The organism is Mesorhizobium ventifaucium, from assembly GCF_935822925.1.
Classification (GTDB): Bacteria; Pseudomonadota; Alphaproteobacteria; order Rhizobiales; family Rhizobiaceae; genus Mesorhizobium; species Mesorhizobium ventifaucium.
Genome location: NZ_CAKXZS010000003.1, coordinates 133,003 through 189,932 on the forward strand (window position 1 = coordinate 133,003; position 56,930 = coordinate 189,932).

General features: G+C 61.6%; 53 protein-coding genes and 2 pseudogenes (2 of these 55 only partly in view). 20 read left to right on the forward strand and 35 right to left on the reverse strand.

Annotated features, from left to right (window positions below):
- From NMG70_RS02520 to NMG70_RS02540, 5 genes are all read right to left on the reverse strand, one after another.
- Positions 1–843: the 5' portion of an amidohydrolase family protein gene (locus NMG70_RS02520; RefSeq protein WP_254023067.1), read on the reverse strand. 180 nt of this gene lie to the left of the window's left edge; the window shows 843 of its 1,023 coding nt (coding positions 1–843); the start codon lies at positions 841–843; the stop codon falls past the left edge of the window.
- 73 nt (positions 844–916) lie between these two features.
- On the reverse strand, positions 917–1,288 hold the full coding sequence (locus tag NMG70_RS02525; protein WP_236388125.1) for an MmoB/DmpM family protein: 372 nt from the start codon (positions 1,286–1,288) through the stop codon (positions 917–919).
- Positions 1,289–1,305: 17 nt separating this feature from the next.
- Positions 1,306–2,364 (reverse strand): aromatic/alkene monooxygenase hydroxylase subunit beta, encoded by a 1,059-nt coding sequence (locus tag NMG70_RS02530; RefSeq protein WP_254023068.1) that lies wholly within the window; start codon positions 2,362–2,364, stop codon positions 1,306–1,308.
- Between the two features lie 50 nt (positions 2,365–2,414).
- Positions 2,415–3,476 carry an NADH:ubiquinone reductase (Na(+)-transporting) subunit F gene (locus NMG70_RS02535; RefSeq protein ID WP_254023069.1) on the reverse strand — a complete coding sequence of 354 codons (1,062 nt, stop codon included), beginning with the start codon at positions 3,474–3,476 and terminating at the stop codon, positions 2,415–2,417.
- Positions 3,477–3,528: 52 nt separating this feature from the next.
- On the reverse strand, positions 3,529–5,202 hold the full coding sequence (locus NMG70_RS02540) for an aromatic/alkene/methane monooxygenase hydroxylase/oxygenase subunit alpha (protein WP_006206784.1): 1,674 nt from the start codon (positions 5,200–5,202) through the stop codon (positions 3,529–3,531).
- A gap of 561 nt (positions 5,203–5,763) precedes the next feature.
- Here NMG70_RS02540 and NMG70_RS02545 point away from each other — a divergent pair.
- Genes NMG70_RS02545 through NMG70_RS02555 form a run of 3 tightly spaced genes read left to right on the forward strand, consistent with a single transcriptional unit; the run spans position 5,764 to position 7,888 of the window.
- Positions 5,764–6,237: a hypothetical protein gene (locus NMG70_RS02545; protein ID WP_254023070.1), complete on the forward strand. Its 474-nt coding sequence runs from the start codon at positions 5,764–5,766 to the stop codon at positions 6,235–6,237.
- Complete coding sequence (locus NMG70_RS02550; protein ID WP_254023071.1) at positions 6,234–6,554, forward strand: hypothetical protein; 321 nt, start codon at positions 6,234–6,236, stop codon at positions 6,552–6,554. The genes NMG70_RS02545 and NMG70_RS02550 overlap by 4 nt, the downstream gene beginning before the upstream one ends.
- A gap of 14 nt (positions 6,555–6,568) precedes the next feature.
- On the forward strand, positions 6,569–7,888 hold the full coding sequence (locus NMG70_RS02555; protein WP_254023072.1) for a WD40 repeat domain-containing protein: 1,320 nt from the start codon (positions 6,569–6,571) through the stop codon (positions 7,886–7,888).
- A 160-nt stretch (positions 7,889–8,048) separates the two neighbouring features.
- Here NMG70_RS02555 and NMG70_RS02560 read toward each other — a convergent pair.
- The 4 genes and pseudogenes from NMG70_RS02560 to NMG70_RS02575 all read right to left on the reverse strand — a co-directional run.
- A pseudogene (locus NMG70_RS02560) lies at positions 8,049–8,464 on the reverse strand (transketolase-like TK C-terminal-containing protein); the annotation flags it as partial.
- A gap of 12 nt (positions 8,465–8,476) precedes the next feature.
- Positions 8,477–8,686: a hypothetical protein gene (locus NMG70_RS02565; RefSeq protein ID WP_254023073.1), complete on the reverse strand. Its 210-nt coding sequence runs from the start codon at positions 8,684–8,686 to the stop codon at positions 8,477–8,479.
- 255 nt (positions 8,687–8,941) lie between these two features.
- The gene (locus NMG70_RS02570) at positions 8,942–11,110 is read right to left on the reverse strand and encodes an amylo-alpha-1,6-glucosidase (protein WP_254023074.1); all 2,169 of its coding nucleotides are present in this window, start codon (positions 11,108–11,110) and stop codon (positions 8,942–8,944) included.
- Positions 11,111–11,187: 77 nt separating this feature from the next.
- Positions 11,188–12,282, reverse strand: coding sequence for a glycosyltransferase family 4 protein (locus tag NMG70_RS02575; protein ID WP_254023075.1), 1,095 nt, complete (start codon positions 12,280–12,282; stop codon positions 11,188–11,190).
- Between the two features lie 181 nt (positions 12,283–12,463).
- Between NMG70_RS02575 and NMG70_RS02580 the strand changes: the two genes are divergently transcribed.
- The 7 genes from NMG70_RS02580 to NMG70_RS02610 all read left to right on the forward strand — a co-directional run bounded on the left by NMG70_RS02580 (position 12,464) and on the right by NMG70_RS02610 (position 17,877).
- Positions 12,464–12,610 (forward strand): hypothetical protein, encoded by a 147-nt coding sequence (locus NMG70_RS02580; RefSeq protein ID WP_202363833.1) that lies wholly within the window; start codon positions 12,464–12,466, stop codon positions 12,608–12,610.
- 64 nt (positions 12,611–12,674) lie between these two features.
- Positions 12,675–12,890 (forward strand): hypothetical protein, encoded by a 216-nt coding sequence (locus NMG70_RS02585; RefSeq protein ID WP_254023076.1) that lies wholly within the window; start codon positions 12,675–12,677, stop codon positions 12,888–12,890.
- Between the two features lie 311 nt (positions 12,891–13,201).
- Positions 13,202–13,957 (forward strand): ABC transporter ATP-binding protein, encoded by a 756-nt coding sequence (locus NMG70_RS02590; RefSeq protein WP_254023077.1) that lies wholly within the window; start codon positions 13,202–13,204, stop codon positions 13,955–13,957.
- Positions 13,950–14,696, forward strand: coding sequence for an ABC transporter ATP-binding protein (locus tag NMG70_RS02595; protein WP_254023078.1), 747 nt, complete (start codon positions 13,950–13,952; stop codon positions 14,694–14,696). Before NMG70_RS02590 ends, NMG70_RS02595 begins: the two co-directional genes overlap by 8 nt.
- Before the next feature lie 54 nt (positions 14,697–14,750).
- Positions 14,751–15,938, forward strand: a complete 1,188-nt coding sequence (locus NMG70_RS02600; protein ID WP_436798340.1) for an ABC transporter substrate-binding protein — start codon at positions 14,751–14,753, stop codon at positions 15,936–15,938.
- A 68-nt stretch (positions 15,939–16,006) separates the two neighbouring features.
- Positions 16,007–16,894, forward strand: coding sequence for a branched-chain amino acid ABC transporter permease (locus NMG70_RS02605; RefSeq protein ID WP_254020509.1), 888 nt, complete (start codon positions 16,007–16,009; stop codon positions 16,892–16,894).
- 26 nt (positions 16,895–16,920) lie between these two features.
- On the forward strand, positions 16,921–17,877 hold the full coding sequence (locus NMG70_RS02610) for a branched-chain amino acid ABC transporter permease (protein ID WP_436798341.1): 957 nt from the start codon (positions 16,921–16,923) through the stop codon (positions 17,875–17,877).
- 60 nt (positions 17,878–17,937) lie between these two features.
- Here the strand turns inward: NMG70_RS02610 and NMG70_RS02615 are convergent, their stop codons facing one another.
- Together NMG70_RS02615 and NMG70_RS02620 are read right to left on the reverse strand one after the other, a co-directional pair.
- The gene (locus NMG70_RS02615; protein ID WP_254023079.1) at positions 17,938–18,369 is read right to left on the reverse strand and encodes a type II toxin-antitoxin system VapC family toxin; all 432 of its coding nucleotides are present in this window, start codon (positions 18,367–18,369) and stop codon (positions 17,938–17,940) included.
- Complete coding sequence (locus NMG70_RS02620; RefSeq protein ID WP_254023080.1) at positions 18,366–18,599, reverse strand: AbrB/MazE/SpoVT family DNA-binding domain-containing protein; 234 nt, start codon at positions 18,597–18,599, stop codon at positions 18,366–18,368. Before NMG70_RS02620 ends, NMG70_RS02615 begins: the two co-directional genes overlap by 4 nt.
- Positions 18,600–18,755: 156 nt before the next feature.
- On the opposite strand from NMG70_RS02620, the gene NMG70_RS02625 reads away from it, so the two are divergent.
- Entirely contained in the window at positions 18,756–19,700 is a 945-nt protein-coding gene (locus tag NMG70_RS02625; protein WP_254023081.1) for a lipid kinase, read from the forward strand.
- Positions 19,701–19,755: 55 nt separating this feature from the next.
- On the opposite strand, the gene NMG70_RS02630 is transcribed toward NMG70_RS02625, so the two are convergent.
- From NMG70_RS02630 to NMG70_RS02645, 4 genes are all read right to left on the reverse strand, one after another.
- Complete coding sequence (locus NMG70_RS02630; RefSeq protein WP_254023082.1) at positions 19,756–20,091, reverse strand: hypothetical protein; 336 nt, start codon at positions 20,089–20,091, stop codon at positions 19,756–19,758.
- Between the two features lie 429 nt (positions 20,092–20,520).
- On the reverse strand, positions 20,521–21,306 hold the full coding sequence (locus NMG70_RS02635; protein WP_254023083.1) for an ABC transporter ATP-binding protein: 786 nt from the start codon (positions 21,304–21,306) through the stop codon (positions 20,521–20,523).
- Positions 21,300–22,367, reverse strand: coding sequence for a FecCD family ABC transporter permease (locus NMG70_RS02640; protein ID WP_254023084.1), 1,068 nt, complete (start codon positions 22,365–22,367; stop codon positions 21,300–21,302). Before NMG70_RS02640 ends, NMG70_RS02635 begins: the two co-directional genes overlap by 7 nt.
- Entirely contained in the window at positions 22,357–23,487 is a 1,131-nt protein-coding gene (locus NMG70_RS02645; protein WP_254023085.1) for an ABC transporter substrate-binding protein, read from the reverse strand. Before NMG70_RS02645 ends, NMG70_RS02640 begins: the two co-directional genes overlap by 11 nt.
- A 114-nt stretch (positions 23,488–23,601) precedes the next feature.
- Here NMG70_RS02645 and NMG70_RS02650 point away from each other — a divergent pair, with 114 nt between their 5' ends.
- On the forward strand, positions 23,602–24,390 hold the full coding sequence (locus NMG70_RS02650) for a class I SAM-dependent methyltransferase (RefSeq protein ID WP_254023086.1): 789 nt from the start codon (positions 23,602–23,604) through the stop codon (positions 24,388–24,390).
- A gap of 96 nt (positions 24,391–24,486) precedes the next feature.
- Here the strand turns inward: NMG70_RS02650 and NMG70_RS02655 are convergent, their stop codons facing one another.
- From NMG70_RS02655 to NMG70_RS02720, 13 genes are all read right to left on the reverse strand, one after another.
- Positions 24,487–26,109 (reverse strand): GMC family oxidoreductase, encoded by a 1,623-nt coding sequence (locus NMG70_RS02655; protein WP_254023087.1) that lies wholly within the window; start codon positions 26,107–26,109, stop codon positions 24,487–24,489.
- Complete coding sequence (locus tag NMG70_RS02660; protein WP_254023088.1) at positions 26,106–27,620, reverse strand: FGGY-family carbohydrate kinase; 1,515 nt, start codon at positions 27,618–27,620, stop codon at positions 26,106–26,108. The genes NMG70_RS02655 and NMG70_RS02660 overlap by 4 nt, the downstream gene beginning before the upstream one ends.
- A 27-nt stretch (positions 27,621–27,647) precedes the next feature.
- Positions 27,648–28,490 carry a class I fructose-bisphosphate aldolase gene (locus NMG70_RS02665; RefSeq protein ID WP_254023089.1) on the reverse strand — a complete coding sequence of 281 codons (843 nt, stop codon included), beginning with the start codon at positions 28,488–28,490 and terminating at the stop codon, positions 27,648–27,650.
- The gene (locus tag NMG70_RS02670; RefSeq protein WP_254023090.1) at positions 28,463–30,199 is read right to left on the reverse strand and encodes a glycerol-3-phosphate dehydrogenase/oxidase; all 1,737 of its coding nucleotides are present in this window, start codon (positions 30,197–30,199) and stop codon (positions 28,463–28,465) included. Before NMG70_RS02670 ends, NMG70_RS02665 begins: the two co-directional genes overlap by 28 nt.
- An 18-nt stretch (positions 30,200–30,217) precedes the next feature.
- Positions 30,218–31,213, reverse strand: a complete 996-nt coding sequence (locus tag NMG70_RS02675) for an aldo/keto reductase (protein WP_254023091.1) — start codon at positions 31,211–31,213, stop codon at positions 30,218–30,220.
- A complete protein-coding gene (locus tag NMG70_RS02680; RefSeq protein WP_254023092.1) occupies positions 31,210–32,190 on the reverse strand; it encodes a sugar-binding transcriptional regulator in 981 nt (326 codons plus the stop codon). The genes NMG70_RS02675 and NMG70_RS02680 overlap by 4 nt, the downstream gene beginning before the upstream one ends.
- 28 nt (positions 32,191–32,218) lie before the next feature.
- Positions 32,219–33,208, reverse strand: coding sequence for an ABC transporter permease (locus tag NMG70_RS02685; RefSeq protein WP_254023093.1), 990 nt, complete (start codon positions 33,206–33,208; stop codon positions 32,219–32,221).
- Between the two features lie 19 nt (positions 33,209–33,227).
- On the reverse strand, positions 33,228–34,769 hold the full coding sequence (locus tag NMG70_RS02690; RefSeq protein ID WP_254023094.1) for a sugar ABC transporter ATP-binding protein: 1,542 nt from the start codon (positions 34,767–34,769) through the stop codon (positions 33,228–33,230).
- 103 nt (positions 34,770–34,872) lie between these two features.
- On the reverse strand, positions 34,873–35,904 hold the full coding sequence (locus tag NMG70_RS02695; RefSeq protein WP_254020491.1) for a substrate-binding domain-containing protein: 1,032 nt from the start codon (positions 35,902–35,904) through the stop codon (positions 34,873–34,875).
- 441 nt (positions 35,905–36,345) lie between these two features.
- Positions 36,346–37,461, reverse strand: a complete 1,116-nt coding sequence (locus tag NMG70_RS02700) for a LacI family DNA-binding transcriptional regulator (RefSeq protein WP_254023095.1) — start codon at positions 37,459–37,461, stop codon at positions 36,346–36,348.
- Positions 37,462–37,550: 89 nt separating this feature from the next.
- The gene (locus tag NMG70_RS32600; protein ID WP_301555119.1) at positions 37,551–39,068 is read right to left on the reverse strand and encodes an amino acid ABC transporter permease/ATP-binding protein; all 1,518 of its coding nucleotides are present in this window, start codon (positions 39,066–39,068) and stop codon (positions 37,551–37,553) included.
- A gap of 76 nt (positions 39,069–39,144) precedes the next feature.
- The gene (locus NMG70_RS02715) at positions 39,145–39,981 is read right to left on the reverse strand and encodes an ABC transporter substrate-binding protein (RefSeq protein WP_254023096.1); all 837 of its coding nucleotides are present in this window, start codon (positions 39,979–39,981) and stop codon (positions 39,145–39,147) included.
- A gap of 163 nt (positions 39,982–40,144) precedes the next feature.
- Entirely contained in the window at positions 40,145–41,011 is an 867-nt protein-coding gene (locus tag NMG70_RS02720) for a PfkB family carbohydrate kinase (protein WP_254023097.1), read from the reverse strand.
- Between NMG70_RS02720 and NMG70_RS02725 the strand changes: the two genes are divergently transcribed.
- The gene (locus NMG70_RS02725; protein WP_254023098.1) at positions 41,011–42,114 is read left to right on the forward strand and encodes an SIS domain-containing protein; all 1,104 of its coding nucleotides are present in this window, start codon (positions 41,011–41,013) and stop codon (positions 42,112–42,114) included. The genes NMG70_RS02720 and NMG70_RS02725 overlap by 1 nt on opposite strands.
- Positions 42,115–42,176: 62 nt before the next feature.
- Positions 42,177–43,304, forward strand: a complete 1,128-nt coding sequence (locus NMG70_RS02730) for an NAD(P)/FAD-dependent oxidoreductase (protein WP_254023099.1) — start codon at positions 42,177–42,179, stop codon at positions 43,302–43,304.
- A 165-nt stretch (positions 43,305–43,469) separates the two neighbouring features.
- Here NMG70_RS02730 and NMG70_RS02735 read toward each other — a convergent pair whose 3' ends face one another.
- On the reverse strand, positions 43,470–43,988 hold the full coding sequence (locus tag NMG70_RS02735; protein ID WP_254023266.1) for a hypothetical protein: 519 nt from the start codon (positions 43,986–43,988) through the stop codon (positions 43,470–43,472).
- A gap of 24 nt (positions 43,989–44,012) precedes the next feature.
- Here NMG70_RS02735 and NMG70_RS02740 point away from each other — a divergent pair, with 24 nt between their 5' ends.
- The 5 genes from NMG70_RS02740 to NMG70_RS02760 are packed head-to-tail and all read left to right on the forward strand — an operon-like array spanning position 44,013 to position 50,468.
- Positions 44,013–45,305 carry an IucA/IucC family protein gene (locus NMG70_RS02740; RefSeq protein WP_254023253.1) on the forward strand — a complete coding sequence of 431 codons (1,293 nt, stop codon included), beginning with the start codon at positions 44,013–44,015 and terminating at the stop codon, positions 45,303–45,305.
- Positions 45,289–46,998, forward strand: a complete 1,710-nt coding sequence (locus NMG70_RS02745) for an IucA/IucC family protein (protein WP_254023100.1) — start codon at positions 45,289–45,291, stop codon at positions 46,996–46,998. Before NMG70_RS02740 ends, NMG70_RS02745 begins: the two co-directional genes overlap by 17 nt.
- A 13-nt stretch (positions 46,999–47,011) precedes the next feature.
- On the forward strand, positions 47,012–48,283 hold the full coding sequence (locus NMG70_RS02750; protein ID WP_254023101.1) for an AMP-binding protein: 1,272 nt from the start codon (positions 47,012–47,014) through the stop codon (positions 48,281–48,283).
- A complete protein-coding gene (locus tag NMG70_RS02755; RefSeq protein ID WP_254023102.1) occupies positions 48,283–49,626 on the forward strand; it encodes a DUF6005 family protein in 1,344 nt (447 codons plus the stop codon). Before NMG70_RS02750 ends, NMG70_RS02755 begins: the two co-directional genes overlap by 1 nt.
- The gene (locus NMG70_RS02760) at positions 49,623–50,468 is read left to right on the forward strand and encodes a sugar phosphate isomerase/epimerase family protein (protein ID WP_254023103.1); all 846 of its coding nucleotides are present in this window, start codon (positions 49,623–49,625) and stop codon (positions 50,466–50,468) included. The genes NMG70_RS02755 and NMG70_RS02760 overlap by 4 nt, the downstream gene beginning before the upstream one ends.
- A 75-nt stretch (positions 50,469–50,543) precedes the next feature.
- Here NMG70_RS02760 and NMG70_RS02765 read toward each other — a convergent pair whose 3' ends face one another.
- The 6 genes from NMG70_RS02765 to NMG70_RS02790 form a co-directional block, all read right to left on the reverse strand.
- Positions 50,544–52,631 carry a TonB-dependent receptor domain-containing protein gene (locus tag NMG70_RS02765; protein WP_254023104.1) on the reverse strand — a complete coding sequence of 696 codons (2,088 nt, stop codon included), beginning with the start codon at positions 52,629–52,631 and terminating at the stop codon, positions 50,544–50,546.
- A gap of 166 nt (positions 52,632–52,797) precedes the next feature.
- On the reverse strand, positions 52,798–53,556 hold the full coding sequence (locus NMG70_RS02770) for an iron ABC transporter ATP-binding protein (RefSeq protein WP_254023105.1): 759 nt from the start codon (positions 53,554–53,556) through the stop codon (positions 52,798–52,800).
- Positions 53,553–54,527 carry an iron chelate uptake ABC transporter family permease subunit gene (locus tag NMG70_RS02775; protein ID WP_254023106.1) on the reverse strand — a complete coding sequence of 325 codons (975 nt, stop codon included), beginning with the start codon at positions 54,525–54,527 and terminating at the stop codon, positions 53,553–53,555. The genes NMG70_RS02770 and NMG70_RS02775 overlap by 4 nt, the downstream gene beginning before the upstream one ends.
- Entirely contained in the window at positions 54,520–55,500 is a 981-nt protein-coding gene (locus tag NMG70_RS02780; RefSeq protein ID WP_254023107.1) for an ABC transporter permease, read from the reverse strand. Before NMG70_RS02780 ends, NMG70_RS02775 begins: the two co-directional genes overlap by 8 nt.
- Positions 55,497–56,399 carry a siderophore ABC transporter substrate-binding protein gene (locus NMG70_RS02785; protein ID WP_254023108.1) on the reverse strand — a complete coding sequence of 301 codons (903 nt, stop codon included), beginning with the start codon at positions 56,397–56,399 and terminating at the stop codon, positions 55,497–55,499. Before NMG70_RS02785 ends, NMG70_RS02780 begins: the two co-directional genes overlap by 4 nt.
- Before the next feature lie 28 nt (positions 56,400–56,427).
- Positions 56,428–56,712: a DUF2218 domain-containing protein gene (locus tag NMG70_RS02790; protein ID WP_254023109.1), complete on the reverse strand. Its 285-nt coding sequence runs from the start codon at positions 56,710–56,712 to the stop codon at positions 56,428–56,430.
- A gap of 159 nt (positions 56,713–56,871) precedes the next feature.
- Between NMG70_RS02790 and NMG70_RS02795 the strand changes: the two are divergent.
- Positions 56,872–56,930: pseudogene (locus tag NMG70_RS02795) on the forward strand (ABC transporter ATP-binding protein); it runs 1,650 nt beyond the window's last position.

A 56,930-nucleotide genomic window follows, 5' to 3' on the forward strand; every position in this document is an offset into this window, starting at 1 on the left:
CAGCCAGCGCGGCGTCCAGATCGCGTAGTCGGAACCGAACAGGATCTTCTCCGGCCCGAGCCAGAAGAGCAGTTCGGCGATGACTTCGCCGAAATAGCGCGGGCGGGAATGGATGAAGGGCAGCGCTACCGCAAGTCCACCGTAAACGTTGGTTTCCTGCGTCGCGATCCAGCAGAAATCGTCGAGGCGCGGCAGGCCGCAATGCTCGATGATCCAGTTGAGGCCCTGGAAATCCGTCGCCGCGTGATCGACGTCATGGACGTCGAACGCATCCTTGCTGAGCGGCAGGATCGTCGGGCCCTTGTGGACGTGGATGTTCCTGATGCCGAGCTTGTCGCAGAGTTCGAAGCATTTGTAGGCATCAGGGTCGGTGAGCTTCCAGCCCTTGGAGGCGCCGTTCCATTCGGCCGTGTACATCTTCACGCCCTTGACGTCGTATGTCTCCTTGAGGAAGTGGATGTACTCAAGCGCCTTTTCACCATCGCGCGGATCGAAGGCCCCATTGACGATGAAACGCTCGGGATAGAGCTTGGCCACCTCGGCGTTGCGCTCGATCGTGTTGAAGCCGTTCTTGTAGAAGTCCTTGAGATAGGTCGACTGGACGATTGCCACATCGTCGGGACCATCGATGAACAGATCGCGATAGAGATCGTCGGCCGAGTACTTCTCGAACTTGCTCTTCTCCCACAGCTGTTCCTTGGGGCTGAGCCCGGTATGATAGGCATAGAAGCAGTCGATGAACTGCTTGCCGTGAATATTCTTCTGGTTTTCCGCGCTGCCGTCCCAGAAATGGGTGTGGCCATCGACCACGAAAATATCCTTGCCTTCCGGTGTTCTAAACATTCCTACCTCCACAAGATGGGCGTTGATCGTTTGGCGCGCCGCAGCCAGGCGGCGCGCCTGATTTTCTTGGCGTCTATTCGATGTATTCGAACATCTCGTCCATGTTGCCGAACAAGATCACAGTGTTGTCGTCGATGCGCACCATCCTCCCGTAGTGGGTGGAGCTGTTGACCTCGAAGGTTTCCGCCGTCATCTCGCGGCCGAGATATTCGCTGATTTCATCCATCTTGAAGATCAGCTTGCCGGTACCATCGATCCGGATCATCGCCGGCTGGTAGGTTACGATCACGTTCGGCTTCAGGCCCATAAATTCGGCGATGGCTCTGGCCTCGACCGAGTCGTTCATGGTGACGCCGCACTGATGCGAAATCGTCTGTTCGAAGGTGATATCCTTCATCGACCTGAAGATGTTGGATTGCGATGCGTCGCGTGCTGCAGTTGACATGACTGTCTCTCCCTATGTCAGCGCTTGAGGCCAAGTTCGCCGAGGATCTGCCCAATCCGTTCCTCGGATTTGGCGCGGACATCGGCGAAAGCGACCGGCTTGGAATGCGGCATCGACCAGATCGGCTGCAGGCCGGTGGCTGCCTTGTCGGCGAGCGCGCCGTGCTTCTTGACCCAGCCCTGGAAGAGCTTCTTGTTCGCCGCGCCATGCTTTTCGTCGTTGGCGAGCATGTGCATGAGGTCGATCGTGTTTGCGAGGTTGCGCTCGTAGTCGGCCTCGGCTGCCGAGATCACTGCAGGCGTGATGAAGTCATGGTTGGCGGCAGCGATCTGCATCAGGAAGCCTGAGCGGAATACTTCCCCAACCAGCGGTTCGAAGACGATGTTGATGGCGAAATACTGTTCGAGATAGTCGGTCGCACCCATGATTGTTTCGACTGCTTCGCGGGTACCTTGCCAGTTGTTGTCCTCGAGCCATGCCTTCTTGCCAAGTTCGTCGTCCCAGCCGGGAAGGTCCATGCCAATCTCGGCAAGATAGAGTGTGATGTCCTGCGCAAGCCGCAGCTTGTAGGACGAGTTGGTCAGCGTGGCGTTGTTGATCATCTGGGTGTAGCCGTAGCGCTGCGCCTGCATCAGCGAAGTGCCGAGCCCGAATTCGGCGTGTTTCCAGGCGCCGAGCTGCGTCTGCAGAACCTTGACCCAGGCCTTGTCGAAGGTCTTGGGCGCCCCCGACTTGCGGGCATTGTTGATGACGCTCTGCACCATCGTCTCGATCTTCGACTGGCGCTGATAGTGCGTGCGTTCCCACTCCTGATCGGGGGCGCGAAAGGCATGCCAGTTGGAGCTCTGCGCAGCGGTGTTCTGCTTGACATAAGCGCCCTTGCCGTCGGCAAAGGAGATGATCCAGTCCTGGATCAGGTAACGCTCCGGGTCAGGCTGCACGTCGACTGTCATGTCCTCATAGTGTGTGGCGCGCTGGCCCTTCGGATCGAAATACCGGTATTTCCGGCTGTCGGAATCGGCAAAGATCGCCGCGCCGGCGGCTCCGGATCCGACTGAACTCGAGATAGCTGGCATAGTCTTCACTCCCTTGCTGCAGTTGTGGTTGCAGTTGCGTGGCCGCCCCCTCAGTGGGCCGGCGTAACACCTGCCGATGTGGTGAACTTGTCGAAGAAGATCCGCTCCGTCTCAAACCCGTTCATGAACAGAACCGGTTGAAGCGCATCGATCATCGGTGGCGGGCCGCAGGCATGAACATCGCCCTGCCCATCGACCGCCAGTTGCTTGAGCTTGGCGTCGACACTTTGGTGTACGAAACCCCGTTCGCCTTCCCATTCGGCGTCATCCGTCGCGTGCGACAGCACGGGAATGAAAGTGACATCCGAATGCTGGCCGATCAGCTCGGCGATCCTGTCGAGATAGAACAGGTCGTTGCGCGTTCTGGCACCGTAGAAGAAATAGACCGGACGTTTCTCACCGCTCTTCAGATGGTCGTTAAGGATCGACCAAATCGGTGACATGCCCGATCCGGCGCCGACCAGGATCAGGGGTCCTTGCCGTTCGTCGCGTCGGAAACAGGTTCCGTAGGGTCCGACGACGGTGACTTCGGCTCCGGCCTTGATGCCTCCGGAATCGAGTTCTCCGGAGAACTTTCCCTCAGCGTATTTTTTGATGATGAAGGAGAGTTTTTGGGTTTGGTCCGGCGTATTTGCCATGGAGAACGAGCGCGTAATCGTCTCCCCTTTTTGCGTGGTAACCGTGATGTCGACATATTGCCCCGCCCAGAACTTTATCGGCGAGCCGAGTTCGATCTCGATGCCGCGAATGTCATGGGTCAGGTGCTCGATCAGAGCAATCCGGCCCTTGAACGTCTTCACGGCGATCGCTTTCGCCAAAATCTCCTCGTCATAGTTGAGAAGCTCGACTTCCAGGTCGGAGTAGGCGATGCAGCGGCACAAAAGGACGTGCCCGCTCTCCTTCTCCATGTCGTTCAGCGCGAAGGTCGAGTATTTGAGCATGTCGACTTCGCCATCGAGCAACACGCTCTTGCAGGCCGAGCATTGCCCTTCCTTGCAGCCGTGCGGCAGGGCGATGCCCTGGCGGAAAGCGGCGTTGAGTACCGTTTCGCCATGCTCGACATCGAATTCGACGCCGACTGGGCTGAGCCTGACCGTGTGGGTTTCCGACATACGGACCTCCAGTAAAAAGAAGGCGGGACGAACCCGCCCCCTTTTGGCCTGATCAGTTGCAGGGATTGATCGTGAAGCCGGCCCGGTATTCCGCCAGGTGCTTCTCACGGTCCGCAGGCGACATGGCACGCAGCGCGTTGAGCGGCGATCCGAGCGTGTTGCCGCGCACGTCGTCCAGCGTCCACATCTCCTTGTCGTCGAAGCGCATATGCGGCTGCGGGACGAGCGTCTTGCCGTCGGAGCGGACGAAGTTCAGGTCCTTGATGGCGTCGGCCAGATCCCAGCCGTCATAGAGCGTCTCCCACTCGCGCTTGCCGCTGAAGCGGCCCATGGCGGGGGTCGGACGGCCCTGATACTCGTCGGCGAAGGCCACGGTGGCAGTCCACTTGTCGAGTTCGTGGGCGAAGGTGTGCAGCTGCCCGTCGATCTCGCCGACAACCATATCCTCGCGGATCAGGCAGGGAACGAGACAGGACCAGCAGCGGTGTGGATAGACGTAGCCGACGTCGCTATTGAACAGCAGCACCTTCTCGCCCTTGTGGCTGAGCTTGGCGTACCATTTCCAGAAGTCGCCGAACTCGGCGTACCAGCCCGGATACTTGTGCTCGAACCACTCGAAGTCCTTGTCGGTCTGCGCTTCGATGCGCCAGAAGTTGACCGGCCAGCCGACCGCGAAGAACTGTCCGACCTTGTGGACGTAGTTCTTCTTGGTGATGCGTTCCCAGGCCGCCTGGACGTCGTCGTGATGGACCTTGATGCCGTATTTTTCGAGCGGCAGCATGTAGGTGCGGTAGTAGTCCTCATAGATCCAGCGGTGCCACATTTCCGCGTACGACTCCTTGTTCTTGTCGCGGTTGGTGGTGCCGTATTCGATGAAGGTGCCGATCGCCGCATCGACGATCGCGTGGTTCTGCCAGAAGGCATAACGCAGGTCGCGCTCGAGCAAGAGGTGATTTTCCGGCTCCTTGAGCGCTGCCATCAGAAGTGAGTGGCCATTGCCGATGTGCCGGCTCTCGTCGGACTGCACAGACAGGAAGACGGTCGGCAGCGCATAGTCGCCGTTGCGGGCGGCTTCCGAAGGCATGGCGACAAACAGCGTGTTGGTGAAGGCGGTCTCGGCGACCACAGTCAAATACATGCAGGCGGCAGTCATGGTGTCGCCGGTGATGAAGCCTTCCGCGAACTGCCGGCCGATGGTCGTAGCGTAGCATTTGCCGAAGGCTTCCTCGGTGATGTCGAAGCCAGCCGGATCGATATAATTCTCCATGTACCATTTCTTCAGATTCATCTGGATCGTCGAATGACGGAACTCGTCGATCATCTGCATGGTGAAGCCGGTCCGGAGTTCCTCGCCGGGCGCGATGCGGGCGACCATCGCCATCGAGCGGGCGGCGGAAATTTCCGGGAACGGAATGATGGCCAGGAAGAGCTTCATCCACTCGACCCAGCGCGGTTCCACATTGCGGAACATGTCGCCGCGCAGCGCCGCATCCAGTGCGCCGTAGACCCGGTTGTCCTTCTCTTCCTGCATCGGGAAGTAGGACCGCAGGACCTGTTTCATCGGGTCGCGCGGTGTCTTGTTGATCTTGTAGTCCGTCGGAAACGTCATCGCTTCCTGAACGTAGGAAGGATTCCAGCCGAGATCGGCGATCTTCTTGGTTGCCTCGCCGACGGAAATTCCTCGTTGCGAGGTGATCTTGTTGAGCGTCAGAGACGTCATGGTCATAAGCCTCCACCAGGTTTGAGCCGCAGGTCCCTTGACCCCGGCATGAAGCGGTGCACAGCACCGCTAGTGAGAGTGCGAACGGCGCGACAAAGGGTTGCGCGTTCAGGCGCGACTCATGGTCCGGCCATTCAAGTGGATCGTGGCAAAGGTTCTCGAGGCGTCTGGCAGGGACCGCGGCGCCAACCGCATATGCGATGGGCGTATCGAAGCGGACGTGACCTGCTTCCTCCGTTCCTTCGTTCTTTTGGCATCGCGTCAAAAGCGCGATGGGCTTCTTGTGGAAATGTACAAAGCAAGCGCCGTGCCAATTTGAAAATAACAGCCATGGCAAGGGCTCAAAACAAAATCGCTGCTCTTTCGGCATATGAGCAGATGGTCAACTGTAACATTCTTTTACAGTTGTAACGTACGTCTGTAATATTTAACACCTATTCGCACCGCAATATATTTAGTTAGCAAGCGCAGCAAGTACGAAAACGAATATCATCTATTCAATTCTTCGTCTTTCTCCACTATTTGGGGGTGACGGCCCATGGACGGGCCTCGTGCTGGAGAGAGACCATGCCAAACGATAAAGACAGCCGGGGGCCGCCCGAGCCAATGTCCAGTCAGACCGACGGCGTCACCGGCGATCTTGTCAGGCTGATGCCGCGGGATCTGGTCTTTGTCATGCGCTTTATGGGCGAGAGCCAACATCGCCTGCAGAGCCACTTCCAAGACTTCATCCGGGCCGAGCTTGCCGCCGGCGGCGTCACCACGGAAACGCATCCGATGATCCATCTGTTCATCGAGAACCATGCGATCCTGTTGCGCGACTTCGTGTTTTCCGGCGTTTCGCTGTCGCGGCAGTTCCGCGTCGAAGAGATCGAACGCCTCACCGGCGATACGACATCGATGATCCGCGTCGACATCTGGGATCAGCTCAAGAGCCACATCGAAACGGCCGAAAAACAGTTCCAGTCGCAGGCCGGCACGTTGCCAAAATTGCTGTCGGCTTTCGAAAAGCCGCCCGGATCTTTGGGGAGCGAAAAATGACAGGAGGGTCCGATACTGCCAAGCGTGACATGTTGCTCGCCCGCCGGCTCGATCTTGTCGCCAACGTCTCCGCGCTGACTGCCGAGGCGCTGCGGCTCGATCAGAAACGCGCCGGTATCGAGATGGATGTGCTGCGCCTGGAACTCGAAATCGGCAGGAGCGGCGGCAGCGCGCAACTGGTGCGGGATTTGCATGAGGCGGAGGAGAGAGCCGCGGCAGTCATGCAGGAAGGCGCGAGGTGCGAGCAACGCATCGCCGCCGCGGAGGCTGAGGTCGACGACGTCGACCGCAGCCTCGCGGCGACGGATGGAAACTGACGAAGGGAATGGTCATGAACCAGCACGCGATACAGAACCTGACCTTGTTCGACCTGCTGGCGCGAAGCTGGCGTCGTCCGTCGGCGGTCGCCGATCTGCGCTTCAGCGCCGATGGCTCGACCGTCGCCTTCACGTGTGTGGATGGAACAGTCGCAATTGCCGCGGTCGCGGACCAGGAGCCGCCGGAATCGCGGATTAGGGTGAGCGGCGATCTCGGTCAGACGACGATCCGGCCCAGAGAAAAATTACCGGCGCCACTGATCGCCACCGCTGTTTTGGGAGAGGGCGACGTCCCACTCGCAAGCTACCATCAGTCCGGCTTCCTTGTCGGAACGGCGCCCGGCGAGGCGGTGCATGTGACCGCGGACGGCAATGTGATGGAGGCACTGGTCAAGATCGACGGACCGATCGTCGCCATCGACCACAGCCCCCGGACGGCCATGACAGCCGTCAGCAACGGGCAGGATATCTTCCTGTCACGCGGCCAAGGCGATGCGTCGAGACTGCGACACGGTCCGACACCGTCCACGGATGCGCTTGCCTTTTCGCCAGACGGGCGGCGCCTAGCCTGCGGCCGGGATAATGGACTATCGATCCGGGCGGTCGACGGCGACGCTGCCCCGATACGCGAGCTGTCTTTTTCGGCGCGCCCGGTGTCGATCCGCTGGAGCGGCGACGGCACATGGCTGGCCTGTGGGCTCGAAGCCGGAGGCTTTGCCCTGGTCCGCGCGGTCGATGGCCGCACTGACATTGTCGCGGGATTTCCATCGCCGGTCCGGACCTTGTGCTGGAGTCTGCCGGAGAATGCGCTGTTTGCGTCGGGCGCCTTCCGGATCGCCGGCTGGTCGATGACCTTTCCGCCACTTGACGGTGACACCTCGGGCGCGCTGGAGACTGGCCGAGCCGGGCTGGTTCCAGTCGAAACACTGGCTGCGCACCCGGAGAAAAAACTGATTGCGGCCGGCTATGCCAATGGCCGGATCACCATCGCCCAGATCGGCGCGCGAGACGAACTCCTCGTCAGGCCGCTGGGCAGCGCGGTTACCGCGCTTGCCTGGTCCGGCGACGGACGCCATCTGGCAGTGGGCGCCGTCGACGGCACCGCCGCGATCGTCACCTTTCCCGCACAAATGTTCAAATTCAAAGGCAGGCCGATGCAAAAGGAGCACAAATGCAAACCGAACCCACCCCCGAGGACGAGAGCAAGGACGAATTCTTCGAACGGCTTGCCAAGCTGTCGGAAGAAATGGTGGCCAAGCACGGCAAGGATTTCAGTATGGGCGCATTGGTGCTTGCCGCCCGCTGGATTGCCGAAAACCGCGTCGGCCAGTTGAAGACCAACTAAACTCACGACCAATCAATTGCGCTCGAATGCCATAGCTCCGAAGGAGCTTTCAGGCCGATTCGCCGTACAGGTTTTGCGCTGCGCTGGCTGTGTATGCCATTCCTTCAGCTTGCGACTTACCCTGGATCGAGGACTCATCCAGGCGCGACTCAATCCAGCGCTCGCAGATGCCGCACGGGACGTGCCGTCGGCGATTCGCTCTCCGGCCGTTGCGATGGAGTTCGCGTCAAATGCCGAAGTGCCGGTAGAGGTCGTCGATTGTCCCCGACTGGCCGAAATGCTCGACGCCGAGGCTGCGCGTGCGTGGCCGTGGACCGACCCCAGCCAGCCCGGTGATGCCGGATGGCCATCGGTGACGTAGACGATCGCGCAGTGGCGCGGCAGATCGGCCAATAGTCTCATGGCTCCTGGCATGGACGAGGCCACGCTCGCGTGCCCGGCTCGCTGCCGTCCAGCCGGCGTTCAATCGATCGGCCGAGGTCACCGCCAGCAGGTCAACGTCGCGACGGTCCTCCGCCATCACGCCAACTGCCTCGACGGCCTCCGGCGCGACGGCGCCGCAGTAGGGCGAGCGGCGCTATCGGCCCAACGGCTGCCTTGATAGGGAAATCAGTTCTTTCTCGTCGATCACGCCGGCCATGTAATTGGCAATAATCCGAGACGCGAGCGCCTCACGCTGACCAGTCGATTGACCTTCAAGCTTGAGCTGTTCGAACGCTCGAGCCAGCAGAGCCAACTCGGACGGATCGAAAATACCAGCTTCCTCAGCTTTTCGACGGATCGCCAAGGCATCCCTCAAAGACGATCGATTGTCTTTGCAACGTTTGCCGCGACATTGTGTTCCGGGAGGTGGTTCAAGACGAGCCTAAAGCGCGTCGCGTTCGACCGGCCTCACGCGACGCGCTTTAGGTTGTTGTCTTATGCATGTCGTTTTCGCGTCCAGGCCCGAGGGCATGCTTTTTGCGCGACATGCATTAGGCGCGCACCCTTGCTGGCCCTCTGCCGACAGCGGCTGACGCCAGTGGCCACTTGCCGGCCTGCGCTATGAGCGCACCACCAGAGGCACCAGACCCTCATGGCGGTGGTCGAGATAACACACAACACGGTCGCCAATGCGCTCGAAGATGAGATCGACTTTCGCCTCGCCAATGGCCAGGTGGCGGATAACGATGTTGTCGATGCCGATAGGCAGCCGCGGGCGTTCCACAGTGATCTCGCGTTTCCAGCCGTCAACCCGAATGCCCAGGCAAGCCTGCAGCATCATGAAAGCGGAGCCAGCCGACCAGGCTTGCGGCAGACAGGCGACCGGGTAGGCCACCGGTGAATCGCTGGCCGCACGCGTAAAGCCGCAGAACAGCTCTGGCAGCCGCATGTTGAAACGGACCGCCGCCTCGAACATACCGCTCATCAGCTTCACCACGCTGTCGCGTTCGTGATAGCGGGCGAGCCCGGAGGCGCAGAGCGCGGTGTCGTGCGGCCAGATCGAGCCATTATGATATGACATCGGGTTGAATGGGATCTCGTCGTCGGCCAGTGTGCGAACGCCCCAACCACTATGAAGATGAGCAGAGAGCAGCTGGCTGGCAAGTGCCTGCGCCCGTTCCGCCGACGGCAGCCCGACATAAAGCAGGTGACCGGCGTTGGACGTGCGAACCGCGCATTGCTTGCCTTCTCCGTCGATCGCCAAAGCATAGAAACCGCGGTCCGGCATCCAGAAATGCGTCTCGACCGCCTGACGGATCCTTTCTGCCAGGGCGCTCCAGTACGCCGCCTTGGCGTCGTCGCCGCGCCTGGCGGCCAGCGCCGCCATCCCTTGATATGCGGCGAAGGCATAACCTTGCACCTCGACCAATGCGATCGGCCCTTTGGGGATGGTGCCGTCGGCATGGAAGACGGCATCGGAACTGTCCTTCCAGCCTTGGTTGAACAGACCCGTGTCGGCCGCCCTGTTGTAGGTTACAAAGCCTTCCCCGTTGCGGGCTCCCACCTCTTCCATCCAAGCAGTGGCGGCGCCCAGCGAGTCCCACATACGGTCGACGAACGCCCCGTCTCCGGTGCGTTCGGCGTAAGACGAAGCCAGATAGACATAAAGTGGCGTGGTGTCGACGCCGCCATAGTAGCGGCCGAACGGCAGCTCGCGCAGCACCGCCATCTCCCCCTTGCGGGTCTCATGCATGATCTTGCCGGGTTCGGCGTCGTCGAACACGGAGGTTTCGGTCGACTGATAGCGGGCAAGGAAGGCCAATACGCCGCGGGCAAGGTCGGGATTGAGCCAAAGCATCTGCAAAGCGGAAATGACGCCATCGCGGCCGAAAGCTGTCGAGAACCAGGGGATACCGGCATAGGGGTATGGCCCGGTCTCCAGATCGGTCGTCAGCAGCGCGATGTCGGCGCGCGTGCGTGTCAGCCAGTCGTTGAACACGCGGCCGGAGCTGAAGACGGTGGCGCCCTGCCGGCGCTTTGAGCGCATGGCGAAGCGGGCTCGCGCAGCGGCCGCGCGAAAGCGGTCGGTGGAGGGGGTTTCTTCGCTGTGGCCCACCTCCAGGTACAATGCTCTGCTGTCACGCCTTGCCACGACAATGAGGAAATCGGCGTGATTGGGGTGCACCTGATCGGGCTTGATCGAGAATGCGATGACCGATTGACGCGCCACATTGTCGAGGCCTTCATATCGGAACGTCACGCTTGCCGCGCCGACCAGCGCGTCATGGGCGCGACCGCGGCGGCTGCGTGTGGTGCCGCGCACCTCGAACATGTCACGGAAATCGGCGTCGAAATCGAGCCGGACCGGCAGAACCACCTCGCGCGCGGAGTAGTTGGTGAACTTGATGCGTTCGAACATGCGGTCCTGCCAGATGAACCGCGTCCGATCGATGTGGACGACGCCCGGCAAGGTTTCGCTGCCATTCGGCCCGATAGTGGCCAAATTGGTGAGATTGGCGGTGAACAGGATATTGTCCTGCGACAGCGAGGCGCCGAGCAGCGACGGCATCCGGCCGCCGATGAACAGGCGGAAGCGCGACAAAACACGCGTGTCGTCACGGAAAAGCCCGTCGCCGGTGCCGCGTATGTCGCCGTAGCTGTCTGCGACGACGAAGCAATCCTCGTGTTTCAGCGCAAATTGCCGATGCGGCTCGCGCGGCGCCGTTTCGTCGATTGCCGGCAGCGCCACGGCTGGATCAATCTTGCGGTCTTCGAGTTGAGTGGTCATGGTCAACCCCTCCCGTCCAGAAGCGACCAAGGCGGCTCAGGCGCTGATCCGAGCAGCCGAGCCGTCGCCTTGCTCGGTCAGGTAGACATAGTCATCATTGCGGCATTTTTAGCGCGCTCGTTTTGAGAACCAAGTGCTTCCGTCATGTCCTCCGAGAGCGAGCCATAGATCGCCACATAGTCGCGGCACATGCGCTCGACCGTGAATCGCTCCTCAAAAGTCCGTCGCACCTGTGCACGATCAAGGCCGTTTATCCGCCGTACCGCATCCACAGCTTCGTCCAGCGTGTCGACGATCAACCCGGAAACACCATCGTCGATGACCTCCGGAACGGCACCGCGCCTGAACGCTATCACAGGCGTGCCACAGGCCATCGCCTCGATGGTTACGAGTCCGAAGGGTTCCGGCCAGTCGATAGGGAACAAAAGCGCTGCCGCATTCCCCAAAAAGTCTGCTTTTTGCCGTTCGTCGATCTCGCCGATGAATTCCACGTTCGAACTTTTAAGCACCTGGGGTTCGACCTTCTCCTTCCAATAGGATTGGTCGACCTTGTCGATCTTGGCGGCGATCTTCAGAGGCATTCCGGTACGCGCAGCGATCTCAATGGCCGTTTCGGGCCCCTTTTCCGGTGAGATGCGGCCGAGGAATGCGAGATAGCCCGAGGCTTTCGGGCGAAAAGGCAGAAGATCGCGAGGCAGACCGTGATACACCGTTCCGACCCAACGGACAGGCGGCATGGGCCAGCGTTGATCGTAAGAAATCGAAACCAGCGGAATGTCATCAAACATCGTATAAAGCTGCGCCAGGTCCGGGAGGTCGAGCCTTCCATGAAGCGTCGTAACGGTTCGCTGGGCAAAGTCCCGGACTATGGGGAAGTGGAGAATATCGATGTGAAAATGCAGCACGTCGAATTCATCGGCCCGCCTGCGCACCTGTTCAAGCATCATCACGTGCTGGGGAATGTCGTGCCGAACCCTGGGATTCAGGCGCAATGCAATGTCGCAACACGGGACCAATTCGGCAGAGGTGCGTGAATCACCGCTGGCAAACAAGGTCACGTCATGCCCCTGTCGAACAAGCTCCTCAGTCAGATATGAAACTATTCGCTCGGTCCCGCCATAGGTCCGCGGCGGCACGGCTTCGGTAAGGGGGGCGATCTGGGCAATTTTCATCTGCAACACTTCTCGAAAGCGAAGGTCATCCTTCAAAAAGCTCCGACGGCAATCCCCTTCCTCGCGTTTATTGCGGTGCGGTCCTCCTCCTGCGCCAACTCTCGAAGGGCCGATATGTTCCCGGCGGGAACAATCGCCGCGTCAGGGGAGTTCACGTAGAGGGACTAAAAGGAGAACCAGGATGGCTACGAAGCTTCAGGACACAAAAGCCGTCAAGGGATCGAGCGGTGAGCACGGCGGCAATCGCGGTGGCAATCAGGACAAGAAGGACAAGCCGCAAAAGAGCAGCCAGGCTGCCGGCAAGGATCCAAAGCGCGGCAAGGACTAACCGACGCCTGCCCCGAAGCGGGCCGCAATGGCTGCGATCCCCGACCATCGACAGGAGTGACACCATGGCAAAGAAAAACTCGCCTACGAAAGCCGAGCAGCCTGTATCGGGCCAGCCTGTATCGGGAAAGAGGGCAAGCGGCAGCGACAAGGCCAAGCAACCGGCCAAGGGCGGCGCCCAAGCCAGGAACGCCCAGGAATGGGGCGGCGGATCGAAAGCGTCGAAAGGTAAGATCACCCGGGCAGACCGGGAAAACCCCAACTCAAGCCAGCGCAGCTAGGCATTTCGCGTTCATCCAATCAGTCGGCGCGGAATTTCGAACGGCTCGGCCGGATGAGTTCGGATTGGGGATGTGTTCGGATTACAGGCACGCCTTCGCCTGTCGTGTGCGCCCCTCGACATTGCAATTCGAAAATGATCGAAGGCTCCGTGCCACAGCGCGGGCAATTGCGGCCTTGACGCGATGTGCATTAGGTCGTTTGTTGCGAGCGGAGTGCCACGGGAGGAAACCATGGAAGTCACCCTGGGGGCGGATAGCCTCGCAGCGCGGTTCCACGTTTTCACGCCGATGACCGGCGAGGGCTCCCGCGCATGAATTCCGGAGCGATCCTCGAAGCAGCGGGATTGACTAAGGAATTTGGGGGCTTCGTCGCTGTCAACAATGTCAACCTGACGGTGGAGCGGGGATCGATCCACGCGCTGATCGGTCCCAACGGCGCAGGCAAGACGACGCTCTTCAACTTGCTGACCAAATTCCTCCAGCCAACGCGCGGCGCGATCCGCTACCAAGGCCGCGACATCACCAGGATGCAGCCGGCCGACATCGCGCGGCTGGGTCTTGTGCGCTCCTTTCAGATATCGGCGGTGTTTCCGCACATGACGGCACTCGAGAACGTCCGCATCGCGCTGCAGCGCCGGCGCGGCGACAGTTTCGATTTCTGGCGCTCCGAAACAGTGCTCTCCAAGTTCAATGGCGAGGGTTCGGCTCTTCTCGCCGATGTCGGCCTGACCGAGTTTTCAGATATCCGCGCCAGCGATCTGTCCTACGGCCGCAAGCGCGCGCTTGAAATCGCGACGACGCTGGCGCTTAACCCTGAAATGCTGCTTCTCGACGAGCCCATGGCCGGCATGGCGCAAGAAGACATCGAGCGGATCTCGGCGCTGATCCGGCGCATCTCCAAGAACCGCACGATTTTGATGGTTGAGCACAATCTGTCGGTCGTCGCCTCGCTGTCGAACCGCATCACCGTGCTCGCGCGCGGCAAAGTCCTCGCCGAAGGCGACTATGCTGCGGTTTCCAAAGATCCGCGTGTTGTCGAAGCCTATATCGGGGCCGGCCATGTCTGAAGTTGAACTTGCAAGCAGGCCGGCTGCTGGCCCCTCGGCGAGACCGCTGCTTCGCGTCGATGGCCTGCAGGGCTGGTACGGCGAGAGCCATGTGCTTCACGGCGTGAGTTTCGAGGTTGGCGAAGGCGAAGTGGTGACGCTGCTCGGCCGCAATGGCGCCGGCAAGACGACGACGCTGAAGGCGGTCATGGGAATTCTCTCCAGGCGCTCGGGCTCGGTCACCTACGACGGTCGGGAGACGATCAAGCTGCCGTCGCGGTTGATCGCACAGATGGGCATCGCCTACTGCCCCGAGGAGCGGGCGATCTTTTCCAGCCTCTCTGTCGAGGAGAATTTGATGCTGCCGCCGCAGGTGCGCCCTGCTGGGCTCACCGTCGAGCAGATTTTCGAGCTCTTCCCGAACCTGAAGGAACGGCTTTCGAGCCAAGGCACCAAGCTATCGGGCGGCGAACAGCAGATGCTCGCCATCGGCCGGATCCTGCGGACGGGCGCCAAGCTCTTGCTGCTCGATGAGCCGACCGAAGGGCTTGCGCCCGTCATCGTGCAGCAGATCGGCCGCACCATTGCCCGGCTCAAGGACGAGGGATTCACGATCGTGCTCGTAGAACAGAATTTTCATTTCGCCGCGTTGGTCGCGGACCGTCACTACGTGGTGGAACAGGGGCGCGTGATCGACACGATCCCCAACCGCGAACTCGACGCCAACATCGGCAAGCTGCACGCCTATCTCGGTGTCTAGACGATCATCAACGGCGCGTTGCGCCGCAATTGGAGGGAAGTAGCGATGAAAAAAATGGGATTTGTCCTGGCTTCAACGGCGAGCCTGCTGATGGCCGGCGCGGCCTACGCCACAGATGTCAAGATCGGCGTTCTGAATGACCGTTCCGGCATCTATGCAGACATCGCCGGCGAAGGCTCGGTCATCGCGGCCCAGATGGCCGTCGAAGACTTCAAGGCGACGGACAAGGGCATCAACGTCTCGATCGTCTCCGCCGACCACCAGAACAAGCCGGACGTCGGCTCGAACATCGCCCGCCAGTGGTACGACACCGAAAATGTCGATGTAATCGCCGACGTGCCAACCTCGTCGGTGGCGCTCGCCGTCAACGAGATCACCAAGGAGAAGAACAAGATCTTCCTCGCCTCGGGTCCGGCCTCGTCCGACCTCACCGGCAAAGCCTGTTCGCCCAACACTGTCCACTGGACCTACGACACCTGGGCACTTGCCAACGGCACGGGCTCGGCCATGGTCGCACAGGGCGGCGACAGCTGGTTCTTCGTCACAGCGGACTACGCCTTCGGCCACGCGCTCGAGCGCGATACGTCGGCGGTCGTCGAAGCATCGGGCGGCAAGGTTCTCGGCGCCGTCCGTCATCCTTTCCCCGGCCAGGATTTTTCGTCCTTTCTGCTGCAGGCGCAAGGGTCGGGTGCCAAGGTCGTCGGCCTCGCCAATGCCGGCGGCGACACGATCAACGCGGTCAAACAGGCGTCGGAATTTGGCATCACGCAGGGTGGCCAGGCGCTCGCCGCCCTGCTGATGTTCATCAACGACGTGCATGCGCTTGGCCTCGAAGTGGCGCAAGGCCTCGTGCTCACCAGCGCGTTCTACTGGGACAAGAACGATCAAACGCGGGAATTCTCTGCCCGTTTCCAGGAGCGGAATGCCGGACAAAAGCCTTCGATGATCGAGGCCGGAGTCTATGCTTCTGTCCTGCATTACCTTAAAGCCGTCGAAGCCGTCGGCGACAAGGATGCGGCCAAGGTGATGGCCAAAATGAAGGAAATGCCGACCGAGGATCCGCTGTTCGGCAAGGGCACGATCCGCGCCGACGGGCGCAAGCTGCACGACATGTATCTGTTCCGCGTCAAGAAGCCGGACCAATCGAAGCGTCCATGGGATTATTTCGAGACAGTGGCCACCATTCCGGCCGACAAGGCGTTCCGCCCGCTCGCCGAAGGCGGCTGTTCGCTGGTCAAGTAAGCGAGCCTCGCCAACGATGCGCCGAAGAGCTCGGCGCATCGTATCGTCGATAGTCAGCTGGAGCGACCATGTTCGAACTGCTTGGAATTCCGCCACAGGTCCTGTTCGGGCAATTGCTGCTCGGGCTGATCAATGGCTCCTTCTATGCGGTTCTGAGCCTCGGGCTGGCGGTCATCTTCGGTCTACTGAACATCATCAATTTCACGCATGGCGCGCAATACATGCTGGGCGCCTTCGGCGCCTGGATGCTGCTCAACTATCTCGGCGTCGGTTACTGGTGGGCTGTGTTCATCGTCCCGCCGATTGTCGGCGTCACCGGCATCGTGCTTGAGCGCGTAATGATCCGACGGCTCTATCACCTCGACCATCTCTACGGGCTGCTTCTCACTTTCGGCCTAGCGCTGATCATCGTCGGCTTCTTCCGCCAGTTTTTCGGCGTATCCGGCCTGCCGTACCCGCCGCCGCCGCTTCTGACCGGCGGGTACAATCTCGGCTTCATGTACCTGCCCAATTCGCGCGCCTGGGTGATTGTGGCTTCCCTCATCGTGTGCCTCGCGACCTGGTTCATCATCGAAAAGACCCGGCTTGGCGCCTATCTCAGGGCTGCGACCGAGAACCCGACCATGGTCGGCGCGTTCGGCATCAACGTGCCGCTGCTCGTCACGCTCACATATGGTTTCGGCGTCGCACTCGCGGGTTTCGCCGGCGTGCTCGCCGCGCCGATATACGCAGTCAATCCGAACATGGGGGCAGACCTGATCATTGTCGTCTTCGCCGTCGTCGTCATCGGCGGCATGGGCTCAATCCTGGGCTCGATCCTCACCGGCTTCGGGCTTGGGCTGATCGAGGGGCTGACCCGCGTGTTCTATCCGGAAGGCTCTGCCGTGGTGATCTTTGTCATCATGGCGCTCGTGCTACTCGTCAAGCCCGCGGGTCTGTTTGGACGGAGTGTGTGATGACAACCGACACCAACCCGATCGCTATGACGGCCATAACGGCCGTTGGCGCCGCGGGCATGCCCCGTCATCACCTTGCGATCTTCGTCGCGCTCTTCGTCTTCCTCATCGCCGCGCCATTTCTACTCTATCCAATCTTTGTCATGAAGGTGCTGTGCTTCGCGCTGTTTGCCTGCGCCTTCAATCTGTTGCTCGGTTTTGGCGGTCTCCTGTCCTTCGGCCACGCAGCCTATTTCGGCATGGCGAGCTACGTCTCGGCCCATGCGGCAAAGGTGTGGGGCCTGACGCCTGAACTTGCCATTATCGCGGGCACGCTGGTGGCAGCCGTGCTCGGTCTCGCCATCGGCTCCCTCGCCATTCGCCGCCACGGCATCTATTTCGCCATGGTGACGCTGGCTTTTGCGCAGATGATCTATTTCTTCTCGCTGCAGGCGGCGTTTACCGGCGGCGAGGACGGCATCCAGGCCGTGCCGCGCGGCCATCTGTTCGGGCTGATCGATTTGGGTTCGAGCGACGTTCTCTATTTCTTCGTGCTCGCCATCTTCTTCGCCGGCATATTGCTGATCTATCGGATCATCCATTCGCCGTTTGGACAGGTGTTGAAGGCGATCCGCGAGAACGAGCCGCGCGCGATCTCGCTGGGCTATCGGGTCAACCGCTACAAGCTCGCCGTATTCGTGCTGTCGGCCACGCTCGCCGGCGTCGCCGGCGCAACCAAGGCCATCGTGTTCCAGTTGGCGTCGCTTACCGACGTCTACTGGACGATGTCCGGCGAAGTCGTGCTGATGACGCTGTTGGGCGGCATGGGCACGGTGTTCGGACCAATCGTCGGCGCGGCAGTCATCGTCACGATGCAGAACTACCTCGCGACATTCGGCGACTGGGTCACGATCGGCCAGGGCATCATCTTCGTTGTCGCGGTGCTGTCGTTCCGGGAAGGCATCGTTGGCGTCCTGGCAAAATGGATCCGAAAACCGCTCTGACCGGGTCGTGAAACCAGCGACCGGTCAGCGGTTAGGCCATTCAGCCACTCAGTAGCCGCCTCATCCTGACGGTGGCGGGCTGCTCAGGACGGACTCCGGTGCGATCAGTTTCAGCGATGGAAAATAGGTGCGGTAGCGGCCGACGTCGCGGGTGAGCAGCGGCAGTCCATCGACGGCCGCGTGGGCACCAATGAAGAAGTCAGGCAGCACACCAGTGCGCGATCCGCCCGATTTGCGATACTGCATAAAGACCTTTCCGGCGAGGAATAGTGCTGCCCGGGGCATCGGAGCCATTTGGAGACCGGCTTCGTCAAGAAACGCGTCGATACTCTCTATGCGGTCATAGCGGACGGCAAGTTCGGCATAGACTGCATCGTTGATCAACAAGGGCCCATCGAGGCTTGCCGCCTCAAGCTGGGCGATCGACCAATCCGCCCAGTTCGCATCGTCCGCGACAAGATCGAGCAAAACATTGGTGTCGACCAGCGTCACGCGTCGCCACGCGTCAGTGCCATGATCGCGTCAGTGTCGAGGCCCTTGCCAGCATGGCCGCGCAATTTCGCGAAGCGGCTCACGGGCTGCTTCTTGTCACTACGCACAATCACCACATTGCCGTCATCGGTGCGGCGGAAATCAACCTTGCTGCCCGGAACGATTCCGAGCAGGTCCCGGACCGGCTTCGGGATGGTCACCTGTCCTTTGGCTGTGACTGTGTTGGTCATGTTGCACCTTGGTAATACCAATTTTCCACAAGGTATTACCCTGTCGGGCGAATTTCAACCTCCGCAACCGACTGCCGAGCCGTGATTTTGTGACTTGTTTTCCCGGGCGCGCCTGTTGACGTCGTAATCCGCAGCCACGCACCCTATCTACGCCGCATGGATGACATCACGAACAGACGCGCGCTTCTACTCGTCAATCCAAAGGCACGCCGCGGGCAGGAACCTATCGCACCGGTCGTAGAGCGGCTGGAAGCCGGTGGGCTCCGCGTCAGCGTCGAGACATTTGAGGCGCTGCCCGAGCTAGCACGCGACATCGTGCGCCTTCGCCATCGGGCCGACCTTGTGATCGTGTGCGGCGGCGATGGATCGGTGTCGTCGGCGGCGGTCGCGGTTATGGAAAGCGGGCTGCCTATGGGTATCATTCCGATGGGGACGGCGAACGATCTGGCGCGCACCCTCGAAATACCGCTGGATCTTGGGAAGGCGGCCGACTTGATAGTAGAGGGCGGAAGACGTCTGATCGACATCGGGACCGTCAATGGTCATGCTTTCTTCAACGTTGCGAGCATCGGCCTCAGCAGCGATCTTGCCCAGGGGCTGGATCCGGCGCTGAAGAAGCGTTTCGGCAGGTTTGGCTATGCCTTGGCGGCCATGAAAGTGTTGACCAAGGCCCGCCTCTTCGAAGCAAGGATTACCGAAAAGGGAGTAGCGACCGAAGTCAAGACTTACCAGATTGCAGTCGGCAACGGCCGCCATTATGGCGGCGGCAACATCGTCGAGGAGACGGCGGAGATCGATGACGGCCATCTCGACCTGTACAGCCTGGAAATGACGAACCTCTGGAAAATGGCGCTCTTGTTGCGCTCGTTCCGCTCGGGCACGCATGGCGCATGGAGCGAGGTTCGCACGGCCAGATGCGTCGAGTTCGACATCGAGACGAAAAGGCCGATGCCGGTGAACACTGACGGTGAGATTGTGACCTCGACCCCGGCGCATTTCAAGGTCCACCCGAAGGCGATTTCGGTGTTCGCGCCTGCCGCGGCGCGCATGCAGCCCCGCACAAAGGTCCCTGGTGATGCGGTCAGCGCAACCAGCGGCTAGACTGGCGATCAAGCGAGCGTCGCTGGCCCCACATAGCCTTCGGACAGGTCTTCGATCATTGCTTGAGGAACGTGCCCGTGTAGGTCTGGCCGGCAAGCCTGACGGTTCCGGCGAGGGTTCTGTCGGGCCGCATGACAAAACTGAGGTCTGCGCCATTCGGCAGGCGCTCAAGCTTCAACGTAGTCCCCACAATCCTTCCAGCGCCGGCGGCCTCTCCCGGATGGTTGTCGCCCAGCGTTCCCCACGCATAGGTAACCGTCACCTTGCCATTGGAAGAAATCGTCTGAACAGCAAGTCTGGCGTCATACATCCCATCCAATCGTCCGGCCCATAGACCCGAAAAAACAGCGTACTTTGTCGGAACGGTCTTGTCAGGGGGAGTGACCGCCACGGATTGATCCAAAGTTGCCGAGCCGAGGGGAACAGCGGCAGGATCCGAGGCAGTTTGGGCAGGAATGATACCAGGTCCTAACGCAGGTTCGAGGGTGGGTTGCGGCGTTTCAGGAGCCGATTGGCACGCGGTTGTGGCAAGCGCCGCGAAGCCAAGCATTGCGTTGCACATTCGGCCTGCCATCTTCTGGTGCCCCGGCCATCTCTAAATCTAGCGCAGGCTAACCTTATCGCGCGTTTTCATGACCTCTGTCTACCCCAAGGTATCTCGTACAGCAGCGGCTCGTCGAAGGACGTGCAGCGGTCGTGAGTGAATGCCTCCATTCGTCGCTCAAGTAGCCGCGAGGGCGATAGCAAGCGTGTTTGATTCAAACGTTTACGCCAGAATTTTGATCTATTTTCTAGGTCTTTGCCTTTCGACCGCAGATGCCTAAGCTGCTATCGATGCAGTCGCTGCCGTTTCGGCCGCGACGCCGTCCACCATGACATGACCGATGCCCCGCGAGCAGCGCTCGATCCTCGCCTCGACGCGGTACACATCACGCAAAAGCGCCGGGGTGACAACATCTTCCGGCGTGCCGCAGGCGATCATCCGCCCCTTGGCGATAACGATGCATTTGTCAGCGAAGCGCAGGGCCTGATTGAGGTCGTGAATTGCGATCAGCACTGCAATCCCCTGCTTGCGCGCAAGCCCGCGCATGAAGCTCAGCACCTCAACCTGCCGGTGCAAGTCAAGCGCGGACGTCGGCTCGTCCATCAGCAGGATTTCAGGTTCGCGAGCGAGGGTCTGGGCGATGCTTACCACCTGCCTTTGCCCCCCGCTCAATTCTCCCACGTTGCGAAAGGCAAGATCCGAGATGCTGAGCGCGGCCAGGATGCCGTCTATGAGCGCGAGGTCGCCATCGCTGACCGACCAGGCCGAGCCCTGCTTGCGGGCGAGCAGGATCGATTCATAGACGGTCAGCACCGCGTTGGCTGCCGTGTCCTGCGGCATATAGCAGATGCCGTCCGGTCCCTTCGCCGCTCCCTCGAGGCAGACGCGTCCCGGGCCCTTCAGAAGTCCTGCGATGCGCTTGAACAGCGTCGACTTGCCCGCTGCGTTGGGTCCGATTACGGCGACAACCTCGCCACCCCGGAAAATGGGCGTTGAGACATCCGAAAGGACGAGCCGCGCCCCGTGGAAGGCTCCGAGACCATCGAGCCTGATCGTTACCATGAGCGCCTCACATTCGAGAGGATCAGCGAGATGAAGAAGGGAATGCCGATGAGCGAGGTGACGATGCCGATCGGGAAGATCGTGCCTGGAATGAGCGACTTGCTGGCAACCGAACTCGCCGACAGGATGAGCGCCCCCGAAAGCGCCGAGGCGGGCAGGAAGAAGCGCTGATCTTCTCCGATCAGCATGCGGGCGATGTGCGGACCGACGAGCCCGATGAAGCCGATCGTGCCGACGAAAGCGACGGGAATGGCAGCAAGGAGGCTCACCATCATCATGGTTTCGAGCCTAAGGCGTGCCACCTTGACGCCAAAGCTCGCGGCCTTGTCTTCGCCTAGCCGCAGCGCCGTCAGCGCCCAGGCGCGGCGCACGAATATCGGAAGTGTTGCGAGAAGGATGAGGCTGGTGATGATGAGCTTGGGCCAGGTGGCTTTAGTGAGGCTTCCCATTGTCCAGAACACGACCGCGGCGAGCGCCTGCTCGGAGGAAAGATACTGGACGAGCGACAGCAGCGCATTGAAGGTGAAGACGAGCGCGATGCCGAGAAGCACGATGGTTTCGACTGTCACGCCGCGCTTGAGACTGAGCAGGTGGATGACGAGCGCGGTCAGCATCGCCACCACGAAGGCGTTGAGCGGCACGATGTATTCGATCGCGGCCGGGATCAGCGCGACGCCGAAGGCGAGCGCGAGTGCTGCGCCAAAGCTGGCCGCCGCCGAAATACCGAGCGTGAACGGGCTGGCGAGCGGATTGTTGAGGATGGTCTGCATCTGCGCACCGGCGACCGACAGTGCTGCGCCGACGACCACTGCCATCAGCGCGATGGGAAGCCGGATGTCCCACAACACGACGCGAACCTGAAGCGGCACACTGCCGGGGGAAACGAGGGCGAGCACCACCTGGTCGAGGCTATAGCGTGCGGGTCCGAGCGCGAGGTCGATGCAGAGGCTCAGGAGCAGCGCCAGGGCGAGTCCCGCCAAGATCAGCTGCTTGCGCAGGACGAGGGCGCGGTAGAGCCCGCGCCCTTGTTTGGCTGACAGTGCGGCCGGTTCACTGCTCATCGGAGAGCGAGACCCAATGGCCGGGCCTGTACTCGACCGGCAGGAACTTCTCGTGCAACTCTTTGAAGGTGGCCTCGGCGTCGAGATCGGTGAACAGGTCGGGGTGCAGCCATTTGGCCATCTGCTGTATGGCGACGAACTGATAAGGGCTGTTGTAGAACTGGTGCCAGATGGCGTGGACCTGCCCGTTCTCCACCGCCTTGATGCCGGTTAGCGCGGGCCGCTCGGTCAGGCCCTTGAGTTTCTTCAGTGCCGCCGCTTCGTCGGCGCCGGGACCGACGCCGACCCATTTGCCGCCCGGCACATAGGCCTCCCAATTGCCGCCCGTCACAATCACCTGGTCGGGATCGCTGGCGATGATCTGTTCGGGATTGAGCGCGCCAAACGTGCCCGGGATCAGGCCGGCCGCGATATTGGCCCCGCCGGCCATGTCGACGAACTTGCCAAAATTGTCGTTGCCGAAGGTCATGCAGCAATCGTCGGAATAGCCCCCGGCGCGATCGATGAACACGGTCGGGCGCTTGGGATCCTTTCGCGCGATGACATCGGTGACGCGCGCGATCTGCGCCGCGCGGTAGGCGATGAACGCCTCGGCCCGCTGTTCCTGGCCAAGCAGCTTGCCGATCAGGCGCATGCTCGGCTCGGTGTTGGCGAAGGGTTGCTCGCGGAAATCAACATAGACCACCGGAATGCCGACGGCGGCGAGCTTTTCGATATATTGCGCGTCCTCGGTTGCTTGCTTGGACTCGATGTTCATGATCATCACGTCCGGCTGAAGCGCGATGGCCTGCTCGATGTCGAAGGTGCCGTCCTTGAAACCGCCGAAGGTCGGTATCGCCGCCATCGACGGGAATTTTTTCAGATAGACGGCGTAATTGTCGGGATCGGCCTGGGAGAAATCCTCGCGCCAGCCAACGATGCGCTTGAAAGGGTTGTCGGTATCGAGCGCGGCGATCAGGTAGATCTGCCGGCCTTCGCCGAGGATGACCTTCTCGACCGGCGTCTTCACCTCGACCTTGCGGCCGCTGATGTCGGTGACGGTCTCGGCGCGCGCGCCATGGGTTAGCGGCAGGCAGCCCGCAAGGGCGACCGCGGCCGCAAATATCGACTTCAAGATCATTGGGCTCTCGCAATTCAGTTGCCGGCCCGGCTTATGAAACATGAATTGTATAATCAAGAATTTTTTTTTAGAGCAATTCCAATGTAGCCGCTTTTGGGGAGTGCGTTTCGGGCAATGACGGCTCACGCAAACTATTCGCTGCGCGACGAAATTCGGGACTATTGGTCCGACCGCGCCGAGACGTTCGACCTGCAGGTCGGCCACGAGATTTTTTCCGAGCAGGAGCGTGCCGCCTGGCATGCGCTCTTAACCAGGCACATTGGGCCAGGTGCCGGGCGGTCGTCTCTGGATCTCGCCTGCGGGACAGGCGTCATTTCGGATCTGATGCACGATCTGGGCTTTGTGGTGACAGGCCTCGACTGGTCGGAAGCCATGCTCGCCAAGGCGCGCGCCAAGGCACAAAAGCGCTCCGCCGATATCCGCTTCATCATGAGGGATGCCGAACGCACGCTCGAGGACAGAGCGAGCTACGATGTCATCGTCACCCGTCACCTGGTCTGGACGCTGCTGGATCCGAAGGCGGCCTTTGCCGAATGGTTCTCGCTGCTGAGGCCCGGCGGCAAACTGCTGATCATCGACGGCGATTTCGTCAGCCGCAACTGGGCGACGCGTTTGCGGGAAGTTTGGGAGAAGCTCACGGCCGGCAAGTTCCGGGTCTCGGACAATGACGGCGCCGTGATGGCCAGACGTCACCAGAACATTCTTGCCCGTGTCTATTTCTCAGGCGGCGCACGGGCCGAAGAGATAGTTCGCTTGCTGGCCGATGCCGGGCTCGATCAGCCGGTCGTCGACTGGAAACTGGGCGCGATCCATCGCGCTCAGGCTCGACAGATGAGTTGGCCCAAGGCGATCGAACGCGCCACCCAACATCGCTTCGCGATCTGGGCGACAAAGCCGCAGTAAACGCTTCGGCGCTGCTGGCATCGCTCCATGGAGCCGGGCGACGGCACGACAGCGAATAGCTGCCGGTCTGCGTCAGCTCAGATGCGCCACCGAGGATTATTTCTTCTGGTTGGCGTCCTGCAGGATCATCTCCGATGCCTTCTCCGCGATCATGACCACTGGAGAGTTGGTGTTGCCGGAAACGATCGTCGGCATGATCGAAGCGTCGACGACGCGCAGGCCAGAAATGCCGTGCACCCGCAGCCGGCCGTCGACCACTGCCGTCGAGCCTCCGCCCATCTTGCAGGTGCCGACCGGGTGGAAAATCGTCGTGCCGATATCGCCGGCCTTGCGGACGAGATCTTCGTCGCTTTCATAATGTGCACCGGGCAGCAGTTCCTCAGGCGCGAAACGGGCAATTGCTTGCGCCTTCATCAAGCGGCGGGCGTGGCGGAGCGATGCCACAGCCACGGTCCTGTCTCCCTCGGTAGACAAATAGTTCGGCCGGATCTTCGGAGCCGCCTGCGGATCGGACGCCTCCATGTGGACGGTGCCGCGGCTTTCCGGTCTGAGATTGCAGACCGAAACCGTGACCGCGGGGAAGCGATGCAGCGGCTCACCCAGCCGGTCAGTGCTCAACGGCTGGACATGGTATTCGAGGTCGGGCGTCTCCAGGCGTGGGTCGCTTCTGGCGAAGATACCAAGCTGGCTCGGCGCCATCGACAGCGGTCCGCTGCGACGCACAGCGTATTCGACGCCCATGGCCGCGCGGCTGAACAGATTGTGGTAACGCTGGTTTAGCGTCGAGGCGTTGGCGACCTTGAAGACTGTGCGGATCTGCAGATGATCCTGCAGGTTCTCACCGACGCCTTCCAGCGCGTGGCGAACCGGGATTCCTGCTGCGCCAAGCACGGCAGGCCGGCCGACGCCGGAAAGCTCGAGCAGCTTCGGCGAATTGATCGCGCCGGCGGCAAGGATCGTCTCGCCTGCCCGCGCACGATGCAGCTGGCCGCCCATGCGGAAGACAACGCCGGTGACGCAAGCTCCGTCGAAATGCAGCTTCTCGGTCTCGGCGCCGGTGACGACGCGCAAATTCGGACGTCGCAGCGCGCTGCGCAGGAACGCCTTCGAGGTATTCCAGCGCACGCCTTTCCTCTGGTTGACTTCGAAATAGCCCGACCCTTCGTTGGTCCCGCCGTTGAAATCCTCGGTCCGGGGGATGCCGAGTTCCTCGGCAGCATCGCGGAAGGCATCGAGGATGGGCCATGACAGGCGCTGGCGCTCGACGCGCCATTCGCCACCGGCGCCGTGAAGGTCGTTGGCGCCACCAAAATGGTCCTCGGACTTGCGGAAATACGGAAGCACGTCATCCCAGCCCCAACCAGCATTTCCGGCTTGCCGCCAGCCATCATAGTCGGCCGCCTGGCCGCGCATGTAGATCATGCCGTTGATCGACGAGCAGCCGCCCAGAAGCTTGCCGCGCGGATAGCTGAGCGCACGACCGTTCAGCCCGGCCTCCGGCTCGGTCTTCATCAGCCAATCGGTGCGCGGGTTGCCCATGCAATAGAGATAGCCGATGGGAATGTTGACCCAGTGGTAGCGGTCGCTGCCGCCGGCCTCCAGAAGCAGCACGCTGATGGCTGGATTGGCCGACAGCCTATTGGCCAGCACGCAGCCGGCTGAACCCGCCCCGACGATGATGAAGTCGTAGTGGCCAAAATCGGCAGCGGTCTGTGTCAATGGGACGTCCGTTCGCTTGCCATCCTGTCCCATAGCGGAGCCATGGCCTGGTTGATCTCGCCATAGAGACGATAGCGCTGCTCATAGGCCGGTGCGATTGCGCTATTGGGCTGGTAGCAGCGGTCGGGCGCGGTCATCGCGGCGGCGCCCGCAGAGAAGTCGGCAAACAAGCCGACGCCTGTCCCAGCTGCAATTGCAGCTCCCAGCGCACCTGTCTCGCGGCTGCGCGCCACGGTCACCGGCACCCCCAGCACATCCGCGAATATCTGCGGCCAGACGGCGCTGCGCGAGCCGCCGCCCGAAAGAACCGCCTGGCTGACAATGGCTCCCGCTCGACCCAGCGTCTCGACATGGCGCCGATGTTCGAAGACGACGCCCTCGAACAGTGCGCGCAGCATATGCGCCCGCGTGTGCCAGCCGGCGATGCCGTAGAAACCGGCACGCGCCTTGCCGTTCTGCTGCGAGCCGAAAAGGAATGGGTGGTAGATCGGCATGTCTCCCGCGGGATCGACGGAAGCAACAAGCTCGCTGCAGATCTCGAATGGCGATGCGCCTGCCGGCGGCGCATGTTCGAAGAACTCACGCACGATCCACTCGAGATTTGCGGCCGAAGTGGCGCTCGATTCGATGGCGAGGTAGCGCAGCGGATCGAACGTCGACAGCATGAAGATCGACGGATCGCGGATCGGCTCCTGGGTGATAACCTGATTGATGCTCCAGGTGCCGGCAATGATCGAGGCGGCGCCGGTGCTGGTGACGCCCGAACCGATGGCGCTGGCGACGACGTCGAACAGGCCCGCCACCACAGGCGTGCCCGCCCGAAGGCCGGTGGCAGCGGCGATATCGGGCGTGATATGGCCGGCAATGGCGGAGGCTTCCAGCACGCCAGGCAGCAATTCCATACAATCGTCGAGACCGTAGGCGGCCAGCAACTCAGGCTCATAGCGTCGGCCGGGCATCTGCAAAAGCCCGCAACCCGACATATCCGAAGTGTCGGTCGAGCGCGAGCCGGTGAGGCGGTTGACGACAAAATCCTTGCATAGGAAGACGGTGCCTATTCTGGCAAAAAGCGCCGGGTCATGACGCTTGAGCCACGCCAGCAGAGTCGGCGTCTGCGCCGCCCAGGGCCGTTGCAGACAGTGGACATAGGTCCGGTCACCAACCCCTGTGGCCGCCCATTCGCTGACGATGCCGACGCCGCGCGTGTCGAGCGACTGGATGCCGAGCAGCGGGTCGCCGCCGCGGTCTAGCGCGTAGAGCCCGTTGCCGTGCCCGGCGCAGCCGATCACCGCAATGTCGCCAGCGTCGATGCCCGATTGATCGAGGCACTGGCGGATGACCTCGACGGCGTCACGCCACAATTCACCGAGGTCCCGCTCGACATGACCTGGCTTTGGCATGCAGGAGCGGCCGTCGCGAGCGGCAAGCGCAAGCTCGCGACCGGCGGTGTCGAAGATGATGGCCTTGATGACGGTGTTCCCTGCATCAAGACCCAGAATGTATTGCTGCATTGAAGCTCCTCCCAAGCCGCCAAAAAATTATTCTTGCTGGTAGAGCTCCCAGGCCGCTGCGCCGTCGGCATTCTTATGGATGATCGCCATCAATCCTCTCACGACGGCACGAGGGTTGGAATGCTGGTATATGTTGCGGCCATAGACCATGCCTGCCGCGCCTTGTGCCATCAGCGCCGCCGACTTGTCGAAGACGGCGCGCAAATCCTCCCTGCCCCCACCGCGCACAAGGACAGGACAGCGCGCCGCCGCCACGACCCGGTGGAAGTCGTTCGGATCGGTCGTCGGATCCGCCTTGATGATATCGGCGCCCATCTCGCTGGCGAGCCGGGCCAGGGTGACGATCTTTTCGGGGTCGCCGTCGACCATGTAGCCTCCGCGCTCCGAATTGGGCAGCATCGCCAGCGGCTCGATCATCAGCGGCAGGCCGTATTTTTCGCAGTCGGCGCGAACCCGGGCGATGTTGTGGACGCATTGCCGGAACAGGTCCGGCTCGTCGGGCAGCATGAACAGATTGACGACCACGCAGGCGGCGTCCATCTCCAGCGCGCCGATCAGCGGCTCGGCTTCGTTCTGCAGGATGGCCCACATCGAGCGATGGCGGGTTTTGTTGTATGGATTGCCCATGTCTATGCGCATGACCAATGCCGGCTTGTCCTTGCCAGGCAGGGACTGCAGCAGATCGGCCTGGCCATAATTCATCTGAATGGCGTCCGGTCCCGCGGCGACCAGCTGGGCGACGACGCCAGCCATATCCTCCAGCCCTTGCAGGAACGACGGCTCGTTGCATACGCCATGGTCGATTGCGACATCGAGACAGCGGGCCCCGCCGAACAACCGGTTCATGCGGACTTTCTTGCTGATGCGCATTCGGCGCTCCTTCCTTGGTCTTTTTGGGATAGCTGGTCGAGATCGACGCCGTGCTGGCGTTGCAACAGGGCAAGGAAGTCGGTGCGCTCGAATGCCTTGCGCGCAGCGTCCCAGCTCTTTTCGACAGCGAGAATATCGAGAACCGCATCGAGAAGGTCGGAAGAGAGAGCACCGGTGATGGCGATTGTCGTGCGGCGAAGCAGCAGGTCCTCCAGCTGTTCGACATATTCATTGGCGATGAGATACTGAATCTCCCGGGCCGAGTAGGCGTTGCCGGGCAAGAACTCGTCATGTCCCGCTGCCATATGGGCGGCGACGGCATCCGCCGCGGTACCGTAGCGCTCGAACAGGCTGCGCATTCGGTCAAGCGACAGGCCATGCGCCGCCGCGCGTTCTGCGCACCATTTTTCGGGGGCCATGGGAAAATGCCGGCCGCCGCCGATCGGCATGTTTTGGGTGCCGACGATGCGCTGTCGGCACAATCGCTCGAGCACGATATTCGCTGCCAGTTCGCCGAACGAGCGGAAGGTTGTCCATTTCCCGCCGATCATGCAGAGCGTCGGCGGCACTATACCGGCGCCCTCGATGAGCTCGCAGAAATGATCGCGGGGAATGCGCCCGGTAAAACTGTCCTGGCTTTTTGGCAGTGGCCTCACCCCGGTGAACTGAAAGACGATGTCGGTGTCAGCGATCTCGATCTCGGGAAACACGAAGGACAGGGACTGCCGTATGTATTGCCGCTCGTCATCCACACAGCGCGCCTGGTCGGGATCGTCGACACGGATATCCGTCGAGCCGACCAGCACATTGCCGAGATAGGGGAACAGGATGCAGATCCGGCCGTCCTCGTTCTCGTAATAGATCATGTGGCTGGCGAGCGCGTCGTGAAGCTCGCGATTATCGACGATCAGATGCGAACCTTTGGTGCCGCCCATGAGCTTCGGCGCAATGGCTCCGATCGCCGAATTGGTCAGGTCGATCCAGCCGCCTGTGGCGTTGACGACGAGCCGCGGCTTAACGGCGACCGTTTCGCCAGACAGTCCATCGTTAAGCGCCAGGCTCGCGTCACCGAGCGATACGCGTGCATAGTTGAGCGCTCGAGCGGACGGTTTTTGGTTCATGGTGTCACGCAGCATCTCGGTGCCCAGCCGCTCGGGGTGGCTGACCCAGGCGTCATAGTATGTCGCCGAATTGCGGATAGCAGGATTGATCGCAGGCCAGACCTTGAGCGTTTCAGCGCGGCTCCTGAATTTATGCGTCGGGACGATACGCCGTGCGGCGGTGAAGAAGTCATACATGGCCAGGCCGGTCTTGATGACCAATGCGCCGCGCCGACCCGGACGACGGCTTAGCCCAAGGAAGCGGAATGCGCCATTTGCTATGCCTGAGAACAGGTCGAAGATTGGCACTGTGGTTGGCAGTGGCGCAACGTAATGCGGCGCGTTCTTCAACAACCGATCGCGTTCGTGCAGAGATTCGCGGACCAGCTTGAACTCGCCGTTTTCAAGGTAGCGCAAGCCGCCATGAACCATGCGCGAGAGGGCTGCGCTGGCGCCGCCACAATAATCGCCCTTTTCCGCGAGCAGCACATCGACGCCCTGCAAAGCGAGTTCGCGAAACACGCTGATGCCGTTAATGCCGCCGCCTATGACGAGGACGTCAACCTCGGGGTTCTCGCGCAAGCCGGCGATCGTCTGGATTCGATTCATCTCAGGACGCGCTTTCGATCACGCGTCTATGGCTACGAGATGCCCGGCCACCGCCGCATCGATGGCGCTCAGTTCCGCCGCGCTCAGTAAGATCTCCCCTGCCCTGGCGTTGTCGAGCGCCTGCGTCGCGTTTCGCGCTCCACACAACGCGAAGGTGATGCCGGGCTGCGCCAGCGTCCAGGCGATGACTATCTGCGCCATGCTTGCCTGGTGGATCTCGGCGACCGGGGTCAGGGCAAGTTTCAACGCGGCTACCTTGCGCCGGTTGGCCTGAGAGAAGCGCGGATTGTCTTTGCGCTGGTCGTCGCCGCTGAACTCACGCGCCGGATCCATGGCGCCTGAGAGCAGGCCGAGCGCGAGCGACGAGTAACTGAGCGCAGCAACCTGATGCTGGCGCGCGATCGGCAGCAATGTCTGCTCAATCTCGCGATCCAGCATCGAATATCTTTCCTGGATCGCGTCGAGCTGGCCAGCGGCTAGATACTGCTGCAGCTCGGCAGCATCTAGATTGCTTGCGCCGATGGCGCGGATCTTGCCAGCGGATTTGAGGCGTTCGAGCGCTTCCATTGTTTCGGCAATGGGGGTCGTCGGGTCCTGCCAGTGGGTAATGTAGAGATCGATATAGTCGGTGCCGAGCCGCCGCAGGCTCTGTTCCACTTCATAAGCGATGCCGTCGGCGCCGAGATATCGGTTCACCGGCGTTCCATCCTGATCGAAGAAGTGGTTGCCCTTTTTCGAATGCCAGTTCAGGCCACATTTGCTGGCGATAACCGCCCGGTCGCGCCGGCCCTTGATGGCCTTGCCGACGATCTCTTCGCTGCGGCCGAGACCGTAAGCCGGCGCGGTGTCGATCAATGAGACGCCGGCATCGATGGACGCCCGGATGGCGGCGATCGATTCTGCTTCATCGGTGCCACCCCACATCCAGCCGCCGATGGCCCAGGTGCCTAGGCCCACCGTCGAAGCGACAACGCCGGACTTGCCGATTGAGCGGGTGATTTGTCGAGAATTCATGCTGCATTTCCTTCGGCGAGCTCGAGGATCTTCAAGCCGGTGGTTTCGTCGGTGACGAGAGTATCGAGGTGAGAGCCGCGCATGGCACTGAGGATCGGGACCACCTTGCTGGCGCCGCTTGCGACCCCGATCGACTGCGGAATGGTCGCGAATTCCTCAAGCGTCAGCGAGACCAGTGAGCGGTTGAGGCTGTAGTCGGCGAGCTTGCCTTCGCTGTCGATGAGATGGGCGAGCAGCTCGCCCGCCGCGCCCGAGCGCTCGATGGCCAGCCGGTCGGCGCTCGACGACGGGTGCAGATCGTAGTAGCTTGAATCGTGAGCCAGGATGGAGCCGATGCCGACGACCGCAAGCGTTGCTTCGCGCGCCTTGTTGAAGACATCCGAAACCGCCCGCACGCCCATCAGCATGTCGCGTTGGGCCGGGCTGTCGGCAAACAGCGGCGCGTGAACCTGATAGGCGCGGCCGCCGAGCTTGTCGGCCATCAGAGACGCGACATGATTGACGTCGGTGTAATGCTTGCCCTGGACCAGGCCGGTGGCGGGAACAACCTCGACGTCGTAGCTGCGGCTCGGCTTGAGGCCGGCGACGACGGCACTCACCCCCTTGCCCCCGGTGATGGAAATCGTGTCGCCGTTCTTGATCGTCTCGAGCACCAGCCTGGCTGCGGCCTCACCGACACGCTGAAGCGCAGTCTGCGGATTGTCCGAAACGGAGGGGACGACCACAGCCCTTTGGAGTCCACCTATCGCGACAAGTCGCGCCTCGATGTCGATCAGTTGCTCGACCGGTGACTTGATCTTGATCTCGACAAGCCCGAGTTGATGACCGCGTTTGATGAGGCGGTTGACGGTGGCATGCGAGATGCCGAGCTCCTTGGCGATTTCCGCCTGCGTCTTGGCTTCCATGTAATGAAGCACAAGCGCCTGATACATCTGGCGGACGATCGTGACGTCGTCCCGCGAATTGGTTGGTGACATGATGGATGCTCAAATCTCGCGCTGCTGCTCAGGATTTCCTGCGGTGCAGAAAGTGGTCGATCGACACCGCCGCGAGCAGGATGCATCCCTTGATCATGTCCTGCCAATAAACTGAAACGTCTAGCAGGATCAGCGAACTTGTGACGACCGAGAGCAGCGCCATGCCCAGTATGGCGCCGAAGATCGTGCCCGAGCCGCCATTGAGCGATGCTCCGCCAATCACTGCCGCGGCGATGATGTTGAGCTCCATGCCAGCGCCGAAGGTCGGGGTCGCAGCGCCAAAGCGTGACATATAGATGACGCCGGCAAAGCCCGCGAGGGTGGAGCAGAGAACCGTGACCCAGAATTTGACCTGCTTGGTCTTGATGCCCGAAAATTGGGCCGCCTTCTCGTTGCTGCCGGTGTAGAAGACCTTGCGGAAGGCCGTGGCACGCCGAAGCAGAAAATCGAAGATGGCCACGACCACGATAAATATGACGATGACATAAGGTACATTGCCGAAGCTGCCCTGGCCGATCGCCTTGAACCCTGGTGGCAGGGTGAACAGCGACAGCGGGGTTCCCTTGGTGATGACAAGGCAGAGACCGCGCACGATCACCATCGCCGCCAGCGATGTGATGAAATGATTGAGCCCGATAACGGTCACGAAGAAGCCCATCACCGCGCCGATCAGCGCGCTGGCGCCTATGCCTAGGAGGCTCGCGGTCCACGGTTCCAGACCCATCAGGAACAGAGCGCCTGACACGACCATGGAGAAGCAGACCACCGACCCGACGGAAAGGTCGATGCCGCCGACAATCAGGAGTATCGTCATGCCGACCACGACGATGCCTTCAATGGAGAAGCTCATCAGCATGGCGCGGAAATTTCCCCAGGTCAGGAAATGCGGCGAAGCGAATGTCATGGCGACGCACAGCGCCAGCATGATTGCGATCAGCCCCGCCTCGCGCATTGACCCAAGACGCAGCCAGTTGCGCCCGCCAAGCCCGGGGCTGCTCGCCTTGATTTCAGCGTCCATGAGGGTTCCTCCGGTCTGTCTAAGCGACATTCTGAACCTGCCTTGCGTTTGATTGTTGCTGCCGGAGACCCGAAGCCAGCAGCATGATTGCCTCTTCAGTCAATTCGTCCGCTCCCAGTTCGCCGACGATGGCGCCTTCGTGTATGACAAGCACCCGGTCGCTGAGTCCGATCAATTCCGGAAGCTCGGATGAAATCACGATGACGCCGACGCCCCGCTCGGCGAGATCGCGAAGCAGGCGATGAATTTCCACCTTGGCGCCGACATCGACGCCGCGTGTGGGCTCGTCCAGAACGACCACTTTGGGGCCGACCGAAAGAAGCCTGGCGATGGCGACTTTCTGCTGATTGCCACCGCTGAGCGTCGACACCTGAGTCTCGATGCCGCCCATGCGCACACCGTGGCGCTCGACCAGGTCGGTGGCTTGCTTTGCCTCGGCGCGGCGATCGAGCAGCCCAAGCGGCGTGGTCAGCTTCCGAAGGTCCAGCGCGGAGATGTTCGAGGCAACCGACAGGTCCAGGAACAGGCCAGACGCCTTGCGGTCCTCCGAGAGGTAGACCAGGCCCGCGCGCACTGCATCGCTGTAGGTCCTGATGCTGACCGGCTCGCCATTGAGTTCGACCGATCCCGACACTTTCGGGCGCAAGCCGCAAACGGTCTGGACCATCTCGCTGCGGCCGGCGCCAATCAACCCGCCGATGCCAAGAATTTCGCCTGTTCGAAGCGTGAAACTAACGCCGGCGGAACCCTGTCGATAGGAGAGATTTTCGACCGACAGCACAGGGCGGTCGGTACGCCGTTCAGGCGAGAGCTTTTCGGGATAGAGCTGCGTGATTTCGCGGCCGACCATCTTGCGCACGACATCATTGGGAGTGACCGAAGCGATAGAATCGGTCGCTACATATCTGCCGTCACGAAAGACCGTGACGCGGTCGCACAGGCTGAAGATCTCGGCCATGCGATGGCTGATGTAGATGATTGAAATTCCGCGCGCCTTGAGATCGCGGACGATTGCGAAAAGCCGCTGCGCCTCGGTCTCGGTCAGCGCGGCCGTCGGCTCGTCGAGCATCAACACCCGGCAGTCGAGCGTCAGCGCCTTGGCGATTTCTACAAGTTGCTGGTTGGAAATCGAAAGGTCGGCGACCGGCGTCTCGACCGGGATCGGCGCCAGCAGGTCCATTATCTTCTGCGCATCGGCGTAGAGCCGGCGAAAATTCATCAGCGGCGCGCGCCGACTGTTGATGGCCGCCATGAGGATATTCTCGGCGACCGTGGCATCCTGGCAGAGCGCGATTTCCTGATGGACGAGGCCTATGCCAAGCCGCTGCGCGGCGGATGGCGATGTAATGGTGACGTTCTTGCCTTCGAGACGAATGGCGCCTTCGTCAGGTTGCACAATGCCGGCGATGATATTCATCAGCGTGGACTTGCCCGCGCCATTCTCGCCGCACAGCGCGTGAATTTCGCCCCGCCGCAGCGTGAAATCGACCCGTGTCAGCGCTTTGATGGCGCCGAAGGATTTCGAGACGTCGCGGATTTCAAGAATGGCGGCGGCAGTCACTCCGTCCCCCTGCAGCGTTGAAATTGATGATATGGCCCGGGTCGACGGGGCGCGAGCGCCCCGTCCGGTCGAGCATTCCGAAAGAGCTCCAGGAGCGGCAGGCTTATTCCTCGATGCCCTTGGTGCCGCGCCGCTTGAGGTAGGCGTCCCAATAGAAATCGTCGGCATTTTCCGCGGTGACGATGGAAAAGCCGTTGTCGACGAAGGGCACGCTCATGGCGTTGAATCCCGACCGCCGGGCGTCGTTCATCGGGTCGATCAGCTCGGGATGCTTGGCCAGCCACAGCAGCATGAACCCCATATAGCCCTGCATACCCTGGTTCGGGTTGACTGAGCCAAAGATCTCGCCGGCCTTGATCATGTCGAGGATCTTGGCGTTGACGTCGGCCAGCATAACCCGGATCTTGCCGCCGCCTTCCTTCGCGGCCTGAGCGGCGCCGATTGCCGAGTTGGCTTCCGGCATGAACACCGCGCCCAGATCGGGATGCGCCTGAGCAAGGCTGAGCACGGCCTGATAGGCCTTCGTCGCATCCTGGTTCGACGCCGCGCGGCCGACGAGCTTCATATCCGGCCATTTGGCTTCCATGCGGGCGATGAAGGCGGCAATGCGCTTGTCGTGATTGTCCTGTCCGGGGTTTTCGAGGACTGCGTATTCGCCCTTGCCGTCCATCGCCTTGGCGACTGCATCGGCGGCATAGGTGCCTTCGGCGACGTTGTCGGAGGTGATGTAGGACACTCGTTTGGAGTTGGGCGAGTCTGCGGCGAATGTGACTACTGCCGTTCCCTGCTCAATGGCCCGATTGATTGGCTCGATGAAGGGATCCGAGTTCATCGGATGGACCAGGATGCCAGCCGGCTTCTGAGCCAGCGCCTGGTCGAACGTCGCTATCTGCTTGTTCACGTCGTATTCGGGCGTCCCGGTATATTCGGTCTCGCAGCCGAACTGTTTGCCAGCCTGCTTGAACATCTCGTAGACCGGGAACCAATATTCGACGCCGGAAACCATGACGTTCATGACGTATTTTTCACCCGGCTCGCACTTGAACGGGTTGGCGGCCTGGGCAGCGGCGTGGCTTGCCCCCAACACTGTGCTGGCGGCTGCCGAAATGGCGAGCATGCTCAAAAATTTGCGCAAGAGTCCTCCCTCGGCCGAAGCCTGGTCAATTGGGCGGTCGGGCACTTACGTGCCGCCGCTTGTGGTTAATGAGGCCGAACCTCCTCCCGAGGCCCAGCAGTTGATCATTCGCAGGAGTTGGCTCGAGTGTCAATAAAATTCATGTATAGAAATATATTTCACGCCTGCTCGGTGCGTCCGACCGACCGAGGCGACAAGCGTGGCCATCGCAGCAGCCGGCCTCGTGCGTGTGAACGGTCGGGGTCGACTGGCTGGCAATGACGAGCACCGATGGGACCGCCAGTGTTGGTGAAGAACAGCCGGGCAGTTCAGGTCAGCGGTTTCAACTGGCCTGCCGATGCTTTCCTGAATGACCTACGACCGTTTGAGGTCAACGCAGGCAGTGGTTGAATGTCAGGGACGGGCCTGCTTCCCCTCAGGGGACTTCAGATCGTCCAGCCCTTAGACATGCACGGCAATCGAATTGCGCTCCACCAAGCGGGCCGCCAGGACACGGTGCTCGAAAGGTAAGGTGGCCTCCGCCAGCCTCTTCAAGAGAAGCTCCGCCGCCGCCGCTCCGATCAAATGCGCTGGCTGCGCGATGGCTGTGATACCTTGGGCCACGAACTGCATCCAGTCGAGATCGTCGAAGCAAAGCAGCGAAACGTCTCCTGGAATCGCAAGCTTCAGTGCGGAAGTCGCCTCCAGAACGCCTGTCGACATCACACCGTCGGCGGTGAATAGAGCGGACGGCGCATTGCGCATCGTCAGCAGATCGAGCGCCTCTTTGCGGGCCGCCTCGCTGGAATAGAGCGCCACGCGGCGGATCAACTGCAGATCCGGCTCGATACCTGCGGCACGATGGGCTTCCAGATAACCCAACAGCCGTTGCCAGCTTGGATGTTTGTAGCGAACGTCAGCGCTGGAGAGATCGACGTTCGCCACAAACGAGCCGACATCATCGCGCTGTCCCGGACCCAGTTCGGCCAGTATGCCGATGCGGCTGTGTCCGGCCTCGATCATCGCAGCGATGCTGCTGCGCGTTACAGACACATTGTCGACCACCACGGAATCGGTTTCCAGGCCCGCCACGATGCGGTCGAACTGCACCACTGGACAGCGGGCCGCGACTGCCTCACGAAGATGATCCGGCTGATCCGCGAATGTCGACGAGACGATCAAACCGTCGACCTGCTTTTCCAGCAGCAGTTGCACTGCCTCTCGCTCGAGTTCGGCATTTTCGTCACTATTCGTAACGATAACGCCGAAGCCGCCACGGCGCGCGACATCCCCTATTCCACGCAAGACGCTCGCGTAGAATGGGCTTTCGATATCGCCGACCACAACTCCGATAGTCTGCGTCTTACCGGTGATCAGACCTTTTGCCAGGCGATTGGGGCGATAGCCGAGCGCAGTTGCGGCGGCGCGCACCTTCTCCTGAACCTCGGGGCTGCTGTAGCCGTAGTCGCCAAGCACACGCCCCGCCGTGGCGGAGCTGACCCCGGCCCGGCGAGCAACCTCTATGATGGTTGCGTTTTTTGACAATCTTTGAATCACTCGGCAAGCCCCGCCGCCCATTCGTGCGTCGCAAAGACGAGCTAGTGGGAGTCAGGCCCACCCCGCAAGCCCGAACACAGCAGCACTCGCCGTTGCACACACCATCGCAATCACAGCACCTCAGACAGAAAGCGCCGAAGGCGTGGGCTTTGCGGATTGTCGAAAAGGTCCGCTGGTCGCCCTGCCTCGACAATCCGCCCCTCGTCCATGAATACGACCTGGTTTGCAACCTTGCGAGCGAAGTTCATCTCATGCGTAACGACGACCATCGTCATCCCGCCCCGCCCGAGGTCGGCCATCAAGTTCAGGACGCCCTTCACCAATTCCGGATCGAGGGCGCTGGTGACTTCGTCGAACAGCATGATTTCGGGTTCGAGAGCCAGGGCGCGCGCGATGGCCACCCGCTGCTGCTGTCCGCCCGAGAGATTTGCCGGACGATGGTCTTTGCGCTCCAAGAGTCTGACTTCATGCAGCCTCGCTAACGCCGCGCGCTCAGCCTCCTCGCGCGACATGCCTTTTACCTTGCGCAGCGCCAGGGTGATGTTGGCGAGCGCACTGCGGTCGGGGAACAAGTTGAATTGCTGGAAAACCATGCCGACACGCCGCCGGAGATGGTCAGGGGTCTGGCTGTAGATGCTTTCGCCATCGAGCAGGATGTCTCCGGCTCGACACTCGACGAGGCGGTTGAGGCAACGCAGCAAGGTCGACTTGCCCGAGCCGGATGGCCCGATCAGGCAGGTGACCGTCCCGGGCTCCACTTTCAGACTGACGTCATGGAGCACCTGGACGGCGCCGTAGGCCATGTCGATATTCTTGACCTCGATGCTGCCACCCTTGAAGCGTGCGAGCGACTTCGCTGCGCCCGGCAAGCCGGCTTCCGCAAGCTCGGCGACTTCCTTGAGGCCGCTCTGCACGCCGGTGATACGCTTGCCGACGCGCATGCGCCCGTCGATGTAGTTGACGAGGTGGGTTAACGGCACCGTGATCACGAGGTAGAACACGCCGGCCAGCAAGAGCGGCGACAGGTTGCCGGTCAGCACGGCCTGATCTTGGCCGACGCGGAACAGTTCGCGTTCGGAGGCGAGCAGGCCAAGGAAATAGACCAGGCTGGAGTCCTTGACGTTGCCGATGAACTGGTTGACCAGTGCCGGCAGGACGCGGCGGATGCCTTGTGGGATCACCACCAGGCGCATGCCTTGGCCATACGTCATTCCGAGCGTGCGGGTGGCGTCGATCTGACCGCGCTCGACGCTCTGAATGCCGGCCCGGAAAATTTCTCCGATGTAGGCGCCGGCAATGAGGCTGAGCGCCAGAATGCCCAGCGGATAAGGCGATGGACCGAACAGGTCGCGGCCCAACCGCGCGAAGCCCTGGCCAATGATCAGAATAGTGACAATGGCGGGAAGCCCACGGAAGATATCGGTGTAGACCCGCGCGAGGAGCTTCAGCGGCCGGTTCTCGGAGATCCCCATCACCGCGAGGACGATACCGATCAGCGTCCCGAATAACGTCGAGGCGACAGCCAGGATCAGGGTATTCTTGAGGCCGACCCTCACCATGTTTGGCAGAACTTCTGCCATCGCCTGGAAATCAAGGAAGCTGCGGGCGAAGGTATCGTACCAGCTCATATCAAGTCCATCTATAACTCGGCCGGGCACCGTTGCTCACGGGCCCGGCCGGAAAACACAGCGAAGTCGCTCGAGCTCACTCTTTGGGCAGATATTGAGCTGGCATGGGGGTGCCCGCGAACCATTTTTCGTGCAGCCGTTTCCAAGTGCCATCATCCATGGCCTCGCGCAGCGCCTTGTTCAGTGCCTCGCGGAAGGCATCGTTGCCTTTCCTGACGACGAACCCGGCCGGCGCATCGAAGGACGGCACGTTCATTGTTATCTTCAGGTTCTTGTAGCGTTCTACATACTGCTTGGCCGACTCATAGTCGGTGAAATGGCCATCGATCGTCCCATTGTTCAGCGCCGCCACTGCGGTGTTGTTGTCAGGGAACTTGACGATGTCGCCCTTCAGATTCTTCTCGGCATAGATTTCCTGCAGCGTCCCCTGGATGACGCCGATGCGCTTTCCAGCGGTGCTCTCATTGCTCGTCAGAGCCGGATCGGCCGAAATGATCGAAAGGTAACCCGCGAGATAGCCATCGCCAAAATCCACGGTCTTCTTGCGCTCCGCGGTCGTGCCAATGGCGGCGACAGCGACGTCGAAGCGGCCGTTGGCGACGGATGGCAGCAGCGCCGAGAATTCCTGGCCGGTGAAGACGACCTGCTCCTCCTTGAACCCAAGCCGGCGCGCCACGTCGCGGAAGAGCTCCGCGTCGAAGCCGGTGAAGTTGCCGTTGGCGTCGGTGAAGACGTAGGGTTTCGCATCGCCCATCGTTCCGACGCTGATCACCGTCGGGTCGATGAGATTGTAGGGGTTGTCGCTCGCCTTTGCCTGCGTGGACCAGGCCAATGTGCCAGGTCCTGTCACCAGCGCGACGCACAGCGCCAGACCGCATTTCACCAGGTGGCGCCTGCTCGAATTTGTTTGCATGTCTTCTCCTCTTACGATCGGCCGAACCCCGGCCTTGCGGTCCCACTCGACGTCTGATCCATCAAAAACGCTCTTAGGCGGCGTTTCGCTAGCGGATGAGAACGTTATCACTTCATCTAGCATTGTCCGCTTCCCGCGTCAATTGTTTCGGAGAATTTCGCAGCTAGACGGCTTTCCCGGGTGGAGCGTGCCGGGCCCCGCGGAGGATCTCGGGCGTCATGTTCCCGATATCTATAGCTGACGCATGGCCGATCGCGCCATAGTACTGGCAGGTTGCAGCCGCCGCCTCTGCAGCATGGCGAAGAATGTCCTGAGGCGCCTCTTCCCTGAGCAGGCCTAGTAGTGTTCGGGCGATGAAGGTGTCGCCCGCGCCCAAGGTGTCGACGGGTTCGACCAGCCGCGCCGGAGTGTGGTAGGAGACGAAGTCCCTGTGAAGCACCGCGCCGGCTCGACCGCGAGTCACCAAAACCCACTTTGAACCAGATGCAAGCAGCTCGGATACGATTGCGGCCAATTCCTTGTCGTCGAGACCATCCCCTGAGACGGAAGCGAGATAGCAATAAGGTGCAATTTTGCGCCGGTGATCCGGCTCCCGCCGGGTAGAAAAATCATAAGATAACAGGGAGTTACCTGACACTAAGGCAACCCACGGGTCCAACCCGCTGGACTGGCCGACGTGGACGGCCTGAAAGCCTGAGAGAAAATCCAGATCTTCATGCGTCGGCGTGAACATCGAAACGCCAAGGTCGAAATCCAGGAAAATCCGATCGGCGTTGTGGTGACCGATGAGGCAGTACGCGGTCGGCCCTTCGAGGCGCCGCAATCGGGTGACGTCAACGCGCTCCGACGCCAGTGCGGTGCAGATCAGGTCCCCGGCCCGGTCTCTGCCGATCGCTCCAACATAGGCCGACTGCCCGCCAAAGCGGCTCACAAAGACGGCGACATTGAGGGAGTTTCCGCCAGGATACATCTCGCCGCGAGCAAGATAGCAATCGACCACGTTATCGCCCATCGCGGCAATCTTGACCATTGCAGGACTTTCAGCTTAAAGGATGTGATAACGTTCGCACAATGGCTGCTGCCTGTCAATTGCGTACCGACCCCAACTCTGTCAACGAGACGAGGAAGCTCATGATTTCCGCCCTGCCCGCCGACATAGAACGCGCTCTGAACGCCACGGCGGGCAGGCAGTTTTCGCACCTTTTTCTCGTGGCGTGCGGCGGCTCGCTCTCGATCATGATGGCAGGCAAATACTTCCTCGACCGCCACAATGGGACATTCGCCTGCGACAGCTACAACGCGGACGAGTTCGTCTGCCGAGATCCGCGGCGGTTGGGACCTGACACGCTCGTTGTCCTTTGCTCGCAGACAGGAACCACCAAGGAGACCGTGCGGGCGGCCCATCACGCCAGGGCGCGAGGCGCAACGACAATCGGCATGACGCTCGACCAAACATCGCCCCTCGCGCGGGCGGTCGACCACCCGATCGCCTACCAGGCTTCGTACACGACGGGCAAAGCAATCGATGCAGCCTACAGCAATTACGGCGTGCTCTACATGCTGCTCGCCGGTCTGATCGATGCTCGGCAGGATGGCGGGCTAACCAACGACCTGCTGATCAGCCTGAGCCATCTTCAACCGGCCATCGAGCGCGCGCACCGGGCCTACGCTGACCGGTTCGAGGCCTTCGCCCCTCGCTTCGCACATCGACAGGCAATCTACACACTGGCCAGCGGTGCCAGCTACGGTGCGGCCTATTGCTACGCCATCTGCGTGCTCATGGAAATGCAATGGTACGACTCGCAGGCTATACACGCGAACGAGTTCTTCCATGGCCCATTCGAAGTGGTGGACAGGGACGCCTGCTTCATCGTCTTGCTGGGTTTGGACGAGACGCGGAGCCTTTCCGAACGCGCCCGCGATTTCCTTATCAAGTACGGCAGCCGGGAAAACATCCTGGTGCTCGATGGAGCCGAACTCGACCTCGGCGGTATGTCCGAACACATCAAACCCTGTCTCGTGCCTTTGGTCTTCTTCGACACTCTATGGCGTTTTGCCTACAAGCTGGCCGGTTTGCGCGATCGGCCGATGCTCGAGGGCCGGCGCTACATGAAGAAGCTGTCGGACTACTAGGCCGCCGCGCTTGTGGCGATCTCACATTCCCGGCCCATCTTCTGCGTAGAAGGATTTCTCTAATGACTGCATCCCCAAAGCCGCGCCATGTCGTCGTTGTCGGCGCAGGCATCTTTGGCGCCTCGACCGCGCTGCACCTCGCCCGCCTTGGGCTTGACGTGACCATTGTCAACGACGGCGCGCCGTCCAACGGTGCATCCGGCCGTTCACTTTCCTGGCTGAACTCAGCGCGACGCGCGGACACTGCCTATCACCGTTTGAGGCTTGCAGGCATCGACCGTTATCGGACACTGGCCGCCACAAGGCCGCAAACCGCATCGTGGCTTTGCTTTTACGGCGGCCTCACCTGGGATGCGGATGATGAGGCGAACCAGATCGCATCGATGTGGCAGTTGGAGCAGGATATTGGTTATGACGCGCTTCTTCTCGAACCTGCCGCAGTTGGCGCAGTGACGCCGGGCATCGATGCCAGTGCGATCACCCCGCAGGGCGCCATCTTCAATCCTGGCGAAGGATGGGTTGACCTGCCCTCTTTGATCGATCTGCTGCTCAATGAATTCCGCTCCCGCGGCGGCAAGCTTGTTCAGGACGCTGGGCGCGTGCGGATAGTTGCCACAGGCGGTCGCGCAAGTGGCGTCGTCACTGCTGGCGGTGCGCCGGTCGAGGCGGATGCAGTGGTCCTTGCCGTAGGGCCAGCGACGCCTTCCATGCTTGCGGAGATCGGAGTCCATGTCCCCGACGCCACACCGATTTCACTTCTCTTGAAGACCAAACCGATCAAGACCGACCTTCGTGCCGTGCTGAATACGCCGCGCGTGGCGATGCGCCCGACGCCGGATGGCGCACTTGTTCTGGATTCGGCATGGTCGGAGGAAGAAGTCGTGGTCAACTCGGACGGCACCTACACCGTGCACGACAAGACGGTCACAGCACTGCTCGACGAAGCCAGCGCCGTGCTCGAAGGCAATCCGCGGCTCCAACTCGCTACCCACGCGGTTGGCCCGAAGCCTATACCCGGCGATGGCGAGCCGGTGCTTGGCTCCGTCGAGACCATCGCCGATCTTTACGTCGCCTTTAGCCACAGCGGCGCCACGCTTGGACTGATCGTCGGCGAATTGCTGGCCAAAGAAGTCGCCTCCGGCAATCCGCACCCCATGCTTGCAACCTTCCGCGCCAACCGTTTCGGCTAAAAAGGCAATCGGGCCGGGATCGAACTGTCCAGATGAGCCGCGCTAGCATTGCCCAGATGACCGCATTCGGGAGGTTGATCCCTCCACCTGACTAGGATAACATGACAATGATAGTTTAGTTTTAGCCGCGGCCGCAGCAAGGCTGGCCCTTCACGCGCGGCGCCATCAAAACCTTTGAAACTCAGCACAGAGCGCCTGCCCGGCGTATGTGCGACATGGCGTCCGCAACGAATGATCGACAAGAATCAGATTGCAGCAGAACAGGCAATTTTTCGAGCCTTCGCAAACAGCTATCTGCGTGAGCTGAATTCCGGGAACCCCGTGTTCCACCGCATTGGAGAACGGAACTTCGATTGCGTGGAGATTTCCCTGCCGTCGCGGCATGCCGTGCTGCGTATCGAAATGAAATCCCGATCGCTTTGCGGAATGCACCTGTTTGGACAGATCTGGATGCGTCAGGATGCCGGTCCGAACTGGCACGAGATAGAACCGATCCTGGCCGTGCATCTGCTTGTGCTGGGAGCCAGGGAAGCCGGATCGGCCACGCATCGACAAGCCGATGTGGAACTCCTCGAACGGATTCTTCAGAGCTGTCAGGCGACGAAACGTTACCTCGACGCCGCCGATCGGGCGCCGCCACCGGTCGGCTTTATAGCCGCTGAACAATCCCTGTATTTCGGGCATCCGCTGCATCCGACGCCGAAGAGCCTGCAAGGCATGTCGAACTGGCAGCAGGAGGTCTATGCCCCCGAATTGCGCGGCGGTTTCCAACTGGCCTATTTCGCCGCCGCTGCCCACCTTGTTCGCGAGGATTCCGCTGGCATCGCGGTGGCCTCGATCGTCAACTCACTGCTGGGGAATGACGCCGGCAACGTTGCCGCGGGTAACGGCGAGATGCTCCTGCCCATGCATCCGCTTCAGGCGCAAGCATTGATGCTCGACCCGGCGGTGCGCGCGCTCATCGATTCAGGGCAGATCCGGTATCTCGGTCCGGCAGGGCCGGTGTTCACGGCGACTTCTTCGGTGCGCACGGTTTACAGCGACGATGCCGCCTGGATGCCGAAATTCTCGCTGCCCGTCCGCATCACCAACTCCAAGCGCGTTAACAGGAGGCACGAGCTGGAGGCAGGCGTTGCCGTGGCGCGCCTGTTCGAACGCGCCGGCATCGACACGTTCGAGCCGCGCCTCGGCTTTCTCCACGACAGCGCATACGTGACGCTGGATATTTCCGGGCCGGCCGAGAGCGGTTTCGAAGTCATCTTCCGCCAAAACCCGTTCCGGGGCCGCGCCGACGATCCCGTGATAACCGTTTCGGCACTGACGGCCGAACCACGTCCCGGGCACAGCTCATTGTTCGAAAACATCGTCCGGCGCGTCGCGCAGGATCAGGATATCTCGGTGCGGCAGGCGTGCCGTCGCTGGTTCGAATGCTATCTCGACTGTGCGCTCGATCCGCTGGTCAAACTCTACGATCGGTTCGGCGTCGCGCTGGAAGCGCATCAGCAGAACAGCTTGCTCGACCTGTCGCAGCAGGGGCTTCCCAGCCGATATTTTTATCGCGACAGCCAGGGATTCTACCTCTCGAACAGTTTCAGGGCCCGGTGGTATGGCCTGGTCCCTGAGGTTGCCCAGATCCGCAGTCTCTTCTTCGACGACCGCGAGATTCGCGAGCGGCTCTCCTACTATCTCATCGTCAATCAGATCTTTTCGGTCGTCGCGCGCGCCGGGCATGACGGCCTGGCAAGCGAGGCCGAACTGATCGCCATCTTGCGTGCGCGGCTCAAGAAGCTGGCGCGAGAGCTCAGTGGCGCGGGCGGTGAATTCGCGACCAGCCTGCTGGACAAGCCGCACATCACCGCAAAGGCCAACCTGGCGATCCGGCTGCAGGATGTCGATGAGCTGGCCGAGGGCGGCGGCGCCATCTACACGCATTTTCCCAATCCACTGAGCCGTGTCGGGCTGTTTGTGGCCGCGGAGCAGGCACATGCCATTGCCTCTTGATCTCCACGGCATCCCCGAGCTGCGTGTGATGCGCCAGCTCGCGGAAGCCCTGGTCTATGAGGGCCTGGTCGATTGCGCGGTGTCGCGCGGCAGCGGGAAAGCCGGTTTCGAATGGCGCTGCGGCGCCGCCTCGATACGCTGCGAGGGATCGATCGGCGCCTTCGGCCGGGTCAGGATTGTCGCCGAAACGATCGTGCGGGGCTGCGACGACCAATGGCGCCCGGCGACGCTCGGCGATCTCCTTGTGAGCATAGACACCTGCCCCGAACGGCGCGCGCAACTCACATCCGAACTGGATCGGACGCTCGATTTCAGCGCCTGGAACGGGCGCAATCTCCGGCCCAGGCCGCGCCGCGATCTGCCATTTGCACAACTCGACAGCGCGATCGATGAGGGCCATCCCTATCATCCGTGTTTCAAGGCCCGCACCGGCTTCGATTACACCGACCATGTGGCGTACGGCCCGGAAGCAGGCAACGCCTTCCAGCTGGCTTGGCTGGCGGTCGCGCCCGAACGTCTGCACTCGGCGTTTCCTACGGACGAGCAGGCTTTCTGGATGCACGAACTCGGCGCCGAAACCTACTCGCTGCTGGACGAACGCCGTGCCCGGCTCGGCGACAATGCAAGGCGGTTCGGCCTGATGCCGCTGCATCCCTGGCAATGGAAAGCGTTGCAGGGCTCGGAGCTGTCGCGCTGGCTGGCGGAGGGCTCCGCCGGTTTCCTCGGCCAGGCCGGCGATCGCTATACCGCCAGCCAATCCGTGCGGACGCTTTTCAATCGCGATCACCCGCGACGCGCCAATCTCAAACTGCCGATGAACCTCGTCAACTCGTCGGCCAAGCGCATCATCGAGCCGCATTCGGTGTGCAGCGCGCCGTCGATCAGCCGCTGGCTCAAGGACATTGTCGCCAGCGATACGCTGTTCGAGGCGCGCTATTCGCTCACGATCCTCGCCGAATATGCCGGTACGATCGCAGATCGGGAAGGACCACTGGCAGGACAGATCGCCGCGATTTGGCGGGAGGACGTTACCAGCAGCCTTCAGTCCGGCGAAACCGCTGTGCCTCTCAACGCGCTGATGGCCTTGGAGAGTGACGGCCGGCCGTTCGTCGCGGACTGGATCGAGCAGTACGGGCTTGACGCCTGGCTCGACAGGCTTGTGGATACGGTGGCGATGCCGGTGTTTCACCTGCTCGTCGGCCATGGCATCGCGACGGAAGCGCATGGCCAGAACCTGATCCTGATCCATCGCGATGGCTGGCCAGTGAGGCTGGCGATGCGCGACTTCCACGACAGCGTCGAATATGTGCCTGGCTTCCTGCGCGATCCCTCCACTGTTCCCGACTTCCTCGCCTTGAACCCTGCCTATCATGACGCCGCGCCCAACCAGTACTACTGGATGGAGAGCGCCGATTTGCTCGGCGAACTCTGCCTGGACGCCTTGTTTGTCTACAACCTCGCCGAGATCTCGCATCTGCTGCGGCATTGTTACGGTCTCGACGAAGACAGCTTCTGGTCAGGCGTCGGCAGGCGGTTGCAGGACCATTGCCGGCAGTTCGGACTGACACACCGGCAAGCCGCGCTTGGCCTGTTCCAGCCTCGCATCCGCACGGAATCGCTGCTGCGACGCAAGCTCGCGCCACCGGGCACCGAATGCACTCACGAAATCCCAAACAGCCTTGCAGTCGCGTAGGGAGACAGAAAACATGATCTCAATCAACGACACGGTCTTTGATCAAACCTATTTCCGCGACGCGGCGGACCGCATTGCGGCCGCGGCGCAACTCGACGAGCGCGCAGGCGACCGCTTTGCGGTCTGTTTCTCCGAGGCGCAGGATTGGCTGGCGTTCTTCTTTGCCGCGCGTGCGGCCGGCGCCAGCGTGCTGCCGCTGCATCCCTCGACCCCATATGCCGCGGCGCGCCGGCAGGCGGAGACGGCGAAGTGCAACTGGCTTTTCTACAACCGGCTGGAAAGCGAGCCGATCTGCGAGGAGCGCGCCAGCGAAGCTGGACAGCTGTTGCAGATGAGCTCTGGCACGACCGGCGAGCCGAAATGCATCGCGCGCGCCTGGAGCGAGATAGACGACGAGGTCGAGAGCTACACCTCGGCGTTTGTCGAGCCACAGGACATGACCCCGTTGATCGCCGGTCCAACCACCCATTCCTATGGCTTGATCTGCGGCGTGATGGCGGCGCTGAAGCGCGGCCAGTCGCCCGCCATACTGGACACCGGCAACCCCAAATTCCTGCTGCGCAAGCTGCGCGAAACGGAGCGGCCCTATCTGATCTCATCGCCGGCCATCCTGCACACGCTCGCCAGGCTTCTGCCGGCCGGCGAGCAGATCCACGCAACGATGACATCCGGCACCCTCTTGCCCGACCCCTGGTTCGGGCAGATCAGGGCCAAATCTAAATACATGTTCCAGCAGTACGGCTGCTCGGAAGCCGGCTGCATCGCGATCAACCCGGATGTGCAAGCGGCTAATGAAGTCGGCTATGTGCTGCCGCGCTTTGCGTTGCGCGACGCCGGCACGGCCAGTGAGCCGAAGGAAATTGCCGTCGAGCGCAAAGGCGTGGCGGTCGAGACGCGCGACCTGGGTTATCGCCGCGATGACGGCATGCTGGTCTTCCTGTCGCGTCTCGACGATTTGATCAACGTCTCGGGCCTCAATGTCTATCCGAAGGAAGTCGAGGATGTGGTCATGACGTTCGGCGGCATTGGCGACGCGGTCGTGTTCCGCAAGCAGGATGCATTCGCGCGCGAGCGCGTCGCGCTTCTGTTCAGCGCCGAACATGCGGTCGACCGGACGCAGCTTCGGCAATGGTGCGTCGAGCGGCTTGCGGCACACCAGATGCCAACCGAGATCGTTCAGGTGGAGCGGATCCCGCGCCAGGCCAACGGCAAGATCAGCCGGCGCGACGTGGCTGTGCGCTACGGCACGGGCGAATTCGCGCCGGTACGGACGGAGGCAGCCTGATGACCTACGATCAAATACTCGACGCGATCGGGACGATCCTGCGCGACAAGCTCGACAACCAGCACATGGATGCCTTCGCGCCGCAAGCCAGGCTGAACGAGGATCTGTATCTCGATTCCGTGCTCATCCTCGAGCTCATGCTGGCGCTTGAGCTCGACCACGGCGTCGCGCTGCCCGAGGAGGTGATCAGTCGTCAGGATGTGGACACGGTGGACGATCTGGCGCGGCTGTTCGTCAAGGCCTCGGAACCAAATGGAACACTGGTGAAGCCGGCAAAGGAACTTGTTCTCGCTCGCGCCGAAAGAGAAGCGGTTGAGCTGATCGGCGTGCATGGCGAGGACTTCGTCGACATCAAGGTCCATTGCTTCGTCAGTAATGTCTGCCACGCGGTGAAGCAAAGGCAGCTTGATCATCGACCTTTCTTATTCGGCGTCTGCGATGCGGGTTTCGCCGTCGATAAAAGCTGGCGGCTGGCGTATCACGCGCCTGAAATCAACCACGACTTCTTCCGCGATTGGTTCGAGCGCCTGTACGGCGCCAAGGTCCGCCAATGGTATCGGCCGGACGCCGCCAAGGTGGAGAACCTGGCAACGATGCTGGAGCTTCTGGAGCACAAGAAGGGGAGCGAGTACCTGATGGTGATGCTCGATCTCTTCCACCTGCCGGAGCGCGAGAACAAGTTCAACCAGAATCCCTTCCCGCACTATCTGATGCTGGAACACACCGACGATCCGGCGGTTTGGATGGTCCTCGATCCGGATTTCCGCTGGGAAGGCAGGATCGAGAAGCAGAAAGTCATCAACGCGATCATGCAGCCGACCGTTGCCGGCGGCTTCATTTTCGACGCTGCCGATATCCGGAAACCGTCCGCCGTCGATCTGCGCGACTACTTCCTTGCCTGTTTCCATGAAGACGACAATCTGCTGACGCGCGCAACGCGCGAAGTCGTTCGGGCGCATTTGGACGGCCGCGACGGCGTGAAACTGCCCGAGTTGTCGATGGCGCTGCGCGAGCTGCCAGTCATCTCGATCCGCAAATACGCGCTGGAGCATGGCTTTGCCTTTTTCTGGCGATCGCTGCAGCTATCCAACGCCGAATTCGACACGATCTGCGACGACATCGAATACTTGATCCAGGAATTCAAGGCGCTTCACTACGCCATCATGAAGCTCAGCCAGACAGGCGACGAAGCCGTGGCGGCGCGGGTGTTTGAAAAACTCTATATGCTGGACGCGATGGAGCGCTCGCTGAAGCGTCGTCTTGCCCAAACCTATCGGCTGTGGTGCGACACGCGCGGCCTCCTGCACGCGCCGCGCCACGATGTCGAGGACGCGGTCGCATGAGGCTGTCGCTCTGCACGATCACCTTCCGCCATCATCTGCTGTCGCTGGAGGACATCGCGCGATGGGCGGCGGCGAACGATTTCCAGGGCATCGAGCTCTGGGGCGCACACGCGCGCAACATGCAGCATATGACCGAGCGCAACGCCGACTGGATGGCGGCGTTCGGGCTTTCGGTGCCGATGCTCAGCGACTATCTGCCTCTCGATGAGGATTTGGCGTCGCTGCGCCACGCCACGTCGAACCTCTGCCGCCTGGCCGGCCGCTGGGGCGCCCGCAAGGTGCGCACGTTCGCCGGCAAGTCGGCAAGCCGGGACACCTCGCCCGAAGCGCGCTGGCGACTTTCGGCGCGGCTCAAGGACGCCTGCATGATGGCGCAGGACCAGGGCTGCCAGCTACTGGTGGAGACACATCCGGGAACGCTGGCCGATACGCTGTCGTCGACGCAGCGCCTGATCGAGGACGTCGACCATCCGGCGCTGGGCATCAATTTCGACACCTTGCACGTCTGGGAAGGGGGCGCCGATCCGGTCGCCGCGCATCGCGCGCTGTTGCCGCATATCCGGCACTATCATCTGAAGAATGTACGCTCGCGTGCCGACCTCGCCGTCTTCGAGCCGGCAAACGTCTATGCCGCGGCCGGAAAGCGGACGGGCATGACCGCGCTTTTCGATGGCGCGGTGGACTATCTGCAATTCCTGGATGAGGTGTTCGAGCGCGAGGAGGTGGATGCCTCGCTGGAATGGTTTGGCGGCGACTGCTTCAACATCCTCGCCAATGACGCACGCAGCATGCATCTCCTCAAGGCCGATCGCGACGCGCCGATCCGCGCCGGCGTCGCTTGATCGTCGAAGGCGCCAACGCAGACGTCGTTTTCGAAGCCGGCGCGGGCGATTGCCCAGGCCGGCGTTTTTCCAACCTCAGAACCGCGCGGTGGCGCTCAGCCGGAACGAGCGGCCGGGATCGTAGTGCGGCGCCACGCCAACGAAATCCTGCCCGTAGGCAGCGCGGTCGGTGTAGGCCTCGTCAAAAATGTTGAGCGCGTCGGCGCGCAGCGTGAAGTTCGGCTTCGAAGGCGGCGTCCACTCGACATAGGCGTTCACCACCTCATAGCCAGGAAGTTCCTTCTTTGCGCTTGCCGGATCGGTTGGATGCCGCGCCAGGGTCCTGTCGGTCTTCAAGGCGATTTCGATGTCGCCACCGACTTTGACGCCCCAATCGTCGAATGTGTAGCCGGCGCCGATCATCACGATCTGGCCGAGAGGCGTCGTCAAATAGCGGCCGATCTCCGTATCAGCCGGCTCGCCGTCGACGTCGGCATCGATGTCGGCGTATTTCACACTGACAAAGCCGGCGTCCCAATCATAGCGGACGCCGATCTCCCAGCCCTTGGAAACGAGGTCGAGCGTTCGGATCGATGTCACCTCCGGGACCGGCGCGCCACGTCCGAACACCGGCAGGCGCGCGTCGTTGATGTCGGTGCGAAACACGTTCGCCTCGAAGGTGAAGCCGTTGGAGCGCGCCTCCAGACCGGCCGTATAGTTGTTCGACGTCACCGGCTCCGGGCCATCGCCATAGGTCCACAGCGGGTTCTGCAGGTAGTTTTCCGCCAGCGGAACACCGCCCCAGACATGCGAGGTACCCGCCTTTACCGTCAGGAACTCCGGCATAAGGTCATACTCGCCCGAAATGTTGCCGCTGATCCCGGCGTTGTTCCAGTCCGAGTCGTCTACGCCGGTGAACCATTGGTGATCGGCCCGCCCGCCGAAGGAAATCCTGGTGCGGTCGAAGGGCTCCAGCCGCGCCTGTGCATAGGCGCCGATATTGGTGGCGCGCTCGTCCGTAAAGAACGGCTCCGTCGGGTTGAGATAATCCAGTTCGGCCTTGTCGTTGTAGAAGTCGAAGCCGGCAGTGACGCTGCCGATGTCGAGCGCGAACCGGTTCTCCAATTTGCCATTGAAGCTGCTGGTTGCGCCTTCCGTCGGCGAAACAACGTCGACGAAATATTCAGGCGCGGCGATCTGCGTTTTACTATAGGCAAGCACGATCTTCGGGTCCCACCAGCCTTCCGGCGACGTATCCGTATAGGTAAAGACCGTGTTCTGGCGGCGCAGATCGTAGTTCCGCAATTCGGGTTCCCGGCCCGGCCGATTGATATAGACGTTGGCGCGATAGGGGCGCAGCGCGTCGTCGCGGACCTGCTCGTGGCTGAGCTCGAAACGATGGCCCTCGACGCTCTCGTAGGCGATCTTGGCTAACCCGCTGATCAGATCGGTGCCGGTCCCCGGCATCTCCTGGCCATTGCCGGCGGTGAAGTTGCCGCCACGGCCGTAGTTGATGTAGCCGAGATACTCGAAGCCGTCCTGCTGGCCGAAGCCGCTCACCCCGGTGGTGAACGTCTCGCTGTTGGTGTCCCATATGCCGGTGACGAAACCGCCAAAATTGCGGCCGGGTTCGAGCAGGTCAACGGCGTCCTTGGTCTCGAATCCAAGCGAGCCCGCGAGTGCTCCCGGACCGGCGTCGGCCGGCGCGACGCCTGCCTGCACCGACGCTGCCTTCAAAAGTGCCGGGTCGAGCAGATATGTGCCGTTGTGGTGGAACACCTTGTTGTTCTGTCGCGACCCGTCGACGGTCACGGCCAGATTGTTCTCGTCGACGCCGTTGACGTAGATCTTCTGCGTGCTGGGGATCGCGCCGCCGACGGCGATCTGCGGCTCACCGGAGAACACCTCCCTCAAATCCTGAGGTTTCTTGCGGTTGATCTCCTGCTGGTCGATGGTGATCAGGTCGGCGCCGGCCGTCGCGTTGGCGCCCGCCCCCACGTCCACGACGAGAATGGTGTCGAGTTGCGTGCCCCCGGCGGGAGCTTGGGCTACTTCATTTTCTTTGGTCGTGCTCGTCCCGGCTTCCGCTTCTGGGGCGGGGGCAGACTGCGCCAGCGCGTAGGGACACAAGAAAAAGGACATCGCGGTGCTGACGGTCAGCGCTCGCAACAGTTCTGGCGACATCGGCTAAATCCCCTCGAATGCGGTAGCCCCGGCTGGCGCGAACCGCGCCTGTGCGACTGCCTTAACGCATCGGTTGCGCTGCGGCAATAAACTTGATAATAAAAATCCAGTTATGCAAGCCGTTGTAACTGTTGCGCTCTTCGAGCGCCGCGGCCTCGGAGCTTACTCAGGCGTGGTGGAGGACGGTCAGCCGACCGGCGATGTTTTCGACCCGCATCGAAAAGCCAAAAATGCTCTCCAGTATATCCGGCCGGATGATGTCGCCGGTTTCGCCCGATGCGATAACGGTGCCGTCCTTCATCGCGACAATACGGTCGGCGTACGAGGCTGCATGATTGATGTCGTGGAGCACGATGAGCACCGTCTTGCCGTGCTCGTCGGCAATGCGTCTCAGCGTCCGCATCAGGTTTCTTGCATGAAACATGTCGAGGTTGTTCAGCGGCTCGTCGAGAAGGATGTAATCCGTCCCCTGGCAGAAGGTCATGGCGACGAGGGCGCGCTGCCGTTGCCCGCCTGACAAGGTGTCGATGAAGCGCAGCGCCAGGTCGCTGAGATCGAACTGTTCGAGGGACGCTGCGATGATTTCGCGGTCTTTCGCGGTCAGCCGCCCGCGGATGTGCGGGAAACGACCGAATCCCACCAGTTCTGCGACGCGCAGGCGGCTTGCGACGCCGGGATCCTGTCGCAGGATGGCCATGATCCTGGCCAATTGCCGGCTCGGCGTCGTATCGACCGGCAGCCCGTCTACTGTGATGCGGCCGCTTTGCAGGGGTCGCAGGCGGGCGATCAACGACAACAGGCTGGACTTGCCGGCGCCATTCGGTCCGACAAGCGCCGTGACGCCGCCCTTCGGCACGGTCAGGCTGACATTATCCAAAATGCGGCTGCCGCCAAGAGCCAGGGAGACGCCTGCTATCTCGATCATCGCCGGCCCCCGGCAAACAGAATGGCGAGGAACACGATGCCGCCGACAAATTCCACGACGATGCCGAGGCTGCCTTCCCCGCCCAGAGCATGCTGGAGGACCGTCTGGCCGCCCACGAGCACGATTATCGCCGTGAGCGCGGCTGCCGGCAGAAGGATGGCGTGCCGGTTGGTGCCGACGATGCGCTCAGTGAGCGAAACCACCAGCAGCCCCAGAAACGCCATCGGTCCAACCAGCGCCGTCGACGCCGACACGAGCGCGGCGACAACAACCAGCAGCCCGGCAGCCGTGCCCCGCCACGCCACGCCCAGCCCAATGGCCGTGTCGGTGCCTAGCGCGAGCACATCGAGAACATGTCGCGCCCGCCAGGCGATGGCGACACCCGCCACGGTGATCACGCCGGCGAACAGCAGCAGATCGGGTTCCACCGCATTGAAGCTGGCGAAGACCGTACCCTGCAGTACGGCGAAATCGTTCGGATCCAGCAGCCGCGCCAGCAACGTCGTCAGCGATCGGAACAGCACGCCCAGCACAACGCCGGTCAGCAGCATCAGCGTCAGGTCGAAACGCCGGCGAAGCATCGGCAGGAACAGCGCCAGCGCGAGGCTGGTCATTGCCGTGAAATTGCCGAGGAAGTGCAGGCGAGGATCGATGCCGGCAAAGCCGAAACCACTCAGCGCAAAAACCAGCGCGGTCTGGCAAAAGACGTAGAGCGCATCCAGTCCCATGATCGATGGCGTGATGATGCGGTTAGCGCAAACGGTCTGGAACACGACCGTCGAAACCGCCACCGCCACGCCGACCAGAACCATCGCCGCCAGCCGCACGGCACGCAGTTCGAGCACGAAGGCGAGATCGCCGCGCAGGCCTATGGTCATGAAGGCCACGCCGACCAGCACTGCGACCGCCGCCATCATCGCGAGGCGGCCCTCGTGCCGCACCAGGCCGCGTTGCATCACGACTTCAGTCATTGCTGTTTCGGCCAAGCAGCAGGAAGAGGAAAAGCACCGCCCCGACGACGCCGAGGATCGTGCCGACCGGAACCTCGTAAGGGAAACGGATGAGCCTGCCGATGATATCGCAGGCAAGCACCAACGCCGCGCCACCGCCGGCGACCCATGGCGAGGTGTGGCGCAGGTTTTCGCCGGCGAAACGCGATACGATGTTGGGCGCGACAAGGCCGACGAACGGGATCGTTCCGACGACGACCACGGTCAGCGCGGTGATGGCCGAGACGATAACCAGGCCGAGCCGAAGCATACCGGCATAGTTCAGGCCGAGCCCTATGCTGACGTCCCTGCCCAGCGAAAGCATCGTCAGGCGGTCGGCCGTCCACCAGGCCAATACGACCAGTGCGCCCGCAACCCACAACAGTTCATAGCGCCCGCGCAGGATGCCGGAAAACTCGCCCGTCATCCACACTTCGAGATACTGCAGAAGGTCCAGGTGCCATGCGGCAAAGATCGCGGCAGCGCCAATGACGCCGCCATAGACCAATCCGAACAGCGGAACGAGAAAAGGTTGTGTTGGCGGCAACCTATGCGCGAGCATGAGGAAAACGGATGTCCCGGCGAGAGCGGTCACCGCCGCGCCGGCTGCTTTGCAGCCAAGCGATGCATCGGGCCAAACCAGCGTCACCACCAGTATGCCGAGTGCCGCGGATTGCGCGGTTCCAGCCGTCGAAGGCTCGACGAAACGGTTGCGGGCAAGCGTCTGCATCACAAGCCCTGCGATGGCCAGGGCGCTGCCGGCCAGAAGTGTCGCCACCGTCCTCGGCAAGCGGCTGATCATGATCAGCCGCAACGCTTCCGGATCGGAGGCGAAACTGCCTATGGCAAGCTCGCTGACGCCGACGAACAGGCTGGCCACAAACAGCGCCAGCAGGGTTGCGGCGCCGATTGCCTGATAGGCGAAGCCTTGAGAGCCAAGCGATCCGGCGGTCATTGGGTCCGCGAGAAAGCGTCTCGAAGGGTCTTAAGCACGCGCTTCGTCGACTCGACGCCGCCTGCAGCGATGTAGAAATCGGCAGCCGGCAGGTAGACCACCTGCCCTTTCTTCCAGGCCGTGGTTTCGGCCACCAGTTCATTGTCGAGCGTCGCCCTGGCATTCTGCTCCCCCGAACCGATCGCCGCGGCGCGATCAAGCACGATAAGCCAGTCCGGATTGGCGTCGCGGAGGAACTCGAAGGAGATCGCTTCGCCGTGGGTGGCGGCCTCGACATCCTCGACCGCCGGCGTAAGCTGAAGCGCCGAATGCAGCCAACCGAAGCGGGACTCCTTGCTGTAGGCGGTCACCTTCGGGCCGCTGGTCATCAGGATCAGTGCCGTGCCCTTGCCCTTGACGGCGGCACATGTCGACGAAAGCGCGTCGTCGAGTTCTGAAGCAAGCGCCGCCGCCTCGGCCGGCTTGCCGACGAGAGCGCCGTACGCCATCAGGCGCTGCTTTGCCTGCGCGAACAGATCATCGCCATTCATCGTCATATCGATGCTCTGCGCAATCTGGCTCGTCGCCGCCAGTTGCGGCGAGGAGCGCCCGCCGACAATGATGAGGTCCGGCGCCAGCGCGCTCAGTGCCTCCAGATCGGGCTCGAAGAGGGTGCCGACGGTTTCCGCGCCGTCCTTCAACTCGGCGAGTTCGGGCACATAGAGCTTATCGGGCAAGCCGACGATCTTCACGCCAAGGCTGTTCAATGTATCGACTGCCGCAATGTCGAACACCGCGAGCGTTTGCGGCGTCTTTCCGACCGTTACCGGGCCCTTCGCGGTGTCGATCTCGGTTGCCAACGCCTGAACGAGGAAAAGCGCCAATGCCGGCATCGCCAGGACCGACTTGAGCCATCTCATGAGCATGCTCCGTGTCGAAAACGACGCTTCAATCGCGCCAGGCCAGCGGCTGGAGATTTTCGCGGAAGGCGAACCGGACGAGATGCGATTCGATGACCTGCTTGGTCTCGGTCAACGCGTCGGTGTCGGCCGCTTCCACCATTATGTCCAGCGCTTCGAGACCGGCATTCATGGTAGCCGTGCCGCAGGAGAACCGGCACTGCCCATGCCCATCGCCATAGGCGACCTCGACCTTGTGCGCGAAATGCTTGCAAAGCTGCTGGAGATATTTGCCGGCATTCGGCGTTTCGCAGCGCGTGATTGCAGTCAGCATGGAGACCTCATAATATGATGTTTACACTCCACTTATCGTAAGCTATCCGTTCGGACAAGTCGGCGTCACTGAGCAATCGCCGCAAGAAATGCCTGTAGCGACAGCCCTCGCATAGCCCTGCTCCTGGCAGGCCAGACCTTCGAACAGAAAAGCGTCCCGATGCTGCGTAGATTTTTCGCCTACTACCGCCCCTGGAGGGGTCTGTTCATCCTGGATTT

Bases quoted from the DNA above. Each gene is read 5' to 3' on its own strand.
- NMG70_RS02525 (WP_236388125.1), bottom strand. From the start codon at position 1,288: ATGTCAACTGCAGCACGCGACGCATCGCAATCCAACATCTTCAGGTCG.
- NMG70_RS02530 (WP_254023068.1), bottom strand. From the start codon at position 2,364: ATGCCAGCTATCTCGAGTTCAGTCGGATCCGGAGCCGCCGGCGCGGCG.
- NMG70_RS02535 (WP_254023069.1), bottom strand. From the start codon at position 3,476: ATGTCGGAAACCCACACGGTCAGGCTCAGCCCAGTCGGCGTCGAATTC.
- NMG70_RS02540 (WP_006206784.1), bottom strand. From the start codon at position 5,202: ATGACCATGACGTCTCTGACGCTCAACAAGATCACCTCGCAACGAGGA.
- NMG70_RS02545 (WP_254023070.1), top strand. From the start codon at position 5,764: ATGCCAAACGATAAAGACAGCCGGGGGCCGCCCGAGCCAATGTCCAGT.
- NMG70_RS02550 (WP_254023071.1), top strand. From the start codon at position 6,234: ATGACAGGAGGGTCCGATACTGCCAAGCGTGACATGTTGCTCGCCCGC.
- NMG70_RS02555 (WP_254023072.1), top strand. From the start codon at position 6,569: ATGAACCAGCACGCGATACAGAACCTGACCTTGTTCGACCTGCTGGCG.
- NMG70_RS02570 (WP_254023074.1), bottom strand. From the start codon at position 11,110: ATGACCACTCAACTCGAAGACCGCAAGATTGATCCAGCCGTGGCGCTG.
- NMG70_RS02575 (WP_254023075.1), bottom strand. From the start codon at position 12,282: ATGAAAATTGCCCAGATCGCCCCCCTTACCGAAGCCGTGCCGCCGCGG.
- NMG70_RS02580 (WP_202363833.1), top strand. From the start codon at position 12,464: ATGGCTACGAAGCTTCAGGACACAAAAGCCGTCAAGGGATCGAGCGGT.
- NMG70_RS02585 (WP_254023076.1), top strand. From the start codon at position 12,675: ATGGCAAAGAAAAACTCGCCTACGAAAGCCGAGCAGCCTGTATCGGGC.
- NMG70_RS02590 (WP_254023077.1), top strand. From the start codon at position 13,202: ATGAATTCCGGAGCGATCCTCGAAGCAGCGGGATTGACTAAGGAATTT.
- NMG70_RS02595 (WP_254023078.1), top strand. From the start codon at position 13,950: ATGTCTGAAGTTGAACTTGCAAGCAGGCCGGCTGCTGGCCCCTCGGCG.
- NMG70_RS02600 (WP_436798340.1), top strand. From the start codon at position 14,751: ATGGGATTTGTCCTGGCTTCAACGGCGAGCCTGCTGATGGCCGGCGCG.
- NMG70_RS02605 (WP_254020509.1), top strand. From the start codon at position 16,007: ATGTTCGAACTGCTTGGAATTCCGCCACAGGTCCTGTTCGGGCAATTG.
- NMG70_RS02610 (WP_436798341.1), top strand. From the start codon at position 16,921: ATGACGGCCATAACGGCCGTTGGCGCCGCGGGCATGCCCCGTCATCAC.
- NMG70_RS02620 (WP_254023080.1), bottom strand. From the start codon at position 18,599: ATGACCAACACAGTCACAGCCAAAGGACAGGTGACCATCCCGAAGCCG.
- NMG70_RS02625 (WP_254023081.1), top strand. From the start codon at position 18,756: ATGGATGACATCACGAACAGACGCGCGCTTCTACTCGTCAATCCAAAG.
- NMG70_RS02635 (WP_254023083.1), bottom strand. From the start codon at position 21,306: ATGGTAACGATCAGGCTCGATGGTCTCGGAGCCTTCCACGGGGCGCGG.
- NMG70_RS02640 (WP_254023084.1), bottom strand. From the start codon at position 22,367: ATGAGCAGTGAACCGGCCGCACTGTCAGCCAAACAAGGGCGCGGGCTC.
- NMG70_RS02645 (WP_254023085.1), bottom strand. From the start codon at position 23,487: ATGATCTTGAAGTCGATATTTGCGGCCGCGGTCGCCCTTGCGGGCTGC.
- NMG70_RS02650 (WP_254023086.1), top strand. From the start codon at position 23,602: ATGACGGCTCACGCAAACTATTCGCTGCGCGACGAAATTCGGGACTAT.
- NMG70_RS02660 (WP_254023088.1), bottom strand. From the start codon at position 27,620: ATGCAGCAATACATTCTGGGTCTTGATGCAGGGAACACCGTCATCAAG.
- NMG70_RS02665 (WP_254023089.1), bottom strand. From the start codon at position 28,490: ATGCGCATCAGCAAGAAAGTCCGCATGAACCGGTTGTTCGGCGGGGCC.
- NMG70_RS02670 (WP_254023090.1), bottom strand. From the start codon at position 30,199: ATGAATCGAATCCAGACGATCGCCGGCTTGCGCGAGAACCCCGAGGTT.
- NMG70_RS02675 (WP_254023091.1), bottom strand. From the start codon at position 31,213: ATGAATTCTCGACAAATCACCCGCTCAATCGGCAAGTCCGGCGTTGTC.
- NMG70_RS02680 (WP_254023092.1), bottom strand. From the start codon at position 32,190: ATGTCACCAACCAATTCGCGGGACGACGTCACGATCGTCCGCCAGATG.
- NMG70_RS02685 (WP_254023093.1), bottom strand. From the start codon at position 33,208: ATGGACGCTGAAATCAAGGCGAGCAGCCCCGGGCTTGGCGGGCGCAAC.
- NMG70_RS02700 (WP_254023095.1), bottom strand. From the start codon at position 37,461: ATGGGCGGCGGGGCTTGCCGAGTGATTCAAAGATTGTCAAAAAACGCA.
- NMG70_RS32600 (WP_301555119.1), bottom strand. From the start codon at position 39,068: ATGAGCTGGTACGATACCTTCGCCCGCAGCTTCCTTGATTTCCAGGCG.
- NMG70_RS02715 (WP_254023096.1), bottom strand. From the start codon at position 39,981: ATGCAAACAAATTCGAGCAGGCGCCACCTGGTGAAATGCGGTCTGGCG.
- NMG70_RS02720 (WP_254023097.1), bottom strand. From the start codon at position 41,011: ATGGTCAAGATTGCCGCGATGGGCGATAACGTGGTCGATTGCTATCTT.
- NMG70_RS02730 (WP_254023099.1), top strand. From the start codon at position 42,177: ATGACTGCATCCCCAAAGCCGCGCCATGTCGTCGTTGTCGGCGCAGGC.
- NMG70_RS02735 (WP_254023266.1), bottom strand. From the start codon at position 43,988: ATGCCCGAAATACAGGGATTGTTCAGCGGCTATAAAGCCGACCGGTGG.
- NMG70_RS02745 (WP_254023100.1), top strand. From the start codon at position 45,289: ATGCCATTGCCTCTTGATCTCCACGGCATCCCCGAGCTGCGTGTGATG.
- NMG70_RS02750 (WP_254023101.1), top strand. From the start codon at position 47,012: ATGATCTCAATCAACGACACGGTCTTTGATCAAACCTATTTCCGCGAC.
- NMG70_RS02755 (WP_254023102.1), top strand. From the start codon at position 48,283: ATGACCTACGATCAAATACTCGACGCGATCGGGACGATCCTGCGCGAC.
- NMG70_RS02760 (WP_254023103.1), top strand. From the start codon at position 49,623: ATGAGGCTGTCGCTCTGCACGATCACCTTCCGCCATCATCTGCTGTCG.
- NMG70_RS02765 (WP_254023104.1), bottom strand. From the start codon at position 52,631: ATGTCGCCAGAACTGTTGCGAGCGCTGACCGTCAGCACCGCGATGTCC.
- NMG70_RS02770 (WP_254023105.1), bottom strand. From the start codon at position 53,556: ATGATCGAGATAGCAGGCGTCTCCCTGGCTCTTGGCGGCAGCCGCATT.
- NMG70_RS02775 (WP_254023106.1), bottom strand. From the start codon at position 54,527: ATGACTGAAGTCGTGATGCAACGCGGCCTGGTGCGGCACGAGGGCCGC.
- NMG70_RS02780 (WP_254023107.1), bottom strand. From the start codon at position 55,500: ATGACCGCCGGATCGCTTGGCTCTCAAGGCTTCGCCTATCAGGCAATC.
- NMG70_RS02785 (WP_254023108.1), bottom strand. From the start codon at position 56,399: ATGAGATGGCTCAAGTCGGTCCTGGCGATGCCGGCATTGGCGCTTTTC.
- NMG70_RS02790 (WP_254023109.1), bottom strand. From the start codon at position 56,712: ATGCTGACTGCAATCACGCGCTGCGAAACGCCGAATGCCGGCAAATAT.